Origin of the sequence: Nocardioides eburneus, assembly GCF_040838215.1 — a bacterium.
Taxonomy (GTDB): Bacteria; Actinomycetota; Actinomycetes; order Propionibacteriales; family Nocardioidaceae; genus Nocardioides; species Nocardioides eburneus.
This window is the reverse complement of sequence record NZ_JBFPJR010000002.1, coordinates 1-55,470: the sequence shown is the minus strand read 5'-3', so window position 1 is coordinate 55,470 and position 55,470 is coordinate 1. Positions and strand designations below refer to the sequence as shown.

The following is a 55,470-nucleotide window of genomic DNA, read 5'->3' as shown; positions in this document are numbered from 1 at the left end:
GCAGCTCGCCCACGCCCTCGACGGCCTGGAGGTCGTCGACGCTGGCGGAGAGCAGCTTCTGCAGGGTCCCGAAGTGGTCGACGAGACGGTCGACGACGGCCCCGGGGAGGCGCGGCACCTTCGCGAGCAGGCGGTAGCCGCGCGGCGCGACCGCGCCGTCGAGCGCGTCGCCGCTGGAGAGGCCCAGGATGCGCGCCGTCGACGAGGGGTCGACCAGCTCGGTGGAGGAGAGGCTCTCGAGCTGCTCGAGAAGCTCCTCGGGGCTGCGGGCGCGTCGGCCGCGAGGCAGATAGTCGCGGACCACCAGCTCCCGCTCGGCGTCGACGCCGGTGATGAGCTCCTCCAGCTGGAGCGAGAGCAGCCGGCCGTCGGTGCCGAGCTCGAGGACGTAGTCCTCGATCTCGCGGGCGATGCGGGTCACCATCTCGAGGCGCTGCGCGACGACGGCGACGTCGCGAACGGTGACGAGGTCCTCGATCTCGAGCGCGGAGAGCGTGGAGGCGACCTCGTCGAGACGCAGCTTGTAGCGCTCGAGGGTCGCGAGCGCCTGGTTGGCGCGGGTGAGGATCTGGCCGGAGTCCTCCAGCACGTGACGCGTCTCGCCGACGTAGGCCGCGATGATCTGCATCGACTGCGACACCGAGATCACGGGAAGGCCGGTCTGGCGGGCGACCCGGTCGGCGGTGCGGTGGCGGGTGCCGGTCTCCTCCGACGGGATGGTGTGGTCGGGCATGAGATGGACCGCGGCCCGCACGATCCGGGTGATGCCCGTGTCGATGATGATCGCGCCGTCCATCTTGGCCAACTCACGCAGGCCGGTGGAGGTGAACGGGACGTCGAGGTCGAAGCCGCCGGTCGAGATCGCGTCGACCACCTTGTCGTGGCCGAGGACGATCAGCGCACCCGTGCGACCGCGCAGGATCCGCTCGAGGCCGTCACGCAGCGGAGTCCCGGGCGCGATCAGCGCCAGGGTCTCGCGGAGACGGCTCGTCTCCGACGGGCGGTCCGTGGCCACAGCGGTCCTTTCCTCGGGTGCGCTGAGTCTAGTGGCCCCGCGCCCACGAGAGCGTCAGCCTCGATCATTCGTCATAGCCCGTGCCCATCCGGGGCCGCTGGGTGAGCCGGAGGAACTCCAGCGCGCTGTAGACGTCGTGGAGCTCGAAGACCCGCATGCCGTCGAGCGCGCGTTCCTTCGGCACCGCCGGGACCGGTCCCGGCTCGGCCGGGACGACCGCGACGGTGAAGCCCAGCCGAGCCGCCTCGGCGAGGCGCTGGTCGAGGTCGCGGACACGCCGCAGCTCGCCGGCCAGGCCGATCTCGCCGAGCGCGACGACACCGCGCGGGGTGGGTGTGCCGCACGTCGAGGACGCGAGCGCGACGGCAAGGGCGAGGTCGCTGGCGGGGTCGGCGAGCCGCGCGCCGCCGACCGTCGAGGCGAAGACGTCGCGGCCGTGGAGCTGCATCCGGGCATGGCGCTGCAGCACCGCGAGGATCATCGCGAGCCTCTTCGCGTCGAGTCCCGAGGTCGTCCGCGCGGCACGCTCCTGGGCGGTCGGGGTGGTCAGCGCCTGGACCTCGGCGAGCAGCGGTCGCCGGCCCTCCATCGTGACCGCGACGCAGGTGCCGGGCACGGCGACGTGGTGGGTCCCGAGGAAGAGCCCGGACGGGTCGGTCACGGCCACGATCCCATCGGCCGACAGGTCGAAGCAGCCGACCTCGTCGACCGGGCCGAAGCGGTTCTTCATGGCCCGCACCATCCGGAAGCGGGACTCCCGGTCGCCCTCGAAACCGAGCACGACATCGACGAGATGCTCCAGCACCCGGGGGCCGGCGATGGAGCCGTCCTTCGTCACGTGGCCCACGATCATCGTCGTGATGTTGCGGGTCTTGGCGACCCGGATGAGCGCGGCCGCCACCTCGCGGACCTGGGTGACTCCACCCGGGACGCCCTCGACCCCGGCCGCGCCGATGGTCTGCACCGAGTCGACGACCAGCAGCGAGGGCCGGGTCTGCTCGATGTGGGTGAGCACCGCGCCGAGGTCGGTCTCGGCGGCGAGGTAGAGCTCGGGCTGGATCGCTCCCGTCCGGTCGGCACGCAGCCGCACCTGGGACGCCGACTCCTCGCCGGTCACATAGAGGGTCCGACGGCCGTAGCGCGCCGTCTGGGCCGCGACCTCGAGCAGCAGCGTGGACTTCCCGACGCCCGGCTCGCCCGCCAGCAGGATCGCGGCGCCCGGCACCAGGCCGCCACCGAGCACCCGGTCGAGCTCGGGGACGCCGCTGGAGCGGAAGCCGGCCTCGGTCACCGACACCTCGCCGATGGGCACCGCGGCGGAGGTGACGGGCGACGCCGGCGTACGCCCCGCGGGGCCGGAGGCCACGGCCACCTCCGCGACCGAGCCCCAGGCCTGGCACTCGCCGCACCGACCGACCCACTTGACCGTCTCCCAGCCGCACTCGGAGCAGCGGTAGGTCGCGCGCGGTGCACTCGTCTTCGCCATGCCGGGAACGTTAGGGGAGAGCACCGACAACCGCGGCGACGGCGCTCCCGGCACGCGGCATCCGCGCCCGTGGTCGGCGCGGCGTCGATATGCTTGGTTGGAACGTTCAACTGCACGCCCCAGCGCGCGAAGGAGGAGGCCGGTGTCGCGTCTGCCTGGTCGGATGTCGACCCCGCCCACGCTCGCCGACGTCGCCGAGCTCGCCGGCGTCTCGCGCCAGACCGTCTCCAACGCGGTCAACAACCCGGATCTGCTGCGTGCGGACACGTTGGCGCGCGTGCAGGCTGCCATCGAGCAGCTCGGCTACCAGCCCAACCGTGCGGCCCGGAGCCTGCGGACCCGCGCCTCCCACCTGATCGGGCTCCGGCTGCCCCCCGTCCAGGAGGGCACGGCCAACGCCCTGATGGATCGCTTCGTCCACTCGCTGGTGGAGACCGCCGGTGCGGCGGGCTATCACGTGCTTCTCTTCGACGGCGACAGCGCCGACCCGCTCGCCGGCTATGACGACCTGCTCCGCTCCACCGCCGTCGACGCGTTCGTGGTGACCGACACCTATCTCGGCAACCCGCAGGCGCAGTGGCTGCACGCCAGACGCGCGCAGTTCGTCGCGTTCGGGCGGCCATGGGGCAACGCCGAGGCGCGCCACCCGTGGGTCGACATCGACAGCGCCCACGGCTCCGAGTTGGCGACCACCCACCTCATCGACCGCGGCCACACCCGGATCGCCTGGATCGGCTGGCGCAAGGACTCCCTCGTCGGCGAGGAGCGTCGCTCCGGCTGGACCCGGGCGATGCGCTCGCGCGGGCTCGCCACCACCGGGCTGGCCTCGCGCGTGGAGGACACCGTCAACTCGGGCCGGATGGCCGCCGCCGCGCTGCTCGACGAGGCCCGGCCGACCGCCTTCGTGTGCGCCTCCGACACCCTCGCGATGGGCGTGCTGCACACGCTCTACGACCGCCGCCTGAGGGCGGGGGAGGACATCGCGGTCGTGGGCTTCGACGACTCCCAGGTCGCGCAGACCGTCCCGCCCGGCATCACCTCCGTGCGGCAGCCGCTCGAGGAGGCCGCAAGCGAGATCGTGAAGGCGCTCGAGGGGCTGCTCGCGACGCCGTCGTACGTCGGACCCGGGGCGATGCTCAAACCGGCCCTCATGGTGCGTGGCTCTTCCTGAGCCGGGCCCGACCCGACAGGATGGGCCCATGGCTATGCTGTCGAACATCGTCGTGATCGGGGCCGGCCTCGCGGCCGCCAAGGCTGTCGAGACGCTTCGCGAGGAGGGGTACGACGGGGCGCTGACCGTCGTCGGGGCCGAGCCGGAGCCGCCGTACGAGCGGCCGCAACTGTCGAAGGAGTTCCTCAAGGGGGACACCGAGTTCGCCCTGATCCACGACGCCGACTGGTACGCCGAGCACGACGTACGCCTGCTGACCGGCGTCACCGCGACCGCGCTCGACCTCGCCGGCGCCACGGTGGCGCTCGACAACGGCGACACCCTGCCGTACGACGCCCTCCTGCTCGCCACGGGCGCCCGCCCCCGCGTCCCCGACCTGCCCGGCGCGGAGTCCGCCGTCCGACTTCGGACCGTCGCCGACGCCCGTCGTCTCAAGGAGGCTCTGACACCGGGCGCCCGGGTGGTGCTGGTCGGCGGCGGCTGGATCGGTCTCGAGGTCGCCGCGGCGGCGCGGGCCCACGACGCGCAGGCGGTCGTGCTGGAGGTGGCTGAGCTGCCGCTGCTGAACGTCCTGGGTCCCGACCTCGCGCGCTACCTGGTCGACCTCCACATCCAGCACGGCGTCGAGATCCGCACGGGCGTCAGGGTCGAGGCGATCGAGCCCGACGGCGTCGTGACCAGCGAGGGGAAGGTCGCCGCGGACGTCGTCGTCCTCGCCGTCGGTGCCGTCCCCGAGGTCGGCCTCGCGGAGGCCGCCGGGCTGCGCGTCTCGCAGGGCATCGAGGTCGATGAGCACCTCCGCACCTCGGACCCGAAGGTGTATGCCGCCGGTGACGTCGCGCTCGCCACCAACACCGTCCTCGGGCCGCTGCGGGTGGAGCACTGGGACAACGCGATCAAGCAGGGCCGGCTCGCGGCACGGGCGATGCTCGGCCAGGACGTGGCCTACGACTGGCTGCCCTACTTCTACACCGACCAGTTCGAGTTCTCGATGGAGTACGTCGGCCGCGGCTCCGCCTCCGACGAGGTCGTCGTGCGCGGCGACCAGGGCGGCAGCCAGTTCATCGCCTACTGGCTCCAGGACGGTCCTGACGGGAAGCGCGTGACCGCCGGCATGAACGTCGGGATCTGGGACGTCAACCAGGTGCTCCGCGCGATGGTCGGCACCGTCGTCGACCCGGACGAGCTCACCGACCTGCGGTGACCCTCCCCGGGAGGGTCAGAACCGCTTCCACCACAGGTTAACCGCGTAGTCGACCTCGGTGCCCTCGTGGTGGGCGAGGATGCGGTCGGCGCTGGCCGGGTCGAACTCGATGCGTACGACGGCCTCGAGGTCGGCCCGGCTCTCGAACGACCAGCCCATGTCGACCGGCACCCGCGTCCAGCCGCGGCGCGACCAGAACCGCTCGATCTCGTCGGCCGACGGCAGCCACGGGTAGCCCTGTCGGAACCAGGCGCCGAAGGTCGAGCGGCTCTTGTCGTTGTCGATGACCATCGCGACGCCGCCACGGCGTACGACGCGGTCGAGCTCGGCCAGGCCGGGCTCGCAGCCGGGCCCGAAGAAGTAGGCCCAGCGCGCGTGGACGACGTCCACCGACGCCGGCGGGAGGGGGAGCGCCTGGGCGACGCCCTGCCGCACGGTGACGTTGGAGAGCCGTCGCGTACGCCGCCGGGCCAGCGCCACGAGGTCGGGATGCGGCTCGACGCCGGTGACGGTGCGGGCGCCGGCGTGTGTCTCGGACGCGGTGGCGAAGCGCGGCAGGTGGAAGCCTGAGCCGCAGCCGAGGTCGAGGAGGTCGCGACCGGCCCAGCCGCCGGCGGACTCCGCCACCTGCTCCAGCGCCGCCCAGAGCCGACCGTGCGGGTCGACGGCACGGTTCTCGACCTCGTAGGTCGCCGGGTGGCGCCAGATGTTGGGCGAGGGGATGGTCCCCTCGGGGCCCTGCCGACCCGTCAGATCCGGACCTCGCCGAGCGGGGTCATGAAGTTGGCGGCCAGCAGCCCGGGGGTGCCGTGCTCGGCGACCCACTTGATCTCGACGTTCTCCGCCGGCTTGCCGGTCCACGGGTCGACCCGCTTCTGGAGGCTCTCGCCGAGGTAGTCCTTGACCCGCTGGGAGTCACCGGAGATCTCCAGGCAGGTGAGCGTGACGTCGGAGCCCGCGTTGCCGGGGTGGAGGTCGGTGGTCTCCCAGTGGATGAACCAGGGGAGCTGCGGGTCGGCGATGAGGCCGTTGATGCCGATCTGCTGCCACTTCAGCTCGGTGCCGTCGGGGAGGTGGCGGTTGCCGGGCACGGCCTTGCGGCCGAGCCGCTCCTCGACGCGCGTCATGTCGTCGGTGGCGACGACGAAGCCGATCCAGCCGCCGCCGAGGGCGGAGCGGGCCTTCACGGCCTGGCCGAAGGGCGCCTTGTCGGAGGCGGGGTGCTCCAGAGCCTCGACGACCTCGAGGTAGAGGCCGCCGCGGAGGGGCAGCGTGTAGTTGCGGGTGCCGAAGCGGGGATGGACTCCACCGTCGACGAACTCCTGGCCGAGGAGATCACCGAGTCGCTTGGCGGTCCCAACCAAGCCATCGGGTCCTGCGGCGTACGAAACGTGGTCCAGGCGCATGTCCTGATTCTGAACACCCGCTGAGAGTGACGCGAATCGGGGGTCGATGTCTCTTGACATCGAGAGAGGGATACCCGTCAGTAGGCTGCGGCGGTCGGCACGGCGCGCCTGGTTGCCGTGGGCTCAGTGCGGGTCGGCGGGGTGGAGCGCGAGCATCGACCGGGAGCGCAGATGGGCCTCGCAGTGGCGGACGAGCTCGTCGTACGCCGCCCGGCCCATCAGCTCGGTGAGCTCGGCCGCGTTCGTGAGGAAGACCGGCTCGGGGGAGACATGGGCCTCGGTGTTGCCGGAGCAGTACCAGTCGAGGTCGTGCCCGCCGGGACCCCAGCCGCGCCGGTCGTACTCGCCGATGGTCACCTCGAGGTACGTCGTTCCGTCGGGGCGCTCCACGTCGCGGAAGGTCCGCCGGATCGGCAGCTGCCAGCACACGTCCGGCTTGGTCTGCAGCGGCTCGAGCCCCTCGCGGAGGGCAAGCAGGTGGAGCGCGCAGCCGGTGCCGCCGGCGAAGCCCGGACGGTTGTGGAAGACGCAGGCCTGCTGTCCGTCGACGACGGCGACCTTCGTCTTGCGATCGCCGTCCTCGTCCTTCTCGATCCAGTCGTCGGCCGTGACCTCGCCGTCCGGCCGCAGCTGCCACAGCGTGGCGTCGAGCCGGTCGACGTACGCCGCGACCCGCTGCTCGTCGTCCTCGTCCGCGAAGTGCGCGCCGAGGGTGCAGCAGCCGACATCGGGGGCGGTCCGGTAGATCCCGGCGCAGCCGCCGCCGAAGATGCACGTCCACGACGAGGTGAGCCAGGTGAGGTCGCAGCGCATGACCTCGTCGGCGTCGGCGGGGTTGACGAACTCCACCCACGCACGAGGGAAGTCCAGGTCCACCTCAGGCACCGGGCCAGCGTACGTGGGGGCCGGATCCACGACGGCTTCGGCGGCCCTTCCCCGCCCCGGGCCCCTGCCCGGGTAGCGTGAGAGTCATGCGTCTGGGTGTGCTCGACATCGGCTCCAACACGGGTCACCTGCTCGTGGTGGACGCGCACGGCGGTGCCGCGCCGCTGCCGGCGTACTCCCTCAAGGAGCCGCTCCGTCTCGCCGAGCACCTCGACGAGACCGGTGCCGTCGTGCCCGCCGGCGTCGAGGCGCTGGTCGCGTTCGTGCGCTCCGCGGTGGAGGTCGCCGAGGACAAGGGCTGCTCGGAGATGCTCGCGTTCGCGACGTCCGCGGTGCGCGACGCGGTCAACTCCGAGGACGTGCTCGGCTGCGTCCGCGAGCAGACCGGCGTCGTGATCGAGGTGCTCCCCGGCGAGGACGAGGCGCGCCTGACGTTCCTGGCCGTACGCCGCTGGTTCGGCTGGTCCGCCGGCCGGATCGCCGTCTTCGACATCGGCGGCGGCTCGCTGGAGATCGCCGGCGGCGCCGACGAGGCGCCCGACGTCGCGTGGTCGCTGCCGCTGGGGGCGGGTCGGCTCGCGCGCACCTACTTCGGCCACGTGCCCGGCGAGGACGAGTTGCGGGAGCTGCGTCGGACCATCCGGGCCACGATCGCCCAGGACGCCGGCCAGCTGATCCGGGCCGGCACGCCCGACATGGCGGTGGCGACCTCGAAGACGTTCCGCTCGCTGGCTCGGATCTGTGGAGCGGCGCCGAGCGCGGAGGGCATCCGGGTCGCCCGGGCGCTGCCGCTCGGCGAGCTGCGCCGCTGGATCCCGAAGCTGCTCGCGATGTCGCTCGAGGAGCTCTCCGGTCTGCCCGGCGTGAGCGCCGACCGCGCCCACCAGATCGTGCCCGGCGCGCTCGTCGCCGAGGCGTGCATGGACATCTTCGACCTCGAGGCCCTCGAGATCTGCCCGTGGGCACTGCGCGAGGGGCTGATCCTCGAGCGGCTCGACCAGCTCTCGGTCATCGGGGGCGAGCCCGGGGCGGCCCAGTGACGCGGATCGGCCTCTCGACCTCGTCGGTCTACCCGGAAGGGACGGCCCACGCCTTCGCCTACGCGAAGTCGGTCGGCTACGACGCCGTCGAGGTCATGGTCGGCATCGACGCGCTCTCCCAGCAGATCACCGCGGTCAAGCAGCTCGCCGACCATCACGAGATCCCGATCTCCGCGGTCCACGCCCCCTGCCTGCTCTTCACCCAGCGGGTGTGGGGGACCGACCCGTGGGGCAAGCTCGAGCGGTCCGCCGAGATGGCCGAGGCCGTCGGGGCGGAGGTCGTGGTCGTCCACCCGCCCTTCCGGTGGCAGAAGGAGTACGCCGCCACCTTCGTCGAGGGCATCGCGAAGCTGGAGGCCTCCACGGGGCTCGCCTACGCCGTGGAGAACATGTATCCCTGGCGCGCGACCGGCCGTCGCGGGATGCAGATGTACCTGCCCCACTGGGACCCCTCCACCGAGGACTACGCCAACACGACCATCGACCTCTCCCACGCGGCGATCGCCCACGACGACGTCATCGAGATGGCGAAGCGTCTCGGCTCTCGGCTGCGCCACATCCACCTCACCGACGGCACCGGCTCGGCCAAGGACGAGCACCTGGTCCCCGGGCGCGGCACGATGGGCGCCGACCGCTTCCTGCGGCACCTCGCGCGCACCGACTTCGACGGCGAGATCATCCTCGAGATCAACACCCGGAAGGCCTCCCCGGGCGCACCCCGGGAGGCCGAGCTCCGCGAGGCGCTCGAGTTCGCGCGGCGGCACTTCGTCGCGGACTGACCGGTCGGGCGGTCGCCGTCGGATGGGTGTCGCCGGGCGGCCAGCAGATAGTCCGGGACGTTCCGGTCGGTTACTTGCGAGTAGAGCGACGCGAAGGTCCCGGAGTACCCCGCCGCTGCGCCCCGAGGGCCGCCCAGACCAGCGCGACGACGGCGAGGAGCATGACCATGCCCGCCGTACCCCACCAGCCGGCGAGGAAGGCGAATCCGCCCACCCAGCCGAACAGGCTCGAACCGCCGTAGTAGAAGAGGTTGTAGAGCGACGTCGCCTGGGCCTTCCCGACGGTGGCCCGGTGGCCGACCCAGCCCGACGCGGTGGAGTGGGCGCCGAAGAAGCCCGCCGTCATCACGACGAGTCCGAGGAGGACCGTCGGCAGCCAGTCGGGCAGCGTGAGCGCGACGCCGGCGACCATCACGACCGTCGACACCAGCAGGACCGGACGGCGGCCGTGGCGGGCGGCGAGGCCGCCGGCGACGCGTGAGGACACGGTGCCGGCCAGGTAGGCGAGGAAGAGCAGCGACGAGACCGTCACCGGCAGTCCGAACGGCGAGCGCTCGAGCCGGAAGCCGAGGTAGTTGTAGACCGCGACGAAGCCGCCCATGAGCAGGAACGCCTGGGCGTAGAGCACGAGCGTGCGCGGGTCGCGCAGGTTGACCACGATGCCGCGCCAGACCCCGACCTCCGGTCGGCCGGACGGCCGGGTGAAGCCGCGGGCCGGCGGGACGAGCACCAGGAACAGCACCGCGGCGACCGCCGACATCACCCCGACCGCGGCCACCCCCGTCCGCCAGCCGCCGAGGTCGGCGAACGGGCCCGAGACCACGCGACCGAGCAGCCCGCCGATGGTCGTCCCGGAGATGTAGGTTCCGGCCGCGACCGCCGCCTGCGACGCGTGCACCTCTTCGTGGAGATAGGCCACGGCCAGGGCCGGGACACCGCCCAGCGCGACGCCCTCGAGGACGCGGAGCGCCAGCAGTGCGGCGTACGACGGCGCCAGCGGCGTCAGCAGCCCGAGGACCGCCGCGGCGGCGAGCGCCACCTTCATGGCCGGCGCGCGGCCGATCCGGTCGGCGACCCACGACCAGCTGAGGACCGCCGCGGCGAGCCCGAGGGTCGCACACGAGACGGTGAGCGCGCTGGCCGCGGCGCTCACCTGGAGACTGCTGCCGACCAGCGGGAGGATGCCCTGGGTCGAGTAGAGCTGGGCGAACGTCGCGACGCCGGCGGCGCCGAGCGCCACCAGGATCCGGCGGTATCCGCTGCTGCCGCGCCGGTGGCCCGTCCAGGCCCGCTCGTCGGCGTCGGGCGAGCTCGGGAGGGTGGCCGTCGGTGACATCACCTCCACGCTAGGCGGCGGCCGGGCCGCAGCCACGGGAGTGTGAGATTTCAGCCAGGCGGACACCAGCGGGACGGGAGTTGGCCCGGTGAGGCAGGCTTGAGGCGTCGTCCCAGGCCGAAGGAGTCCCGGTGATCGAGCAGTCCCCGCGCGTGGTGGCCCCGCGCGCACGCACCCGCGAGAAGAGCCCCGAGCGAGTCCCCGACAGCGGTGCGGTGATCCTCGAACGGATCCTGTCCCATCCCGACCTCACCGGCGACGACGAGGACACCGCGGCCCAGCTGCGGGCGCTGCAGCGCGAGTTCACCCGCTTCCGGCTGCGCTACAAGTTCGCGATCGACGAGCTGACGACGAAGATCGCGATCCTGCGCGAGGAGTTCGAGCAGACGCACGACCACAACCCGATCGAGCACGTCCGGACCCGGCTCAAGTCGCCGGAGAGCATCTTCGCGAAGGCGACGCGGATCGGCTGTCCACCGAGCATCCCGGACATCCAGGCGCAGGTCCACGACATCGCCGGCGTACGCCTCACCTGCGCCTTCGAGTCGGACGTCTACTGGATCGCCGACATGCTGACGAGCCAGTCCGACGTGACCGTGGTGGAGGTGGAGGACTACATCGCCCAGCCCAAGCCCAACGGCTACCGCAGCCTCCACCTGACCGTCGAGGTGCCGGTCTACCTCTCCGACCGCACCGAGCAGGTCGAGGTCGAGCTCCAGATCCGCACCATCGCCATGGACTTCTGGGCGAGCGTGGAGCACAAGATCTATTACAAGTACGACGGCGAGGTGCCGCCCGGCTTGCTCGACGAACTCCGCGTGGCGGCGGCCACGGCGCACGACCTCGACGTCCGCATGGCGCGGCTGCGCGCCTCGGTCCAGGGCCACCGGAAGGGACCGACCCCCGCGTAGCGGCGCGGTGGTGCCGCAGCTCTTCCCGTTCGCGCTGCTCGTCCCACGCGCACGCCTCCCCGGCGTGAACTCCGCGGTCAGCGACCTCCCGTACTCTCGCCTCATGGCCCTGCTCCGACGCCCGATCCTGATGCTGGCCCGCAGCGGGCGGGTCAAGGAGATGGTCACGACGATGCCGGTCTCGGCGGGGATCGTGCGCAGGTATGTCGCGGGGGAGCGGACCGCCGACGCCGTGCGTGCCACCCGCGAGCTCGTCGACGCCGGTCTGACGACGTCGATCGACTACCTCGGCGAGGACACCACCGACGAGAAGCGGGCCGAGGCGACGGTCGGGGCCTACCTCGAGCTGCTGCAGGCGCTCCACGACGCCGGCCTCGCGACGAGCGCCGAGGTGTCGGTCAAGCTCTCCGCGATCGGGCAGTACCTCCCCGGTGGTGACCGCGTCGCCCTCGAGAACGCGCGTCGGATCTGCCGCGCGGCCGGCAACGTCGGCACCACGGTGACGCTCGACATGGAGGACCACACCACCACCGACGCAACGCTCCACACGCTCCGCGAGCTGCGCCAGGACTTCCCCGGGACGGGTGCCGTCCTCCAGGCCTACCTGCGTCGCACCGAGGCCGACTGCCGGCGCCTCGCCACCGAGGGCTCCCGTGTCCGTCTCTGCAAGGGGGCGTACGACGAGCCCGAGGACGTCGCGTTCACCGACCGGGTCGACGTCGACCGGTCCTACGTCCGCTGCCTGAAGGCGCTGCTGGCCGGCGACGGCTACCCGATGATCGCCACCCACGACCCGCGCATGATCGCGATCGCGCAGCATCTCGTCGACGAGTCCGGCCGAGAGCGGGGCAGCTATGAGTTCCAGATGCTCTACGGCACGCGCCCGGAGGAGCAGCGCCGGCTCGCCGGTCTCGGGGAGCGGATGCGCGTGTACGTCCCCTACGGCGAGGAGTGGTACGGCTATCTCATGCGCCGGCTCGCCGAGCGCCCGCAGAACCTCTCGTTCTTCCTCCGTTCCCTCCTCTCCCAGAAGTAGGTGCCCCACGTGACCATCCCGTCGACCGACCAGCCCCGCAGCGCCGCCCCCCTGACCGGGATCATCGGCGCCGGCGTCATGGGGGAGACGGTGCTCTCGGGGCTGCTCCGCGCGGGTCGCGCCGCCGACTCGCTCCTCGTGGTCGAGAAGCGGCCCGACCGCGCTGCGGAGCTCGAGGAGAAGTACGCCGTCCGCGTGGTCTCCCACCTGCACGCCGTCGGCGACGCGGACACCGTCATGCTCGTGGTGAAGCCGCAGGACATGGGGGCCGTGCTCGACGAGATCGCGCCGGTGCTGCGCGCCGGGCAGCTGCTCGTCTCGCTCGCGGCCGGCATCACCACGGGCTTCATCGAGGGGAAGGTGCCTGCCGGCGTCGCGGTCGTCCGGGTCATGCCGAACACGCCCGCCTTGGTCGACGAGGGCATGGCGGCGATCGCGCCCGGCACGAGCGTCGATGACGCCCACCTCGCCGAGGCGGAGGCGCTCCTCGGCGCGGTCGGCAAGGTCGTCCGCGTGCCCGAGCACCAGATGGACGCCGTCACCGCGGTGAGCGGGTCGGGGCCGGCGTACGTCTTCTATGTCGTGGAGGCCATGATCGAGGCCGGCGTCCACCTCGGCCTGCCGCGCACCGTGGCGAGCGACCTCGTCATCCAGACGCTCGTCGGCTCGGCGACCATGCTGCGCGAGACCGGCACCCACCCGACCGTCCTGCGCGAGCAGGTCACCTCGCCGGCCGGTACCACCGCCGCCGCGCTGCGCGAGCTCGACGACCACAAGGTCCGCGCCGCGTTCATCGCCGCGATGCAGGCCGCCGCCGAGCGGTCCCGCGAGCTGGCCGCCGGCAGCTGAGCGGGGCTGAGCCGGGCCGGGCCGTGGGCGGGCTGCCGTGGCGGTGGGGTGCGACCCCGGAGGAGGCCGCACGCGACTACCCCGCGGACTCCACCCTCGGCGTGCCCGTCCGGCGGCTCACCCGCGCCGTGGACGTCGCCGCGCCGCCGGAGCGCGTCTACCGCCGGCTGTGCCAGCTGGCGCTGGCACCGTACTCCTACGACTGGATCGACAACCGCGGCCGACGCAGCCCTCGCGGGCTCGTCCCCGGCGCCGACCGGATCGAGGTGGGCCAGGTCCTGATGCGGACCTATGCGGTGACCGCCGTCGAGCCGGGGCGCTCCTGGACCGGGATCATGCTGCCGCGGCTCGCGCGTGTCTTCGGCCCGACGGCGGTGACGTACGCCGCCGAGCCGGCCGCGGCGGGGACCCGGCTCGTCTGCCGGCTGGCGCTGGGGCAGCGTGGGCCGCTCGATCGCGTCCGGGGCAGGGCGCTCGCGTGGGCCGACGTGGTCATGGTGCGGCGTCAGTTGCTCACTCTGAGGGCGCTGGCCGAGGGCGACGGCCGTGCGGGGCGAAAGTCCCTGGACGAAGAGTGGTAATCGCGTAATTCTCATTACATGACTACCGAGGAGATCCGGGGCTGGTTCGCCGGCCGACTCCCGGAGGGGCTGTTCGAGGAGCTGGCCGACGTGATCGTCGACCGCGAGGAGATCACCGTCATCGGGCACATCGGCGCGCCCGCGGTGGCGGACGGAGCCGGCGACGCCGAGCGCCGCGCGAGCGTCGAGGGGCGGATCGCGGAGTTCCGCGAGCGCACCCGCCCGGACCGGATGGTCGTCGCCCGGGAGGCCGAGCGACGCTTCGACCGGAAGGTCTCCTGGGGCGTCGAGTGCGGCGGCGTCCGGGCCATGTTCACCACCGTCGCGGCGCCGGTGATGACCCGGCTGCGGCAGTCCGAGCGCCAGGTCCTCGACCTCCTGGTCGAGGCGGGTGTCGCTCGCAGCCGCAGCGACGCGCTCGGCTGGTGCGTCCGGCTCGTGCGCCAGCACTCCGACGAGTGGCTCACCGAGCTGCGCGAGTCGCTCGAGCACGTCCGGAAGGTGCGCGACAAGGGGCCCGGCGCCGCGGCCGGCTGACCGGCCGCGGCGTCCGTGTCTCCCTGCCGCGCGCCGCCACGGGCGACCCACAGCCGAACAGAATTCCGTTCGGCTCGCACCCTGGTCTCCGAGTTGGCGCGCATTGGGAGCGTGTTCGTGAGCACTCGGTCAGGCCGGCGAGGAGGGCCGGTACCGTCAGCGCCATGGATCTGCAGTGCCCCGGGCCGGCGACCGTGGTCTACGACCCGAGCCTGGGTGAGTACGACTTCGGTCCGAGTCACCCGATGGCGCCGCTGCGGGTCGACCTGACGATGCGGCTCGCTGACGAGCTCGGCGTGCTCGAGAGCGGCCTGCGAGTGGTGCCGGCACCGATGGCGTCCGAGGACCAGCTGCTGACCGTCCACTCGGAGGCTTACATCGACGCCGTCGAGCGGGCGGGCCGCACCCTGGAGCCCGACCTGGCCCACGGTCTTGGCACGGAGGACGACCCGGTCTTCCCGGCGATCCACCACGCCAGCGCCCACATCGCAGGCGCCAGCATCGAGGCCTGCCGCCAGGTGTGGAGCGGTGAGAGCCTGCACGCCGCGAACATCATGGGCGGGCTGCACCACGCGATGCGGGACCGGGCGAGCGGCTTCTGCATCTACAACGACGTCGCGGTGGGGATCCAGTGGCTCCTCGACCAGGGCGTCGAGCGGATCGCCTACGTCGACGTCGACGTCCACCACGGCGACGGGGTCGAGCGGGCGTTCTGGGACGACCCGCGGGTGCTCACCATCAGCCTGCACGAGACCGGGCAGATGCTCTTCCCCGGCACCGGCTTCCCCGACGAGACCGGCGGGCCCGACGCGCCGGGCAGCGCCGCCAACCTCGCCCTCCCGCCCGGGACGGCGGACCACGGCTGGCTGCGCGCCTTCCACGCCGTCGTACCCGACCTGGTGCGGGAGTTCGCGCCTCAGATCCTGGTGACCCAGCAGGGCTGCGACTCGCACACCGAGGATCCGCTCGCGCACCTCATGCTCACCGTGGACGGCCAGCGGGCGGCGTACCTCGCGCTCCACCAGCTCGCCCACGAGGTGACCGGCGGGAGGTGGGTCGCCTTCGGCGGGGGCGGGTACGCCGTCGTGGACGTCGTCCCGCGCGCCTGGACGCACCTCCTGGCGATCGTCGGCGGGCACCCGCTCGACCCGCGCACGGACACCCCGGAGGGCTGGCGCGAGCACATCACGCGTCTCCTTGGTGCGGTGGCGCCGCGGCGGATGACCGACGGTCGTGAGCCGCACTATCGCGCCTGGGAGTCCGGCTACGACCCGGCGACCTGGCTCGACCGCCAGATCAACGCGACCCGCAACGCCGTCTTCCCGCTCCACGGGCTCGATCCTCTTCCCTGAACGCGCCCGATCGGGGAGGGTGGGGAGTCATGGCCGGGCGAGCGCGTCCCGCCGGGTCCTGTGACGTTTGGTGCGCGTGCGAAGATCAATCGCGACACCCGAAATCAAACCGACACGCCGCGCCATGCAGAATCTCATGGGTTTCCTCTTCCCCATGAGTCACAGCAGGCTCTATTCTCACCACGGCGTGAGCATGTGGAAGCACCGGTGGGGAAGCCGGTGGCGTGCTCAGAGAAGAAAGAATCGGTGGACACGATGGCTGGCAACCCCACTCCGGGCGACATTTCCGACAGCAAGTTCCTGACCGTCGCCGAGGTGGCCGCGATGATGCGCGTCTCCAAGATGACCGTCTACCGGCTCGTCCACTCCGGCGAGCTGCCCGCCGTCCGTGTCGGCCGCTCCTTCCGGGTGCGCGAGGACGACGCGAACGTCTATCTCCAGAAGTCCTTCTACAACGCGGGCTGAGCGTGCCTTGACGGCGCGTCGCATGCGTTGTCGCGGCTCGGCGGTCCCTTCGCTCCCAGACCGCCGTCGCCGCTCCGCTTTGGCGCCGCGCGCGTCAAGGCGCGCTCAGTGTCACCGACCGACCACCGATTCCCCACCGCTGAGGGGCGCCGGTTAGGCTGTTCCGGTTCGACGTACCCTGCGCGTCCTCACGGGTGGGAGTCGTCGTTCGCCGGCGGACCTCGCCGGCGGAGTTGGCTGTTTCAACCATCGAAGGGTTTCCCGTGGGTTCCGTCATCAAGAAGCGCCGCAAGCGCATGGCCAAGAAGAAGCACCGCAAGCTGCTGAAGAAGACCCGCGTCCAGCGCCGCAAGCTCGGCAAGTGACGCGCTAGGCGCCTCGAAGGGGACATGGCGGAGCGCGCCGCCGGACCTGCCGGTCGACCCGGCAGAGTCGTCTTGGTCACCGGGGTCTCACGTGACCTCGGTCGTCGCTTCGCGCGCGCTGCCGCCGACCATCCAGGCGTCGAGCGGGTGATCGGTGTCGATGTCGTGCCTCCTCGGCGCGACATCGGCCGGATGTCCTTCGTCCGGGCCGACATCCGCAACCCGGTGATCGCCAAGGTGATCGCCAAGGAGGACGTCGACACCGTCGTCCACATGAGCGTCATCGCGACCCCCGGCTCCGCCGGGGGCCGGTCGATGATGAAGGAGCTCAACGTCATCGGGACGATGCAGCTCCTCGCGGCCTGCCAGCGATCGCCGTCGGTGCGGCAGCTCGTCGTGAAGTCGACGACCACCGTCTACGGCGCCAGCAGCCGCGACCCCGCGATGTTCTCCGAGGAGATGGAGCCTCGGCGGACGGCCTACGGCGGCTATGCCAAGGACGTCGCCGAGATCGAGGGCTACGTGCGCGGGTTCGCCCGGCGCCGGCCCGACGTCTGCGTGACCACGCTCCGCTTCGCGAACGTCCTCGGTCCCCGGATCGACAGTCCGCTGGCGTCCTACCTCCGGCTGCCGGTCATCCCGACCGTGCTCGGCTTCGACCCGCGGCTGCAGCTCCTCCACGAGCAGGACCTGTACGCCGCGCTCGCCCACGCGATCCGCGCCCGCGTCCCCGGGACGTTCAACATCGCCGGTGACGGCCTCCTCACGCTCTCCCAGGTCGTGCGCCGCCTGCAGCGTCCGACCCTCCCGCTGCCCAGCTTCGCGGTCGGCAGCGTCGGCGGCTTCCTGCGCCGGGCCCGGCTGACCGAGCTGCCGCCCGAGATGCGGTCCTTCCTCACCTTCGGACGCGGTGTCGACACGACCCGGATGCGGGAGACCCTCGGCTTCACCCCGGGCCACACCACGGCGCAGACCCTCGACGACTTCGCGTCCACGCTCACGCCGACCGGTGGGCGCACGGACCGGTTCCTGGCCGACCTGGAGCGCCGGCTCGCCGGTGCCGCCCCACCGGAGGTGAGCAGCCGTGGCTGACGCCGACATCATCCCGCTCGGCACCCGTGGGGAGCCGGGCCGTGGGACGGGCAAGGCGCCGTCCTCCGCGGCTCGGGGGCTCGCCGGTGCCTCCGGCCGGCCCCGTCCGGTGCGGAAGAAGAAGCCCTCCGCCGAGGAGTCGGCCGTTCCGGCCGAGGAGTCGGCCGAACCCGCCGAGGAGTCGGCCGAACCCCGCCCGGAGCGGTCGGCCGGCGGCGTACCTGTGGCGACCACCCGTGAGCGCCACCCGCTGCGCGGCATCCCGGCGTCGGACTGGAAGGCCGCCCTGGACTCGGCCGCACGGGAGGTGTTCGGCGCCGACTGGGAACCCCAGCTGGCGCGACTCCTCGCCTTCTGGCGTCGCCGCGTGACGGGCGACTACGACGTCGACGACTACGGCTTCGACCGCGAGCTCACCGAGCGCTTCCTCCTGGCCGTCCTGCGGCCGCTCAAGGAGAAGTGGTTCCGGATCGAGGTCCGCGGCATCGACAACATCCCGACCGACGGGGGAGCGCTCGTCGTCTCCAACCACTCCGGGACGCTGCCGGTCGACGCACTCATGACGATGGTGACGATCCACGACCATCTGGGTCGTGACCTGCGCCCGCTCGGCGCCGACCTGGTCTTCCGGATGCCGTTCGTCGGGATGCTGGCGCGCCGTAGCGGCGCCACGCTGGCCTGCAACGAGGACGTCGAGCGGATGCTGTGCGGCGGCGAGCTCGTCGGCGTCTGGCCGGAGGGCTTCAAGGGGATCGGCAAGCCCTACTCCGAGCGCTACAAGCTGCAGCGCTTCGGGCGCGGCGGCTTCGTCTCGGCCGCTCTGCGCACCGGCGTCCCGATCGTGCCGCTCTCCGTCGTGGGCGCCGAGGAGATCTATCCGCTGGTCGGCAACATCCCCGCACTCGCGAAGGTGCTGGGGCTGCCCTACCTCCCGATCACGCCGTTCTTCCCGCTGCTGGGGCCGCTCGGGATGGTCCCGCTGCCGTCGAAGTGGCTGATCGAGTTCGGCGAGCCGATCCGCACCGACGAGTACGACGACGGCGCGGCCGACGACCCGATGCTGGTCTTCGACGTCACCGACCAGGTGCGCGAGACGATCCAGCAGACGCTCTACACGCTGCTGATGCAGCGCGGCTCCGTCTTCCGCTGAGCCGGGCGGAGCCGGGCAGGATCAGGCCTCGGTCCGATCAGGGCGTGGGCGACGCGCCGAGCAGCCCACCGACGCCGGAGAGCAGGCCGCCGACCGTGCCGGTCACTCCTCCGACGACGTCACCGACGGTGTCGCCGAGGCCGGTGGTCGGCGACGAGGACGGCTCGCCGGCCTGGCCACTCGAGGAGCCTGTGGAGTCCGACGAGCCCGTGCCGCTGCTCGTGCCGGAGCCGGACGTCGTGTCGCCCGACGTGGAGCCGCCCTGAGAATCCTGGCCGGACGAGCTCTTCGTGCCCGTGCCGGAGCCGGACTTGGTGCTGCCCGGGGGCAGCTCGCCGGGCTTGACCGACGGAAGGGCGGGCCCGGGGAGGAGGCCGCCGTCGCCGGACGGCGAGGAGCCGGTCAGGCCCAGGTCGCCGGTCAGCCCGCTCGTCGTCGAGTCGAGCGTCGTGGAGACCGTGCGCAGGAGGTTCTGCGGGAGCTGGGTGATCCCGGGGCCGCAGCTCGGGCAGAGCGCCTGCGCCGCCTGGTCGATGAGCAACAGCGTCTGCGCCGCCTCGCCGATCGCGCCCTGCGCGCTCTCGGGCACCGCCGACTGCAGGTCGGAGAGGCGGGTGATGCCGTTGGACGCGAAGGACCGCAGGTCGTCGAGGCTCTTCGGGTTCTGGTGGTGCTGGTAGTCGTCGAGCAGCAGGTCGGAGGCCTTCGTCGCCTGCGACGAGAACGACTCGAGCGCCGTGCGGACGGCGGCGGAGTCGGCGGTGTGGTCGACGTCGGTCAGCTTGTGGACCTCGTCGAGACGGGTATCGGCGTCGGAGAGGAGCGTCGACCCCTTCGAGTGGTCGCTGATGACGAAGCCCGTGCGGACGTTCTCGATCGCCCTCTTGACGGGATAGAGCGTGTCGCCCGGGAGAGCGCCCTGCGAGGCGACGGCGGCGCCCGCCGTACCTCCGATGATCGCGAACGCCGCGATCCCGACAGTCAGCCGACGCTGGCGGCGGCCCGCTGAGGAGGAGCGCGACAGGCTCTGCACGGTCAGCTTCGCGGCGACGGCGTCGCTGGTCGGCGAGGCGAACTCGGTCTCCGCGGCCGCCATCAGCCGTTCCCGCAGCGCCACGGAGAAGTCCGCGCGCGGCGCGACCGCGGGCAGCTCGCGCAGCCCCGTCGCCAGCGCGGCGAGCTCGCTCAGCTCGTCGTGGGGCGTGGCTGTCGCGCCGGACGAGGCCTCTGCCTCGACCAGTCGGTGGAACTCGTCGGCGCGTCGCCGCGCCGGAAACGCCGGGCTCATCGTGGTCCTACTCGGGTTGAACGTGGAGCGGTCGTGGGGACCGGCCCCGACGGGGCTACCGCGATCGCTCTGCTCAACGATACGTCCGCGCGCGGGGTTACGCGCCTGCGCGCGTGACGACGGACACGGGGCTCGGGAGCATTCCTCAGGGCAGTCATCAGCCGCGCAGTCCGTCGGGCATCAACTTCGCGAGGTTGCGGATCCCGCGCAGCTGAAGCTGCTTGATGGCGCCGTCGCTGCGACCCAGGACGGCCGCGGTCTCGGCGATGCTCAGTCCCTGGAGGAAGCGCATGACGACGCAGTCGCGCTGCTCGCCGGGGAGCTTGGAGAGCGCCTCGAGAAGGATCTCGTTGGTGATGCTCGCCAGGACGGAGCGCTCCGGACCGTCGTCGGTGGCATCGTCGTGCAGCCCCATGTCCTCGGTGGTGAGCTCCAGGCGGGTCCGGCCGGCCTTGAAGTGGTCCGTCGCGAGGTTGCGCGCGATCGTCATGAGCCAGGCGCCGAAGTCCTTGCCCTGCCACCGGAAGCCGGTCATCGAGCGCAGGGCGCGGAAGAACGTCTCCGAGGTGAGGTCCTCCGCGAGCGCGACCGATCGCGTCCGGTAGAAGAGGAAGCGGTAGACCGCGCCGTGGTAGTGGTCATACAGCAGCCCGAACGCCTCGGTGTCGCCCTTGCGGGCAAGCTCGACCAGCGCAATGAGACGGGAGCGCCCCTCCTCGGAGTCCTCCGAGGAGGTCGCCTGGCCGGTGTCGTCGGGCGGGTCGTCCGACGGGTCACCGGCGTCCTCGGCGGAGCCGGTGCCGTACGCCGTCGACCGCCCGGACGACCGGCCGGTCGTCGCCTCGGAGAGGAACATGCCGCCACCGGGCAGCGCCGGGGAGGGCTGGAGGCTCGCCAGAGTGCGCGCGAGCTCGGCGCGCAGAGCACCGAGACCGCGCGCGACATCGCCAGCGTGCCAAGGCATTGGGTTCCCTCCCGACGTGCTCCCGGCCCCTAGGGAACCACTGACCAATCCCGCCTGCTGCGCGACGGCGCTCTTGACCAGCGCTTCCCTAAGCCGGTGCCACTCTACGACGGAAGGGTTCCTGTGTCAGGTGCCTCACTAAGATCCGGACGACGGCCGGTCAGCGTCGGCGCGGGCGCAGCGCGATGCCGGCGGCGACCGCGCCGGTCGCCGCGCCGCCCAGCGCCGTCGCGATCATCCCGGCCCGCGCCGCCTTGCGTCCGGTGCGGTAGTCGCGGATCCGCCAGCCCATGGCGCGGGCGTGGGCACGCAGCTTGTGGTCGGGGTTGACCGCGCACGGATCGCCGACGAGCGAGAGCATCGGCAGGTCGTTGGCGGAGTCGGAGTACGCCGCGCAGCGGCTGAGGTCGAGCCCCTCGCGCGCCGCGATCGCCTTGACCGCCTCCGCCTTGGCCGGGCCGTGCAGCATCTCGCCGACGAGCCGGCCCGTGTAGACGCCGTCGACGTGCTCGGCGACCGTGCCGAGCGCGCCGGTGAGTCCGAGCCGGCGGGCGATGATCTGCGCGATCTCGACCGGTGCGGCGGTGACGAGCCAGACCCGCTGACCGCGGTCGACGTGGGACTGCGCGAGCGCGCGCGTCCCGGGCCAGATGCGGTGGGCCATCGCCTCGTCGAAGATCTCCTCGCCCAGCTCCTGGAGCTCGGCGACGGTGTGGCCCTCGATGAACGACAGCGCCGAGCTGCGTGCCGACTCCATGTGAGCCGGGTCCTCGACACCGACGACTCTGAAGTACGCCTGCTTGTAGGCCGCGCCGAGGATCTCCCGCGTGGTGAAGAACCTGCGCCGGTGGAGCCCGCGGGCGAGGTGGAAGATCGTGGCGCCCTGCATGATCGTGTTGTCCACGTCGAAGAACGCCGCCGCCTCGGCGTCGCCCGCACCGTCGAGGGCCGTCTCGACCTCGGCCGCGGCCGCCGACGCCTCGCCGGCCAGCGCGGAGCGCCGCCTCAGGTCACGGCGCCGCAGCTCGGCCCGGCGGCGCTGCTGGTCCCGGCTGCTGGTCACGCGGGTCACTGTAGTGGTCCGCCGCTGCCCGCGGAGGGAGCAGAATGGGTCTGTCATGACTGCGCGCATCACTTTCTACTCCCGGCCCGGGTGCCACCTCTGCGACGACGCCCGGGTGGTGATCGAGAAGGTGTGCGCCGACACGGGGACGTCGTACGACGAGATCTCGATCGACGACGACCCCGCGCTGCAGGAGCGCTTCGGGGAGGAGATCCCCGTGACGTTCGTCGACGGGCGGCAGCACGACTTCTGGCGGGTCTCCGAGGAGCGGCTGCGTGCCGCCCTCGCGCGACCGGTCTGAGGCGCGTCGCCTGCGGCGTGGCCGTCGACCCCGCCGCATGTGTCGTCGGCCACATGTGCTACGTGACCGCGATGCGGCGCCCGTCACTCGGTTTGTTCTCAATTGCACGAACTCCTAGAGTGAACAAGCCGTAGGACGATCCCGGGCTGCCCAGTAGCCCCCGTTCGCGGCCTGTCTTGAGAGAGCTGAGCGTGACGGCACGGAGCACCACCGACACGACCCGGGACATCCCCGAGGCGACCGTGGCTCGTCTCCCCGTCTATCTGCGGGCGCTCATCTCGCTGGCCGACCGCAACATCGCGGTCTGCTCCTCCGAGGAGCTCGCCGCCGCGGCCGGCGTCAACTCCGCCAAGCTTCGCAAGGACCTCTCCTACCTGGGCTCCTACGGCACCCGGGGAGTGGGGTACGACGTCGACTACCTGCGCTACCAGATCGCCCGTGAGATCGGCGGGACCCAGGAGTGGCCCGTCGTCATCGTCGGCATCGGCAACCTGGGCCACGCCTTGGCCAGCTTCTCCGGCTTCCGCAGCCGGGGCTTCCGCATCGTGGCGCTGCTCGACGCCGACGCGAGCCTCCACGGCAAGGAGGTGGCCGGCATCGCGGTGCGTCCGTTCGACGAGCTGGCCGCGATCGTCGCGGAGCAGCAGGTGGCGATCGGCGTGATCTCGGTCCCGGCCCCGGCGGCCCAAGACGTCGCGGACGCGATGGTGCAGGCCGGCGTCAGCAGCATCCTCAACTTCGCTCCGGTGGTGCTCTCGGTGCCGCCCGGTGTCGACGTACGGAAGGTGGACCTCTCCATCGAGCTCCAGATCCTGGCCTACCACGAGTCCCGGAAGGCCCACACCGAAGCTGCCGACCTCGACGGGATGCCGAGCGGCCGTGTCAACAGCGTCAGTGGCGCCGCGGCGCCGGAGGTGAGTGCGTGAGCGAGCGAACGGTTCAAGGTGCGTCCGTGGCGCCGTCCATGGATGGATCGGTGCACCGAGCGAAGCGAGCACGCCGATGAGCGTCCTGGTCGTTGGCATCTCCCACAACTCGGCGCCCGTCTCGATGCTCGAGGCGGCCTCCGTCGACGCCGAGGGGCTGCAGAAGCTCGTCACCGACGTCGCCCACGCCGAGCACGTCACCGAGGCTGCGGTCATCGCGACCTGCAACCGACTCGAGATCTACACCGAGGTCGAGCGCTTCCACGGCTCGGTCGAGGAGCTTTCGCGCAAGATCATCGAGCGCGCCGGTGAGTCGGTCGACACGATGCTCCCGCACCTCTACGTCCACTACGACGACGGTGCGGTCTCCCACCTCTTCCAGGTCGCCGCCGGCCTGGACTCGATGGCGGTCGGCGAGGGCCAGATCCTCGGCCAGACCCGGGCCGCGCTCCAGCTCGGCCAGGAGCTCGGCACCGTCGGCCCCGCCCTCAACTCGCTCTTCCAGCAGGCCCTCCGCGTCGGCAAGCGCACGCGTGCGGAGACCGACATCGACCGCGCCGCGCCGTCGCTCGTGACCGCGTCGCTGGTCCGCGCCGAGCGGGCGGTCGGCCCGATCGCCGGCAAGCGGGTCGTCATCGTCGGGGCAGGCGCGATGGCCGGTCTCGCCACGGCGACCGTCGCCCGCGCCGGCGCGGGCGAGATCGTCATCGTCAACCGGACCGAGGAGCGCGCCGCCCGCCTCGCGCAGGAGTACGGCGGTCGGGCGGCCGCCCTGCCGACGCTGGCCGCCGAGATCGCCGCGGCCGACGTCGTCGTCACCTGCGCCGGCGCGCGCGGCGTGCTCGTCACCTCGCCCATGGTGGCCGACCGGGCCGAGCGCCCCGTCGCGCTCATCGACCTGGCGCTGCCGCACGACATCGACCCCGCGGTCGCCGAGCTGGCGGGTGTCGCGCTCGTCGACCTGGCCACCCTGGCCGAGGAGCTGCACGAGTCGGAGGCGGGGCAGGAGGTCGCCGCCGTACGCGACATCGTGACGCAGGAGGTCGCCGCCTTCGTCAGCGCGCGCAAGCAGGCCAGCGTCACCCCGACGGTCGTCGCGCTGCGGTCGATGGCCACCAGCGTGGTCGACGCCGAGATGGCGCGCCTCGACGGTCGCCTGCCCGAGCTCGACGCGGCCACCCGCGCGGAGATCCTCCACGCCGTGCGCCGGGTCGCCGACAAGCTGCTCCACGAGCCGACCGTCCGCGTCAAGGAGCTCGCCAACGAGACCGGCGCGGTGTCCTACGCGGCCGCCCTGGCCGAGCTGTTCGCGCTCGACCCGGAGGCCGTGACCGCCGTGACCCGGCCGGACGTGCCGGAGGGACCGAAGTGACGACCACGCCGACACCCCACCCGATCCGGCTCGGGACCCGCCGGTCCCTGCTCGCCCGCACGCAGTCCGGCCACGTCGCCGACCTCGTCCGTGCGCTCGGCCGCGAGGTCGAGCTGGTCGAGATCACGTCCGACGGCGACCGCAGCCAGGCGGCCGGCACGCCACTCGCCGGCACCCCCTCCACCGGGGTGTTCGTGAGCGCGCTGCGCGACGCGCTGCTGGCCGGTGAGATCGACGTCGCGGTGCACTCGCTCAAGGACCTTCCGACCTACCCGCAGGAGGGGATCACGCTCGTCGCCGTACCCCCGCGTGAGGACCCGCGCGACGTCGTCGTCGCGCGTGACGGACTGACCCTCGGCGAGCTCCCGCAAGGGGCGAAGGTCGGCACCGGATCGCCCCGGCGGGCCGCGCAGATCCAGGCCCTCGGTCTCGGTTTGGACCTCGTCGGCGTCCGTGGGAACGTGGACTCCCGAATCGGCAAGGTCCGGTCCGGTGAGTACGACGCCGTCGTGCTCGCCCGCGCCGGCCTCGCCCGCATCGACCGACTCGACGAGGTCTCCGAGGTGCTCGATCCGCTGCAGGTCCTGCCCGCTCCCGGTCAGGGGGCGCTGGCTGTCGAGTGCCGCACCGACGACGCCGAGATGGTCGCTCTCCTCTCCGGGCTGGACGACCCCTTCACGCGGGCGGCCGTCGAGGCCGAGCGTGCCGTCCTCGCGACCCTCGAGGGCGGCTGCGCCGCGCCGATCGGCACCCTCGCCGAGGTCGTCGAGGGCGAGGAGGGCGTGGAGCTGTGGGTGCGCGCGGTCGTGCTCTCTCCGGACGGCTCCCGGGCGATCCGCCTCTCCGCGACGGGCCTGGTCGACGACGCCGCCGGCGTCGGCACCCGCCTCGCCGAAGAGATGCTCGCCGAGGGGGCTGCTGACCTCAACGCGGAACTGAACGCGGAACTGAACAAGGGCGACGGCTCTGACTCCGCCGCTCCCGAGCTGGACAAGGTGCACAACGCATGACCCGAGCAAAGATCACCGAGCAGAAGGCCGCGTCGGATGCGTCCGAGACCCAGGGCTGGGTCTCGTTCGTCGGCAGCGGTCCGGGTGACCCCGAGCTGCTCACCGTGCGGGCGCTCGAGCTGCTCCGCCGGGCCGAGGTCGTCGTGACCGAGGCACCAGAGCACACGCCGATGGTGGAGCAGCTCCTCGGCGGCGATGGCCCCGAGATCGTCGACGGCGGTTTCGGCGAGGACGGCCAGCCGCTGACCCACGCCGCGCGTGCCAAGGTCGTCGTCAAGCAGGCGAAGCGCGGCCGCCGCGTCGTACGCCTCATGAGCGGCGACCCGTTCCTCTACGCCTCGGGACCCGAGGAGGCGCAGGCCTGCGCGAAGGCGGGGATCGGCTTCGAGATCGTGCCCGGTGTCTCCTCCGTCAACGCGGTCCCGGCGTACGCCGGCATCCCGCTGACCACGAAGGACCACCGCGAGGTCGCCGTCGTGACCTGCGGCGAGAAGGTCGACTGGTCGCAGTACGCCGACGACCGCACCCTCGTGCTGCTCTCGGGCGTCGGCCTGGTCGGCGACATCGCCAAGGAGCTCGTCGCCGCCGGTCGCTCGCCGCAGACGCCGGTCGCCATGACCCGGGTCGGCACCACCACCGAGCAGGCCACGGTCACCTCGACGCTGGAGAACATCGCCGCGGACGCGCGCGCCGCGCGGATGGCGCCGCCGGCCGTCATCGTGGTCGGCAAGGTCGTCGACCTGCGCGAGACCCTGTCGTGGTTCGAGACCAAGCCGCTCTTCGGCTGGCGCGTGCTCGTGCCGCGCACGAAGGAGCAGGCGCCGGCACTCTCGCAGAAGCTGCGCGGGTTCGGCGCGGTGCCCGAGGAGGTCCCCACCATCTCCGTCGAGCCGCCGCGCAACCCGCAGCAGATGGACAAGGCCATCCGCGGCCTCGTCGAGGGTCGCTACGAGTGGATCGCGTTCACCTCGATCAACGCGGTCCGTGCCGTCCGCGAGAAGTTCGACGAGTACGGCCTCGACTGCCGTGCCTTCTCCGGTCTCAAGATCGCCGCGGTCGGTGAGAAGACCTCCCAGGCGCTGGCCGACTGGGGCCTGCGCGCCGACCTCGTGCCCGAGGGCGACAACCAGTCGGCTGCCGGCCTGCTCGAGGTCTGGCCGGAGTACGACGAGGTCCTCGACCCGATCAACCGGGTGTTCCTGCCTCGGGCCGACATCGCCACCGAGAACCTCGTCGCGGGCCTGGTCGACCTGGGCTGGGAGTGCGACGACGTGACGGCCTACCGCACCGTGCGGGCCGCGCCGCCGCCGGCGCCGACCCGGGAGGCGATCAAGACCGGCAAGTTCGACGCCGTCGTCTTCACCTCGTCCTCGACCGTCCGCAACCTCGTCGGGATCGCCGGCAAGCCGCACGCCTCGACCGTCATCGCGGTCATCGGCCCGGCCACCGCGAAGACCGCCGAGGAGCACGGCCTGCGGGTCGACGTGATGGCCCCGTCGCCGTCGATCGAGGCCCTCACCGACGCGCTCGCCGCCTTCGGCGCCGCGCGGCGTGCCTCGCTCATCGAATCGGGCCAGCCGGTCACCAAGCCGTCGGAGCGCAAGCCGGCCGGCCGGCGGGCGCGCGCCAAGTGAGGAGCTGAACGCGATGGCCATCGAGCGACCGATCGTCCGCCCACGTCGCCTGCGGCGTACGCCGGCCCTGCGCCGGATGGTCGCCGAGACCTCGGTGGAGGCCCGCAACCTGGTGCTGCCGGTCTTCGTCCGCGAGGGCGCGAGCGAGCCGGTGCCGATCTCGTCGATGCCGGGCGTGGTCCAGCACAGCCGGGACTCGCTCCGCAAGGCGGCCGCTGAGGCCGCCGAGGCGGGCATCGGCGGGATCATGCTCTTCGGCGTCCCGACGCAGAAGGACGCGGTCGGCTCCGGTGCCTGTGACCCGGCCGGGATCCTCAACGTCGCGATCGCGGACGTCGTCGCCGAGGTCGGCGACGCGCTGACCGTGATGAGCGACCTCTGCCTCGACGAGTTCACCGACCACGGCCACTGCGGCGTGCTCGACGCGGCGGGCCGGATCGACAACGACGCGACGCTCGAGGTGTACGCCGAGATGGCCCGCGCCCAGGCCGACGCCGGCGTCCACATGGTCGGGCCGTCGGGGATGATGGACGGCCAGGTCGCCGTGATCCGCGAGGCGCTCGACGGTGCCGGCCACGAGGACGTGTCGATCCTGGCCTACTCCGCCAAGTACGCCTCCGCGTTCTACGGTCCCTTCCGCGAGGCCGTCGACTCCTCGCTGCAGGGCGACCGCAGGACCTATCAGCAGGACCCGGCGAACGCGCTCGAGGGCGTCCGCGAGGCGCTGCTCGACGTGGAGCAGGGGGCTGACCTGGTCATGGTGAAGCCGGGCCTGCCCTACCTCGACGTCCTGCGCGCGGTCCGCGACGCCGTGGACGTCCCGGTGGCGTCCTACAACATCTCGGGGGAGTACTCCATGCTCGAGGCCGCTGCGGCCCAGGGCTGGATCGACCGCGAGCCGGCCATCCTGGAGACGCTCACCGCCTTCCGGCGAGCCGGTGCCGACGTCATCCTCACCTACTGGGCCGTCGAGGCCGCGCGGCTCCTCGCGCGCTGACTGGGCGGCGCGTCCGCCCCAAGGTCTGCTGGCTCAGGCTCTGGACACCGTGAGGTCCGGCGGCGGGCACCCGTGGGGTCGCCCGCGTTGTCGGACAGGAGTGGCGAAGGCCGCCACTCCCGCGGAGGGAGTGGCGGCCTTCGCCGCAGATTTTGCTAGTTGACCAGCTTGTTGACGCAGGTCGTCAAGTCGCTGGCGACACCCTTGCCGCCCGGCAGGAGGTTGAGGGCCGACACGATCTGCTCGAGGCTACCGCCGAGAACTCCGCCCAAGAGGCTTTGGAAGCTCTGGGGTACGACCTCCCCGAGGCACTGCGTGGTCGCCTGCGCCTTTGAGATCGTGTTGTCGACCGGCGGGACGCCCGTGCTCGGCAGGCCCACCGGGGGCAGCGACGGGGTGCTGGTCGCCGGCGGCGGGGTGGTGGTGCCCTTGTCCCCACTGCCGGAGCTCTTGCTCCCGGACTGCTTGGATCCGCTGCCGGAGGTGGAGGGAGCGGTGGTGGAGGTGCTGCTGGGGCCGCTGGCGGAGCCCGTCGAGCCGCCCTGGTGGCCCTTGATGCCCTTGCTGCCGTGCTTGGCGCCGTGGGAGGCGGCCGCCGGGGGAGTGGACGGGGTGAAGGTCCAGTCGGTGGTGACGGTGTTGTCGGGCACCGAGGTGTAGTCACCGGCGGCGTAGGCCTTGGCGACGCCGAGGACTGTCGCGACGTAGGACTGGCTGTGGTTGTAGCGGAAGACGGCGGCGCGCTGGCCCGCGGCGGTGGCGAGGTCCTCGTCGCCGGAGCAGAGGTAGACGGCGGTCGCGAGCGCGGCGTCGTTGATGTCCTGCGGGTTGCGCTTGCCGTCGCCGTCCGCGTCGACGCCCACCATCGACCAGGTCGACGGGATGAACTGCATCGGTCCGACCGCGCGGTCATAGGCGGTGTCGCCGTCGAAGCTGCCGCCGTCGGTGTCCTTGATCAGGGAGGTGCCCTTGCCGTTGAGGGCGGGCCCGAAGATGCCGGGCGTCGAGATGCCGGCGGTGGTGAGACGGTTGCCGTCGGCGCGGCCGTGGTTGGACTCGACCCGGCCGATCGCGGCGATCAGCGGCCAGTCGAGGTGACAGCTCTTGTCGGCGTCGTCGATGACGGTCGCCGCGCGCTGGTAGGCGGCGAGCGCGGCCGCCGGGATGCCGGACGAGGTCGCCGTGGAGACGATCGTCGAGGCCTTCTTCTGGGTCAGGCCGCCGGTCGACGACGTCGGCGCGGAGACACTCGCCGGCGCCGTGATCGGCGCGGACGGCAGCGCCGTCCCGTCGGGCAGGCTCGCCGACGGGGTGCTCACCGACGCGACCGCGGAGGTCTGCGTCAGGCCGGTGACGTTGACGGTCCAGGCCGCGGACAGCACCGCGAGTGGCACGAGTGCCGTGGCCTTGCGAACGCGCCCGGAGCGCGAAGCCGACATGTACTACTCCCTTGATCTCGCCGCACGGCGTCGTACGGCGTGCTCCCTCATACGTCAAGCCACAACGAAGCGTGTCACGGACAAGTTACGCATGTCACTGTTCCCACCTGAGTTCGCCTTGAACCGCGCCTGCGGGACCGGCCCGACAGCGCTTCCGACGTGGACGAGTGTGAGACGTGTCTCGTTGCCACTCATGATGCGAAAGGGCCGGATCGAGTTTACTTGGGCGGTTGAGGAACAATGAGCCGGTGCCCACTGATGCGACCTACGATCCTGCGGGCTCGGTCCCCGCGTCCGAAGCGCTCTTCGCGCGCGCCAAGGCGGTGACCCCCGGCGGCGTCAACTCGCCGGTGCGGGCCTTCAACGCGGTCGGTGGCACCCCTCGGTTCATCCGCGAGGCGCAGGGCGCCTGGCTGACCGACGTCGACGGCAACACCTACGTCGACCTCATCTGCTCCTGGGGTCCGATGCTGCTCGGCCACGCCCACCCCGAGGTGCTGGCCGCGGTCACGGCGGCGGTCGCGCGCGGCACGTCGTACGGCACGCCGACGGAGCCCGAGGTCGCGCTCGCTGAGGAGATCGTCCGCCGCGCGCCGGTGGAGGAGGTGCGCTTCGTCAGCAGCGGCACCGAGGCGACCATGTCGGCGATCAGGCTCGCCCGCGGCTTCACCGGCCGCGACGTCGTGATCAAGTTCGCCGGCTGCTACCACGGCCACGTCGACGCACTCCTCGCCGCCGCGGGCTCCGGCCTGGCGACGTTCGCCGTTCCCGGCACGCCCGGCGTCCCGGCGTCGAGCACCGAGCTCACCCTGGTCCTGCCCTACAACGACCGGAGCGCGGTCGAGAAGGCGTTCGCCGAGTACGGCGACCGGGTGGCCTGCCTCATCACCGAGGCCTCTCCGGGCAACATGGGCATCGTCCCGCCCGAGCCCGGCTTCAACGCCTTCCTCGCCGAGACCTGCCGGTCCCACGGCGCGCTCTTCGTCTCCGACGAGGTGATGACCGGCTTCCGTGCCTCCGCGCAGGGGCAATGGGGCCTGGACGGCAAGGTCGAGGGCTGGACGCCCGACCTGGTCACCTTCGGCAAGGTGATGGGCGGCGGCTTCCCGGCCGCGGCGTTCGGTGGCCGCGCTGACATCATGCGGCGGCTCTCGCCGGAGGGGCCCGTCTACCAGGCCGGCACCCTCTCCGGGAACCCGATCGCGACCACCGCCGGCCTCACCACGCTCCGGCTGGCGACCGACGAGGTCTATGCCCACATCGGCGCCGCCGCGGAGACGGTGAAGACCGCCGTCGGCGAGGCGCTCACCACGGCCGGTGTGGCCCACACGATCCAGTCGACCGGCACGATGTTCTCCGTCTTCTTCACCGACGGCCCGGTGCGCAACTTCGACGACGCGAGCCGGACCGACTCGGCGGCGTACGCCGCCTTCTTCCACGCCATGCTGGAGCATCGGGTCTACCTCCCGCCGAGCGCCTACGAGACCTGGTTCCTCTCCGCCGCCCACGACGAGCGGGCCGTCCAGACGATCCTCGACGCGCTGCCGGCCGCCGCCGAGGCTGCCGCGAAGGCCGCGGCCGGCTCGACCGCCGGGGAGGCGTGATGGCGACTCCCGACACGATCGTCCACCTGCTGCGCCACGGCGAGGTCTACAACCCCGACGGGATCCTCTACGGCCGCCGCGACGGCTTCCACCTCTCGGCGCTCGGGGTCCGGATGGCCGAGCGCGTCGCCGAGCGGATCGGCGACCGCGACATCACCCACCTCGTCTCCAGCCCGCTCGAGCGGGCTCAGGAGACCGCCGCGCCGCTCGCGAAGGCGCGCGGCCTCGAGGTGACCCTCGAGCCGCGGGTCATCGAGTCGGAGAACTGGTTCGAGGGCAAGCAGTTCGGCCGCGGCGACAGCCCGCTGCGCAACCCGCGGACCTGGCTCAAGCTATGGAACCCGTTCCGGCCGTCGTGGGGCGAGCCCTACACCGAGATCGTGGTGCGCATGATGGCCGCGGTCGAGGATGCCCGGAAGGCGGCGGAGGGCCACGAGGCGGTCGTCGTGTCCCACCAGCTCCCGATCTGGACGACGCGCCTGGCCGCCGAGCGGCGCAGCTTCCTGCACGACCCGCGCAAGCGGCAGTGCACGCTCTGCTCCCTCACGTCCTTCCACTTCGTCGGCGACCGGCTGGCGCAGATCTCCTACGCCGAGCCCGCGGGCGACCTGATCCCCACGAAGGACAAGCACGCGCCGTACTCCGCCGGTGGCGCTCCCGAGGAGCACCGCCCCCAGGGCAAGGTGCCCGAGGAGGAGCAGTCCTGACCATGGGCGTGACCAAGCGCGGCCTCCGTCCGCTCGTCGTACTCCCGCTGCTCGCCGTCCTGGGTGCGTGCGGCCTCGCCGGCACCAACGAGGGCGGCTACATCGAGGGCGACGGCAACGTCGTGACCTACGCCGTCGACCACCGTGGCGACGCGATCGAGCTGACCGGCAAGACCCTCCAAGGGAAGGCCTACGACCTCGCGGACCAGCGCGGCAAGGTCGTGGTCGTCAACGTCTGGGGCGCCTGGTGCGGGGAGTGCATCAAGGAGGCGCCTCTGCTGAAGGAGGCGCAGGCCGAGCTCGCCAAGCAGTACGGCGACAAGGTCACCTTCGTCGGCATCGATGTCCGCGACTCGGTGGGCAGCGCCCTCGCCTTCGAGCGCGGCAACGGCATCGACTACCCCTCGATCGACGGCAACGACGGCAAGGCGCTCCGGTCCTTCACGGGCAAGGTCAGCCCCCGGACCACCCCAGCGACGATGGTCCTCGACAAGCAGGGCCGGGTGGCCGCCACCATCAACGGTGCGGTGCCCTCCAAGCTCACCCTCGTGGAGGCCGTCCAGGACGTGGAGACGTCGTCGTGAACGGTCTCGCCGACACCGCGAGCAGCGGCTCGCTGCTGCTCGCGATCCCGATCGCGCTGGTCGCCGGCCTGCTCTCCTTCGTCTCGCCCTGCACGCTGCCGATGCTGCCGGGCTACCTCTCCTACGCCACCGGTCTCTCGGGCGCCGACGTCGTCTCCGGCAGCGGCCGCCGCAGCCGGATGCTGGCCGGCTCGGTCCTCTTCGTGCTCGGCTTCTCCGTCGTCTTCGTGCTCCTCGGCGTCGCCGCGGGCGGGGTCGGCTACTGGCTGCTCGACTACCAGTCCACCGTCGACCGCGTCCTCGGCATCGTCTGCATCGTCATGGGGATCGCGTTCCTCGGGCTCATCCCGGCGCTGCAGCGCGACGTCCGGTTCCACAAGATCCCCGCCGTCGGTCTCGCCGCGGCGCCGCTCCTCGGCTTCCTCTTCGGCCTCGGCTGGACCCCGTGCAGCGGCCCGACGCTCGGCGCCATCTCGACGCTCGCCTTCAACCAGGGCACCGCCGCGCGCGGCGGTCTGCTGCTCGCCGTCTACTCCCTTGGCCTCGGCATCCCGTTCGTCGTCGTCGCGGTCGCCTGGCGCAAGGCGATGGGGGCGCTGCGCTGGCTGCGCAGCCACCAGCGCGCCATCACCCGCGTCGGCGGGGTGCTGATGATCGTCGTCGGCCTCGCCCTGGTGACCGGTTGGTGGGAGTACGCCGTCCAGGGCGCGCAGAACTGGATGGTCGGCCACTGGGAGGGCATCGCGCTGTGAGGACCGCCCTGAGGACCACACCGAGGACTGCACCGTGAGGACCCACCTGTGACCACCACCGCCCCCACCCGGACGTCGGACGAGAAGCCCGGCAAACAGCCTCGGCGTCCGGTCTCGGAGCTCAACGCGCGCGAGCTCCTGCGCTGGTGCTGGCGCCAGCTCACCTCGATGCGGACCGCGCTCGTCCTGCTCCTGCTCCTCGCGCTCGCGGCGGTGCCCGGCTCGCTGATCCCGCAGGAGAACGTCGACAGCCTCAAGACCAGCAACTGGCAGAAGGCCCACGAGACGCTGACGCCGATCTATGCGAAGCTCGGCCTCTTCGACGTGTACGGCGCCCCCTGGTTCGCGGCGATCTACATCCTGCTGATGCTCTCCCTCGTGGGCTGCATCCTGCCGCGGCTCTTCGTCTACTGGCGGGGTCTGCGCGCCCAGCCGCCCGCGACGCCGATGCGGCTCACCCGCCTGCCCGACTCGGCGTCGTACGTCACCGGCGAGAGCGCCGACGAGGTCCTCACCCGGGCCCGCGGGCTGCTGCGCAAGCGCCGCTACCGGCTCCGGAAGGAGGGCGAGGGGGCGTCGGTCTCGGCCGAGCGCGGCTACCTGCGCGAGGCCGGCAACCTGGTCTTCCACCTCTCGATCCTCATCGTGCTGGTGGGCTTCGCGATGGGCAGCCTGTTCGGCTACAAGGGCGGTGTCATCGTCAACGTGGGGTCGCAGTACGGCTTCACCAACCAGATGACGCAGTACGACGACTTCGACCCGGGCAGTCTCTTCACTGCCAGCAGCCTGGACGACTTCGACTTCAGTATCGACAAGTTCGACGTCAGCTGGCTCGACTCGGGGCCGCGCGCCGGCATGGCCAAGGGCTTCCAGTCCCACCTGACCTACCGCGACGGCGACGGCCCGGAGAAGACCTACGACCTGCGGGTCAACCACCCGCTCTCGATCGGCGGCACCGAGGTCTTCCTCATCGGTCACGGCTACGCGCCGGTCATCACGGTCCGCGACGGCCAGGGCAACGTCGCCTACTCCGGGCCCACGGTCTTCCTGCCGCAGGACAGCAGCTTCGTCTCGTTCGGCGTGGTGAAGGCGCAGTACGCCAAGCCCGAGGGGATCGGGCTCAACGCGATGTTCTACCCCTACGAGGTGACCGTTCACGGTGACCCGGTCAACCTGACCGGGGACATCGGGGACGGCAAGCACGCCGTCCTCTCCTTCCAGGCCTGGAAGGGCGACCTCAACCAGAGCGCCGGACCGCAGTCGGTCTACCAGCTCGACACCTCGAAGGCGACCCAGGTGACCGCACCGGGCGGCAAGGCGTTCAACCTGCATGTCGGCCAGACCGTCAAGCTGCCGAACGGTCTCGGCTCTGTCACCTTCGACAAGATCGAGCGGTGGAACAAGCTGCAGATCAGCAAGCAGCCCGGCAAGCGGATCGCCCTCGGCGGCGTCTGCCTCGCGCTCCTGGGCCTGCTCGGCTCGCTCTTCATCCGTCCGCGACGCGTCTGGGTTAGGGCCCGGGACACCGAGGACGGCACACTGGTCGAGGTGGCCGCCCTCGACCGCTCCGGCGGCGGGGACACCGCTGCCGTCGTCGAAGGCCTCGTCGCATCGCTGCGGGGCCAGTCACCGGAGGACCGTTCATGACCGACCACGACTGGGGCACGCTCAGCAACCAGGCCGTCGCCGCCGCGGGCATCGTCTACTTCCTGGCGCTGCTCTCCCACCTCGTGGAGTGGTCGGCGCTCGTCGGGCGCAAGCAGGCGGTCGCCGTCGCCAAGGAGCCGGCTCGGACCCGCGTGGGGGCCTCGGCGGGCGGTGGCACCGACACGCTCGCGGGTCGCGGTGCGCCCACCGACGCCGCCGGGCCGGCCCCGGCGTACGTCGCCGAGGACGCGCGCTCGGAGCGGGTCGCGCTCTTCGGCCGGCTGGGCTACCTGCTGACCATCATCGCGGTGGCGTGCCACCTCGTGGCGCTGGTGGGACGCGGGATGGCTGCCGACCCCAACCGGGTCCCGTGGGGCAACATGTATGAGTTCACCCTGTCCGGCACCTGCATCGTCGCGATGTTCTACGTCGTGCTCTACCGCAAGTTCAAGCTCGCCTGGATGGCGCCGGTCGTCGTGGCCTTCGTGCTCGTGGTGCTCATGGTGGGCGTCCTCTGGCTCTACGAGCCCGTCGCCCCGCTGACCGAGGCGCTCAACTCCTACTGGCTCGTCATCCACGTCATCTCGGCGGCGCTGGCGACCGGCGCGTTCACGCTGGGCGGCATCGCGTCGGCGGTCTACCTGATCAAGGCGCGCTCGACGAAGCAGACCGGCTGGATCGGCCGCGTGCCGTCGCTCGACACGCTCGACCGGGTGTCCTACCGCATCCACGCGTTCGGGTTCCCGGTGTGGACCTTCGCCGTGCTCATCACCGGCCCCATCTGGGCGCACCAGGCCTGGTCGTCGTACTGGAACTGGGACCCCAAGGAGGTCTGGGCCTTCATCACCTGGGTCGTCTACGCCGGCTACCTCCACGCCCGCGCCACCGCCGGCTGGAAGGGCAGGAAGGCGGCGATCCTCGCGCTGGTCGGTCTCGCCACGCTCTGGTTCAACTTCATCGGCATCAACTACTTCAGTACGACGTCGCAGCACTCCTACGCGTCGCCGGCGGTGTCCACGATCGATCGGGTGGAGGTGCTCCGATGAAGGAGTTCGCCGTCTACACCGGACTGCGTATCCTGGTGTTCGTCGCCACCTTCGCGGTGGTCTCGGGCATCTGGATCCTGACCGCGGGGAGCCTCAACTGGTTCTACGCGCTACTCGTCGCGTTCGTGGTGAGCGGCGTCGCGTCCTACACGCTGCTCAACCGCCAGCGCCTCGCCTTCGCCCAGCGCGTCGACGCCCGCGCCACCCGCGCCGTCGAGGCGATGCGGTCCAAGGAGGACGAGGACCGGGCCGAGCGCGAGAAGTCCCAGCTCGAGAAGTCCCAGCTCGACAAGTCTCAGCGCGAGAAGCACGCCTGATGGCCGTCATCCACGAGGCGACGCTGTCGCCGGGCAAGGTCGAGCTCGCCGCTGCCTGGCTGGCCACCCGACCCTGGGCGGTCGGTCTGAGGCTCGGCGACCGGATCGGCGGCTACCGGTTCGACGACCCGGCCGGTGAGGTGGGGGTCGAGTTCCTCCTCGTCTCGGCCACGGACGCCGACGGCCTGGACCGGGTCGTCCACCTCCCCGTGACCTACCGCGGCGCGCCGCTCGAGGGCGCCGAGGACCACCTGCTCGGCACGACCGAGCACAGCGCGCTCGGCACCCGCTGGGTCTACGACGGCTGCGCCGACCCGGTCGCCGTCCACGTGCTGCTCACCGCGGTGCTGACCGGTGGCGAGCAGGAGCCGCTGGAATACCACCGCCGCAGCGGCCGCGTCGAGCATCCTGCGGTGACCGTCCGCGCCCACGGCTCCGGTTCGTGGCGCGCCGACGAGGTGCCGCCGTTCGACGGCGTCTCGATCGTCCACGACCACACCGCCGCCGTGCTCGAGGCGGCCGGTTTCGAGATCACGGTGAAGCGGCTGCTCGACGGCGTACCCGTCCCCGGCGACGAGACCCTCGAGGTCGTCTGGCCGCAGGGTCGGGGCGTGCTCGTCGGCGTACGCCGGCTGGGTTGAGCCTCAGCCCGGATCCGGGCTCAGGCGAAGAAGAGCGGGACGCCGACGCAGAGCGCCCAGGCCAGATCGGCGACGCCGGTCTGCTGCAGGGCGGGGATGAGCGCCGGACCGGTGTTGCGGGCGGTGGCGACGGTGCGCATGCCCTGGGCGGCCACGGCGAGGAACAGCAGCCCGATGAGGGCGACCCAGGACGTCGTGGCGGCGACCCCGACCACGGCGACGACGGCGAGCAGGACGAGGGCGACGTAGAGCCGGCGGCTGGCGGGATCGCCGAGGCGTACGGCGAGGGTGTTCTTGCCGGCCAGCGCGTCGGTGGGGATGTCGCGCAGGTTGTTGGCGACGAGCAGCGCGGTGGTCAGCGCGCCGACGCCGACGCCGCCCCACAGGCCGCCCCAGCGCCAGTCCTGGGTCTGGACGTAGACCGTTCCGACGACGGCGACGAGCCCGAAGAAGACGAACACCATGACCTCGCCGAGGCCGGCATAGCCGTAGGGCCGCTTGCCGCCTGTGTAGAACCACGCCGCGAGCACGCACAGCACCCCGACGAGGACCAGCCACCACGCGGTCACGGCGGCGAGCACCAGACCGGCGACGCCGGCGAGGGCGAAGCAGGCGAAGGCAGCAGCCTTCACCGCGCCGGGCCGCGCGGCCCGCGAGCCGGTCAGCCGCAGCGGCCCGACCCGCACGTCGTCCGTGCCGCGGATGCCGTCGGAGTAGTCGTTGGCGTAGTTGCAGCCGATCTGGAGTGCCAGGCTCACCACGAGGCAGAGCAGCGTCCGCCACCACGAGAACGCATCCGCCCACGCGGCCACGCCGGCACCGGCGATGACGGGGGAGAGCGCGGCCGGGAGCGTGCGAGGACGGGCTCCTGCGAGCCACTGAGCGGGGGTTGCCACGAGGCGCTATTCAACCTCAGCCGGTCTCCGCGAGCGCGATCGGCGTCGCCGCGCCCGACTGCGCTGTGAGGTAGCGCTCCGCGGCGCGGGCCGACGGGCCGACGGCGACGGCCGCGAGCAGGATGATGACCGCGATGAGGATCCAGCCGGGCGTGCCCCAGTGGATCGCGAGGAAGGTGTACGCCGCCGGCGCCCACACGGTGCCGAGGGTGTAGCCGAGCTGGGCGACCCCTTGATACTCGCCGCGGCGGCGTGGGTCGGAGAGCTCCGCCTGGATGCCCCACTGGCCGGCCGATTGGAAGAGCTCCGAGCCGGTCACGGTGACGTGACCCAGCCAGACGAGCGCGATGGTGAGCCAGCCGGTCGTGTCATGGGTGACCAGGACGATCACGCAGGACAGCACGAAACAGGCCGCGCCGCGGCGCTCGGCCTTGAGCGACGTCGCGACGTCGGCGACCCCGCGCGCCGCGGCGACCTGGAGGAGGACGGCCATGACGGTGTTGGTGCCGAAGAGCCAGGCGAGCAGGACGCGGGGCGCGTCGGTCTCCTCGACCAGCCAGAGCGGGATGACGGTGTTGAGCAGCACGCCGTGGGTGCCGAGGACGCCGTCGAAGAAGGTCGCCAGCAGGAAGCCGCGGTTGCGCAGCGCCCCACCCCGCTCGCCGGCGTGCTCGACGACCTGCTGGAGAGGCGTCTCGCCGTCGTCGCCGGCATGGTGCCCGACCTCGGGCAGGCGGGACACCCAGAACGTGTTGAGCAGCAGGACGACCGCCGTCACGAGCGGGACGGCCTGCACCAGCGTGTCGCTGTCGGCGGCCAGGGCGAGGCCGCCGGCGAGCGCGCCGAGGGTGTAGCCGACGTTGCGCGAGGCGCGCATGTAGGCCAGCGAGCGCACCCGTGCCTCGCGGGGGAAGACCTCGAGCCGGTAGGCGTTCCGCCCGGCCCGCATCCAGGTCTCGGCCAGCTCCAGGGCGACCGTGACGGCGACGTACGCCGCGAAGTCGCCGATCAGGAACCAGGCCGCGAAGAGGAGCGCCTCGAGAAGGCTGCCGAGGATCCACGTACGCCGGGTTCCGACCCGGTCCGCGAGCCGGCCGAGCGGCACGGACAGGAGGAAGGTCGCGACCCCGGCGATGGTGAGGCCGAGGCCGACCTGGGCCGCGGAGAGGCCGACGATCTGGGTGAAGTAGACCGCCGAGCCGGTGAGGAAGGCGCCCTCGCCGAAGGCGGAGAGGACCGACTGGTAGGACATCGCCCGGATGAGCGGGTCGTCGGACAGGATCCGGTCGAGCAGTCGTCGCACCGTCGCGCCTCCCTGGGGTCTCTCGAGCAGGTCTCTCGAGCGGGTCTCTCAAGGCCGGCGGCCATCCTTCGGCAGCAACTATCTTGATGTCAAGATAATTATCTGAGCCACAGCCCCCGTCCGCGGCAGGGAGGGGCTGGCGAGGCCGCCCAGCGCGGGGGACTAGCGTTCCTCCCATGAACTCCGCGGGGCCGGCGTCGGCAGCATCGGCAGGGCTCGCCCGCCGTACCGTCGCGGCCGTCGCCGACTGGCTCGCCGCATCCGACCCGGCGCCCTGGGTCGTGGAGACGTCGGGCTCCACCGGCCGGCCGAAGCGGGTCATGCTCTCCCGCCGCGCCGTCGCCGCCTCGGTCGACGCCTCCGCGCGTCGGGTCGGCGGCCCGGCCGGCCCGCTGGGCGGTCGCTGGCTGCTCACCCTCCCGGCGTCGTACGTCGCCGGTCTCAACGTCATCACCCGCGCCCTCGCCGCGGGCGCGCCGCCGGTGCTGCTCGAGGACCACGGCTCCTTCGCCGAGGCGACCGAGAAGCTCGGCGACGACCTCCCGCGGTTCGTCTCGATGGTGCCGACCCAGCTCCACCGGATGCTCGAGGCCGGCGGCGAGGACCTGGCCGCCCTGGCGACCTACCACACGCTCCTGCTCGGCGGCGGGCCGATCGACCCGTCGCTGCGGGCGCGCGCGGCCGCGGCCGGCGTCCACGTCGTGTCGACCTACGGCTCCGCGGAGACGACCGGAGGCTGCGTCTACGACGGGATGCCGCTCGACGGCGTCGCGCTCGCGATCGCTGCCGACGGCCGTGTCCGGATCGGCGGGCCGGTGCTCTTCGACGGCTATGAGAGCGATCCCGAGCGGACCGCCGAGGCACTCGTCGACGGGTGGTTCCTCACCTCCGACGCGGGCCGTCTCGACGAGGACGGCCGGCTCGAGCTGCTCGGCCGGATCGACGACATGGTCGTCACCGGCGGCGTCAATGTCCCGGCCGCGGTCGTCGCGCGCCGGCTGCGCGAGCACCCCGACGTCGCGGCCGCCGAGGTCCTCGGCGTGCCCGACGAGGAGTGGGGCAACCGGCTCGTGGCGTTCGTCGTGCGGCGCGACGGCGTCGGCGGGGACAGCCTCGACACCCTGCGCGACTGGGTCGGCGAGGCGCACCCGCGCTCCTGGGCGCCGCGCCAGCTCGTCGTACTCCCCGCGATCCCGCACCTGCCCAACGGCAAGGCCGATCGCCTCCGCCTCCGCAGCCTCGTCGAGGAGCGCGCGTGAGGGCCCATGTGTGGTCGCTTCCGATGACCACCCGCTTCCGCGGGATCACGGTGCGGGAGGGGCTGTTGCTCGAGACCGAGGCGGGCTGGGGGGAGTGGTCCCCCTTCGTCGAGTACGACGACCGCGAGGTCGCGCCGTGGCTGCGCTGCGCGCTCGAGGCCGTGTCCGGTGACCGGCCCGCGCCGGTGCGCGACCGGGTGCCGGTCAACGTGACCGTGCCGGCCGTCGGCCCCGAGCAGGCGCACGCGATCGTCACGCGCTCGGGCTGTGAGACGGCGAAGGTGAAGGTGGCCGACCCCGGCCAGACGCCGGCCGACGACCTCGCTCGCGTCGAGGCGGTCCGTGACGCGCTCGGACCGTCCGGCAGGGTGCGGATCGACGTCAACGGACTGTGGTCGGTGGACGAGGCGGTCGCAGCCATCGCGGTGCTCGACAAGGCGGTCGGCGGGCTGGAGTACGTCGAACAGCCGTGCGCCACCGTCGAGGAGCTCGCCGCGGTGCGCCGCCGCGTCGACGTCCCGATCGCCGCGGACGAGTCGATTCGGCGCGCCGAGGACCCCTACCGCGTCCGCGAGCTCGAGGCCGCCGACGTCGCGGTGCTCAAGGTGCAGCCGCTGGGCGGCGTCCGCGCCTGCCTGCGCATCGCCGAGGACATCGGCCTGCCCGTCGTCGTCTCATCGGCGCTGGAGTCCTCCGTCGGGATCGCCGCCGGGGTCGCGCTCGCGGCGGCGCTGCCGGAGCTGCCCTACGCCTGCGGGCTCGCGACCGTGGCCCTGCTGGAGGGCGACCTGGTGGACGAGTCGCTGCTGCCCGTCGACGGGTTCCTGCCTGTCGTGACACCCAGCGTGCGCCCCGGCGCACTCTCAGCATCACGGGCTGCGCCCGAGCGGGCCGCCTGGTGGGAAGAGCGGTTGAGGAGGGTCCGTGAGCTCCTCGGCTGAGTCCGCCACCGACCTCGCGCGCGCGGTCGTGGCCGCGCTGGTCGAGGCGGGGGTGAGCGAGATCGTCATCGCCCCCGGCTCGCGCAACGCGCCGCTCTCCTTCGCTGCGTACGACGCCGCCGAGGCGGGCCTCGTGCGGCTGCACACCCGGATCGACGAGCGGTCGGCCGGCTTCCTCGCGCTCGGGCTGACGAAGAACCACGCGCGCGCGGCCGTCGTCTGCACCTCGGGGACGGCGGTCGCCAACCTCCATCCGGCCGTGCTGGAGGCGGCCCACGCCGGCGTACCCCTGGTCGCGGTGAGTGCCGACCGGCCGGCCCGGCTGCGCGGCAGCGGCGCCAACCAGGTGACCGACCAGGTCGGCATCTTCGGGTCGCTCGTCGCCACCCGCGACCTCGCCCACGTGGCCGACCTGGACCGGCAGGCCCGCGACGAGCTGTGGGCCGCCGCAGGGCCGACCCACTGGAACGTCCAGCTCGACGAGCCGCTCACCCCCGCCGACCGCTGGAAGCCCGGTGACCTCGAGGTGCGGCCCCGGGCGCCGCGTCCGGAGCCGCGGATCTTCGAGTCGATCGACACCGGCGCCGCCGCGCCGCGCACGGTCGTCGTGGCCGGCGACGACGCCGGGCCGCCCGCGCGCGTCCTCGCGGAGACCGCCGGCTGGCCGCTGCTCGCCGAGCCGTCCTCGGGCTCGCGCACCGGCGACCACGCGATCCGCACCTACCGCCTCCTGCTCGACGGGCCGCTGGCACAGCGGATCGAGCGGGTCGTCGTCCACGGCCACCCCACGTTGTCGCGGCCCGTGACGCGGCTGCTCGCCCGTGCGGACGTCGAGGTCGTCGCCGCGACCGCGCTGGGCGTCTGGTCCGAGCGCCCGTTCCGGGTCGACCGGCGGGTCCTCACCCGCCTCCACGTCGACGGCGAGCCGGAGACCGGCCCCGGCAGCTGGGTGGAGGAGTGGCGTGCGGCCGACCGCTCGCTCGGCCGCCGGATCGACCGGCTCCTCGCCGAGGAGCCGGCCCTGACGCCTTACGCTGTCGCCGGCGCCGTCGCCCGGGCGCTGCCTCCCGGCGGCCTGCTCGTGGTCGGTTCGTCCAACCCGGTGCGCGACCTGGACCTGATGGTGCCGCGCTATGAGGTGGGGGTACGCCGGAAGGTGATCGCCAACCGGGGGCTGGCCGGCATCGACGGCGTGGTCTCGACCGCCATCGGCGCCGCCCTCGGGCGTGACTCGACCCGCTCGCTCGCGCTGATGGGCGACCTCACGTTCCTCCACGACGCGAACGGCCTCGTGCTGGGCCCCGACGAGCCCCGCCCCGACCTCACGATCGTGGTCGTCAACGACGACGGCGGCTCGATCTTCGCCACGCTGGAGCAGGGGGCGGAGGAGTACGCCGACCGCTTCGACCGGCTCTTCGGAACTCCGCACGGTGTCTCGCTGGAGTCGCTGTGCGCCGCGACCCGCACGCCTCACCTGCGGGTCTCGTCGCTGCCCGAGCTCGAGCAGGCGCTGGCGACCCCCAACGGCGGTCTCGAGGTGATCGAGGTGGCCGTGGGACGTGCCGATCGTCGTACGCTCGACGCGCGGATCCGCGCGCTGCGACCCTGACGGCGGGATTCTCGGGGTCGGGCATCCTGGTGCGCATGGACCTCGAGTTCAGCGGCGAGATCATCGAGTGGCGCGGCCCGGCGCCGTACCTCTTCGTGCCGGTGCCGCCCGCGGAGTGCGACGACATCGCGGAGATCGCGAACCTGGTCACCTATGGCTGGGGCTGCATCCCCGTCACGGTCTCGCTCGGGGACACCGAGTTCACGACCTCGCTGATGCCGCGTGACGGCGGCTACGTGGTGCCGGTGAAGGTCAAGGTCCAGCGCGCCGAGGGTGTCGGCGAGGGCGACACGGTCGCGCTCCGGGTCACGCTGCCCGAGCCGCGCCCCTGAGGGGCGTGCTGGTCTGACTGACGCGTCAGTCAGACCAGCACAGGTGCGTCGGCGTCGCGGAGGGGACCCGATGAGCGAGCACGACGGCAGGTTGCGCGCGTCCTCGGTGTGTCGGGTCGAGGAACCTCTCCGCGCGTGGCCCGCTCCGCACCTCGGGCCGTCAGGGCAGGATGACCCCGTGGAGATCGCGCTCTTCCTCGTCGTCCTGGCCGCGGCCGTGCTGGCCGTCACGGCGGTCGCCGACAAGAGCGGCCTGCCCGCGCCGTTGGTCCTGATCGCCGGGGGCATCGCGGCGTCGTACCTCCCCGGCGTGCCGGAGGTCCATCTCGAGCCCGAGGTGGTGCTGCTCGGGCTGCTGCCGCCGCTGCTCTACTCGACGGCGATCTCGACCTCGCTGGTCGACTTCAACGCCAACCGCCGTCCGATCCTGCTGCTCTCGGTGGGCCTGGTCGTGGTCACCACCTTTGGGATCGGCGCGCTCGTCCACGCGCTGCTGCCCGGCATCCCGTGGGCGCCGAGCTTCGCGATCGGTGCCGTCGTCGCGCCGCCCGACGCGGTGGCGGCCACCGCCGTCGCGCGCCACATCGGGCTGCCGCGCCGGGTCGTCACGATCCTGGAGGGGGAGTCGCTGCTCAACGACGCGACCGCCCTGGTCTCGCTGCGGACCGCGATCCTCGCGATCGGCGGTGGCGTCGAGCTGTGGCACGTGGGCCTCGACTTCGTGCGTGCGGCCGGCGGCGGGGCGGTGATCGGCGTGGTCGTCTACCTGCTCGTCGGCTGGCTGCGCCGCCACATCACCGACGCCGTCTTCGACACCGGGCTCTCGCTCGTCGTGCCGTTCGCGGCCTACCTCGCGGCCGAGGAGATCGAGGCGTCCGGCGTCATCGCCGTCGTCATCGCCGGCCTGCTGCTCGGCCATCGCGCACCGATCCTGCAGACCGCCCAGTCGCGCATCGCGGAGCGGATGAACTGGCGCACCATCGCCTACGTGCTCGAGAACGCCGTCTTCCTCCTCATCGGGCTGCAGGCCCAGTGGCTCTTCGAGGACGTCGGTCACAGCGACCTCTCGTGGCAGCGGATCACGCTGGTCTGCCTGGCCACGTTCGTCGGCGTCGTCGCGATCCGGATGATCTGGGTCTTCGTCACCCGCTACGTCCTCATCCGGCCCGGGCCCGATCCCGACACCGGCGAGCGGCCGCCGTGGACCTACACCGCGATCCTGGGCTGGGCGGGCATGCGCGGCGTGGTGACCCTGGCGGCGGCGTACCTCATCCCCGACGACGCGCCCCACCGCGAGACGCTGCTGCTCATCGCGTTCACGGTCGTGGCGGGGACGATCTTCGTCCAGGGGCTCAGCCTCCCGTGGGTGGCGCGCGTCCTCGACGTACCCTCACCCGACCCGCTCTCCGACGCCCTCGCCCGCGCGACCCTGCTGCAGCAGGCGTCGAAGGCGGGCTGCCAGGCGCTCGAGGAGATGGAGTACGACGACCCGCACGGTGTCCTCGACCTGGTGCGCCAGCGCGTCGACCAGCGCAACTTCGCCGCCTGGGAGCGCCTCGGCACCAAGCCGGGCGAGGAGGCCCCGAGCGAGCTCTATTCGCGGGTGCGGTGCACGATGATCGACGCCGAGCGCAAGCGCGTGCTCGAGATCCGCAGGTCGGGGACGGTGCCGTCCGAGGTGATCGCCGACGTGCTCGCGCTGCTGGACGTCGAGGAGTCGATGCTGGAGATCTCGCACGAGCAGCGCGAGGAGATCAGCGAGACCAACCGGCGGCGCCGCCCGACGGGCGACACGTGCCCGGACCTCGACCACTACCCGGCGGTCGAGACGCCCGACGACCCGGTCTGCCGGGCCTGCCTCGACGAGGGCACGCGCTGGGTGTCGCTGCGACAATGCCTGGTCTGCGGCAACGTCGCCTGCTGCGACTCCTCACCGCGCCAGCACGCGACCGCCCACTTCCACGACACCGCCCATCCCGTCATCGAGTCCGCCGAGCCGGGGGAGGACTGGCGGTGGTGCTACGTGCACCACCTCACCGCCTGACCATCCGCTGCTCGCGCCCGAACTGCTCGGTCTTCGTGTGCCCGTCGAGCGCGAACCCGTGCTTCTCATAGAAGCGGAGGGCACGGGCGTTCCCCGCCAGCACCCACAGGTACGCCGGCTCGTCGGCCACGGCCGCGACGAGCAGCTCCCGCCCCAGGCCGGTGCCGTAGGCCTCGGCCCGGACGTAGAGCGCCCACAGCTCCCGCGCCGGCAGCGAGGGGTCGTCGTCGCGCCGGTCACCGCCGGTGGAGAAGCCGAGCAGGCGGCCGGGGGTGGCCGGGTCGTCAGCCACCCACGTGGTGCGGGCGGCGAGGTTCTCGCGCCAGCGCGTGACCCGGCCCGCGCGGTCGGCCCGGCGGGTGAGGAGGATCGCGGCGGGCATCAGGCCGGCGTACGCCTCATCCCAGACGTCGAGGTGGAGATCGGCGAGGGCCTCGGCGTCGGCGGCGGTGGCGGGCCTGATGAGCATGACGCGATCGTAGGGCGCTAGGTTCGGGCTCATGAGGATCACGAAGTTCGGCCACGCGTGCGTGCGAATCGAGCACGACGGCACGACCCTCGTCATCGACCCCGGGATGTTCACCCAGCCGGAGGCCGTCGACGGCGCCGACGCCGTACTCATCACCCACGAGCACGCCGACCACTACCAGCCCGACCTGCTCGCCCGGACCGACGCGCCGGTCTTCACGATCGAGGCCGTCGCCGCGAAGATCCGCGAGGAGGCGCCCGGTGTCGCGGAGCGTACGACGGTGGTCGCGCCCGGGCAGTCGTTCGAGGCCTCCGGGCTGCCGGTGACGGCGGTCAACGAGAAGCACGCCGTGATCCACCCGGAGTTCCCCACGTTCGACAACTCCGGCTACCTGGTCACCGCGGGCGACACGACGCTCTTCCACCCCGGCGACGCCCTCGACGGACCGGGCCGCGGGGTCGACATCCTCTTCCTGCCGGTCAGCGCGCCCTGGGCGCGCGCCAGCGAGCTCGTCGACTTCGCGCGCGCGGTCAAGGCGCCGACCAACCTCGCCATCCACGACCGGATCTACTCCGACGCGGGCTCCGCCGTCTTCGACGGCCACCTCAACGCCTTCCTGCCCAAGGAAGGGCTCACCTACCACCGGCTCAAGGACGGAGAGGACCTCTGATGGCGATCGTGGCCGTGACCTACGCCTACAACGACGACACGGCGACGCAGGGCGAGGTGCGACCCAAGCACCGCGAGTTCCTGCGCTCCCAGCCCCACCTGCTGCTCTCGGGTCCCACCGACGACGGCGGTGCGCTGCTCGTCTTCGAGGGTGACGTCGCCGGCATCGAGGCCCTGCTCGACCAGGACCCGTTCAAGGCGGCCGGGGTCATCGCCTCGCGCACCGTCGTCACCTGGGACGTCGTCCTCGGCAGCAAGCGCGACGCGCTCGCCTGACCCGCCGGCGGCCCCAAACGGTCACCGTGACAGTTTGCGCCGAGAGTGACACTTCGGGGGTGGCACTCACGGCCCAGACTGTCACCGTGACACTTTGCGCCAAGAGTGACACTTCGGAGGTGGCACTCACGGCCCAGACTGTCACCGTGACACTTTGCGCCGAGAGTGACACTTCGGGGGTGGCACTCACGCCCCAGACTGTCACCGTGACACTTTGGCCGCGCGTCAGTCGGCGGCGAGCGAGTCCCGGACCGGGATGAGCTTGGCCTGCGACTCGGCCAGCTCCGCGGCCGGGTCGGAGGAGCCGACGACGCCACAGCCGGCGAAGAGCCGGACCGTGCTGCCGTCGCCGACCAGCTCCCCGGAGCGGAGCGCGATGCCCCACTCACCGTCGCCGGAGGCGTCCATCCAGCCGACCGGCCCGGCGTAGCGGCCGCGGTCCATCCCCTCGATCTCCGCGATCAGGGCCACGGCGGACTCGGTCGGCGTGCCGCCCACGGCCGCCGAGGGGTGCAGCGCGGCGGCGAGGTCCAGCGCGCTGGTCTCGTCACGCGCCACCCCGGCGACGTCGGTCGCGAGGTGCATGACGTTGGGCAGGTGAAGGACGAACGGCGACTCGGGCACGTTCATCGACGAGCAGTGCGGCTCGAGCGCGTCCGCGACCGAGCGGACGGCGTACTCGTGCTCCTCGAGGTCCTTGCTCGACCGGGCCAGCGCGGCGGCGAGGGCGAGGTCGTGCTCGTCGTCGCCCGTGCGCCGGATGGTGCCGGCGAGCACGCGTGAGGTGACCAGGCCACGCTCCCGGCGGACGAGCATCTCCGGCGTCGCGCCGAAGAGCCGGTCGACGTGGAACGTCCAGCACATCGGGTACGACGCCGCCAACCGGCTCAGCGGGTGGCGGACGTCGATCGGGGCGGTGGCGGTGGCGACCAGGTCGCGGGCCAGCACCACCTTCTCCAGGGCGCCGGAGCGGATCCGCGCCACGCCCTCGGCCACGACGGACATCCAGCTCTCGCCGTCGACGGCACCGTCGGTGAAGACGACGTCGGCGGGCGCCGCGGCGGGCTCGGTGACGGCCAGGTCGGGCGCCTCCTGCGGGCCGCTCTCCTGGGTGTCGATCGTCGTCACCCACGCGTGCTCGCCCCGGCGACCGACGACGACGCGGGGGACGACCAGCACCGAGTCGCCGGGCTGCTCCGCGAAGGCGAACGATCCGAACGCCAGCAGGCCGGTGCCGGGCTCGTCCACCTCGTCATGGACGTCGGCGCGGGCGACCAGTTCCGACCACCACTTGGCCGCGTCGGCGAAGCGCGCCGGCCCGTCGGTGCGGCAGACGGCGGCGACGCCCCAGGCGACCATGCCCTCGCCGCGGCGCACCCAGGAGAGCGGGTCCTGGCGGGGGAGGAGGCGCAACAGGGCCGGGACCTCGGCGGGCGCGAGCCGCGTGGTGCTGGCGGTCAGGGCGCCGGGGTCGCATGACGTCACCCGACGAGCGTAGCCATCGCCCGTGTCGCCCCGATTGCCGGGCGGTCGGGCGGGCCCGGTAGCGTCGCCCCTCGGACAACCGCCCAGAGCCTCACCCAGGAGCGACCCGTGGCCAGCGAGAAGAACCAGTCGTTCGTCGTCGAGAACGGCGTCACCCTCGGCGTGATCGTGCTCGCGCTGTTCGTCATCTTCGCGGTGGGGCTGCCCCGCTGGATCGGGAGCGACTCCGAGTCGTCGGTCCCGCAGTCCGCCATCACCCTGCCCAGCTCGATCTCCAGCAGCTACCTCCCGGCCGAGAAGGCTGCGACCTGGAGCGACGCGGTGAAGAGCAAGGAGCTCACGCAGGACAACGCTACGAGCATCCAGCAGCAGGCGACCCAGATGGCCGCGCAGACCACGAAGAACGCCAAGACGCTCGGCCGTCAGGCCACCACCAAGATGTACGTCGACGTCAAGAAGCAGGCGATCCTGGTCGTCTCGGCCGTCCGCTCGCGCGACGCCTTCGTGTCCGGGCTCACCGGCACCCTCGAGAAGGTCGGCAGCTCGGTCTGCCAGTCCGGCACCGACAGCAGCGGCGCCACCGCCGTGCAGTGCGCCCGCACCGATGACGACCTGACCGTCCAGGTCCAGGCGCAGGGCGGGACCCCGACGACCGCCACGGTCGCGAAGTACGTCGACGAGGTCTGGGACAAGGTCGCCTGACACCGTGGCGCGCGCCGATCTCGACAAGCAGCCCCGTGACGTCCGGCGAATGTTCGACGCCGTCGCGCGCCGCTACGACCTGACCAACGACATCCTCTCCCTGGGCCAGGACCGGCGCTGGCGCCGCGAGGTGATCCGCGCGGTCGCCCCGCGCCCCGGCGAGATCGTGCTCGACCTGGCCGCCGGCACCGGCACCTCGTCGCAGCCGTTCGCGGACGCGGGCGCCGTCGTCGTGCCCACGGACTTCTCGCTCGGCATGCTCAAGGTCGGCAAGCAGGGGAGGCCGGCGCTGCCGTTCACCGCGGGCGACGGCACCCGGCTGCCCTACCGGGACGCCACCTTCGACGCCGTCACCATCTCCTTCGGGCTGCGCAACATCGTCGACCCGCTCGCCGGCCTGCGCGAGCTGCGCCGGGTCACGAAGCCCGGCGGGCGCATCGTGGTCTGCGAGTTCAGCCACCCGGTGTGGAAGCCGTTCCGCACGGTGTACGTCGAATACCTCATGCGCGCGCTGCCGCCGGTCGCCCGCGCGGTGTCGTCCTCGCCCGACGCCTACGTCTATCTCGCCGAGTCGATCCGGGCCTGGCCCGATCAGGCCGGCCTCGCCGACCTGCTCACCGAGGCCGGCTGGAGTTCGCCCACCTGGAAGAACCTTTCCGGCGGCATCGTGTCGCTCCACAAGGCCAGCGCCGTCTGAGGCGCGTCGCCGGCGTTGCCGGCGCTCGACGGCCCGCTCCGCTTGCGCTCGACCACGCCTCGGAGGGACCCGTTCTGCACTGACGCGGCAATCCCTCTTGCAATCCTCAGCAGCAGTGGCAGTATGTGACTCAGCCCACATGTGATTCCATTCACAAGGTCGCAGACGACGGGCGCTCGGGGCAGCCGAGCCTCGCCGCGACGGGTCTGGTGAGGAGGCGAGATGCACCCCTACGTGCCGATCCTCGTGCTCGCTGCGCTGGCGGCACTCTTCGCGGTCGGGTCGGTCGTGATGAGCAGCCTGGTCGGGCCGAAGCGGGCCAACCGCGCGAAGCTCGACTCCTACGAGTGCGGCATCGAGCCGACCCCACAGGCGCTGGGTGGCCGGTTCCCGGTGAAGTACTACATCACCGCGATGCTCTTCATCGTCTTCGACATCGAGATCATCTTCCTCTACCCCTGGGCCGTCGCCTTCGACGCGATGGGCTGGTTCGGCCTGGTCGAGATGGGGATCTTCCTCGCCACCGTCTTCGTTGCCTACGCCTACGTATGGCGCCGCGGCGGATTGGACTGGGATTGAGCGCCGCCATGCACGCACGCTGCCTTCGTTGTCGTCGCTCGACGACCCGCTCCGCTCAAAGGTCGCCTTCGCTCCTCCGCCTCGGCATCGCACGCGCCTGGCGACGCTCAGAACTCGTGGAGGTGATCCACTGATGGGACTCGAAGAGAAGCTCCCATCCGGCATCCTGCTCTCCACCGTGGAGGGCCTGGCCGGCTACATGCGCAAGGCCAGCCTGTGGCCGGCGACGTTCGGCCTGGCCTGCTGCGCGATCGAGATGATGACCTCGGGCGGCCCGAAGTACGACCTCGCGCGCTACGGCATGGAGGTCTTCCGGGCCAGCCCCCGGCAGGCCGACCTGATGATCGTCGCCGGCCGGGTGAGCCAGAAGATGGCGCCGGTCCTGCGGCAGATCTACGACCAGATGCCCAACCCCAAGTGGGTGCTCGCGATGGGTGTCTGCGCCAGCTCGGGCGGGATGTTCAACAACTACGCGATCGTGCAGGGTGTCGACCACGTCGTCCCCGTCGACATGTACCTCCCCGGCTGTCCGCCGCGCCCCGAGATGCTCATCGACGCGATCCTCAAGCTGCACGACAAGATCCAGCACGGCCACCTCGGCGCGAACGCCGAGCGCGAGGTCGTCGAGCGCGAGACCCACGCCCTGCGCGAGCTGCCGCTCATCGACCAGACGGGTCTTCTCCGATGACCGAGCAGGGCGGACAGCGGGACCAGACCGGCCGGGCCGGCGAGGTCGGGAGCGAGCCGACGGGCACCGGTGCCGACGCGCTCCACGACGCGGGCATGTTCGGCGTCCACGGCACCGGCGACACCAGCGGGTACGGCGGACTGGTCCGTGCCACACCGGCGCCCGATCGCGCCTCGGACGTCGCCGTACGCCCCTATGGCGGATGGTTCGACGAGGTCGCCGACCAGCTGGCGCCCGCGCAGCCCGAGGTGGTGATCCACCGCGGCGAGATCACCTTCCGCGTCCGCCGCGAGCACCTCCTCGCCGTGCTGCGCACCCTCCGCGACGAGCTCCGCTTCGAGCTCTGCAGCGGCGTGAGCGGGGTGCACTACCCGAGCGACACCGGCGGCGAGCTGCACGCGGTCTACCACCTGCTCTCGATGACCTTCAACCGCCGCGTGCGGGTGGAGACGAGCGCGCCCGACGACGACCCGCACGTGCCGAGCGGCGTGGCGATCTATCCGACGCTCGACTGGCACGAGCGGGAGACCTACGACATGTTCGGGATCGTCTTCGACGGCCATCCGGCGCTGACCCGGATCCTCATGCCCGACGACTGGCCGGGCCACCCGCAGCGCAAGGACTACCCGCTCGGCGGGATCCCCGTCGACTACCACGGCGCCACGATCCCGCCGCCGGACGAGAGGAGGTCCTACTCGTGACCGCCACCACGGGGACCGAGAGCGAAGGCCGCGTCTTCACCGTCACCGGCGAGGACTGGGACGACCTCACCGATGAGATCCGCGAAGCGAAGGACGAGCGGATCGTCGTCAACATGGGCCCGCAGCACCCCTCCACCCACGGCGTGCTGCGGCTGATCCTCGAGCTCGAGGGCGAGACGGTGACCGAGGCCCGCGCCGGGATCGGCTACCTCCACACCGGCATCGAGAAGAACCTCGAATATCGCTCCTGGACCCAGGGCACGACCTTCGTCACGAGGATGGACTACCTCTCCCCGCTGTTCAACGAGGCGGCGTACGTCTTCGGCGTCGAGAAGCTCCTCGGCATCGCCGATGAGGTGCCGGAGAAGGCGCAGGTCATGCGGGTGATGCTCATGGAGCTCAACCGCATCTCCAGCCACCTGGTCGCGATCGCCACCGGCGGCATGGAGATCGGCGCCCTCACCGTCATGACGATCGGCTTCCGTGAGCGCGAGCTGGTGCTCGACCTCTTCGAGCTCATCACCGGCCTCCGGATGAACCACGCCTTCATCCGGCCCGGCGGCGTCGCCCAGGACCTGCCCGACGGCGCGCTCGAAGAGATCGACGGCTTCATCACCTTGATGCGCAAGCGCCTCAAGGAGTACGCCGACCTCTGCAACGCCAACCCGGTCTTCAAGGGCCGGCTCGAGGGCGTCGGCCATCTCGACCTCGAGGGGTGCCTGGCGCTCGGCCTCACCGGGCCGATCCTGCGTGCCACGGGCTATCCGTGGGACCTGCGCAAGACCCAGCCCTACTCGGGCTATGAGGACTACGACTTCGACGTCATCACCTGGGACACCGCCGACGCCTACGGCCGCTTCCGGATCCGGCTGGCCGAGATGTGGGAGAGCCTGCGGGTGGTCGAGCAGGCCGCGACGCGGCTCGCCGGGCTCGCGGGCGCCCCGGTGATGGTGGCCGACAAGAAGATCGCCTGGCCGGCGCAGCTCGCCATCGGGAGTGACGGGATGGGCAACTCCCTCGACCACATCCGTCACATCATGGGGGAGTCGATGGAGGCGCTCATCCACCACTTCAAGCTGGTGACCGAGGGCTTCCGCGTCCCGCCCGGCCAGGCGTACGCCGCGGTCGAGTCGCCCCGCGGCGAGCTCGGCGCCCACGTCGTCTCCGACGGCGGCACCCGTCCCTACCGTGTGCACTTCCGCGATCCGTCGTTCACGAACCTGCAGGCCACCTCGGTGATGTCCGAAGGAGGCATGGTCGCCGACGTGATCGTCGCGATCGCGTCCATCGACCCCGTGATGGGAGGCGTCGACCGATGATCACCGAGGAGACGTACGACGAGCTCCGCGAGATCGCGGGCAGGTACCCGCAGGCGCGCTCCGGCCTGCTGCCGATGCTCCACCTCGTGCAGTCCGTCGAGGGCAGGATCACCCCCGAGGGGATCGACGCCTGCGCCGAGGTGCTGGGCCTGACCCCGGCCGAGGTCAGTGGGGTCGCGACGTTCTACACGATGTACAAGCGCCGCCCGGTCGGCACGCACCACGTCGGTGTCTGCACCAACACGCTCTGCGCGGTCATGGGCGGTGACGCGATCTTCGCCCGGCTGCGCGAGCACCTCGGCATCGGCAACGATGAGACCACCGAGGACGGACAGATCACGCTCGAGCACATCGAGTGCAACGCCGCCTGCGACTACGCCCCAGTCGTGATGGTCAACTGGGAGTTCTTCGACCGGCAGACCCCCGAGTCGGCCGTCGAGCTCGTCGAGGACCTGCGGATGGGCTCGGAGGTGACGGCCTCGCGCGGGGCGCGCATCACCTCCTGGCGCGAGGCGGAGCGCGTGCTCGCCGGCTTCGAGGACGGCCTTGTCGACGAGGGACCCGCCGCGGGTGACGCCTCCCTCGCGGGGCTCCGGCTCGCGCGGGAGCGCGGCTGGGCAGCACCCACGGGCGCGACCGGCTCCGCCGACGTACCCGAGAGCAAGGTCGAGGCCGCCCACGAGGCCGACACCCAGCGCGCGGAGACCGAGACGGTCCAGGAAGTCGACACCGAGGGGGCCTCCGATGACTGACCTGCTGACCCCGGTCCTGACCGCCACCTGGGACGCCGAGCGCAGCTGGACCCTCGACGCCTACACCGCGGCGGGCGGCTATGACGGCCTCGCGAAGGCGCTCACGATGACGCCGGAGGACGTCGTCACCACCGTCAAGGACTCCGGTCTGCGCGGCCGCGGGGGAGCGGGCTTCCCGACCGGGATGAAGTGGGGCTTCCTGCCGCCGGCGGACCCGGAGGACCCGAAGCCGCGCTACCTCGTCGTCAACGCCGACGAGTCCGAGCCCGGCACCTGCAAGGACATCCCGCTGATGATGGCCTCGCCCCACACCCTCGTCGAGGGCGTGATCATCAGCTCCTACGCCATCCGCGCGGAGCGTGCCTTCATCTACGTCCGGGGCGAGGTCCTCCACGTCGTCCGCCGCCTGCGTGCCGCCGTCCGGGAGGCGTACGCCGCCGGCCACCTCGGTCAGGACATCCACGGCTCCGGCTACTCACTCGAGCTCGTCGTCCATGCGGGTGCCGGCGCCTACATCTGCGGCGAGGAGACCGCGCTGCTCGACTCGCTCGAGGGCCGGCGCGGCCAGCCCCGGCTGCGTCCGCCGTTCCCGGCCGTCGCCGGCCTCTACGCCAGCCCGACGGTCATCAACAACGCGGAGTCGATCGCCTCGGTGCCGAGCATCGTGAAGAACGGGTCTGCGTGGTTCGCGAGCATGGGGACGGAGAAGTCGGCGGGCTTCGGCATCTTCTCGCTCTCGGGTCACGTGGCGCGCCCGGGCCAGTACGAAGCCCCGCTGGGGATCACGCTGCGCGAGTTGCTCGAGCTGGCCGGCGGCGTACGCCCCGGTCACGAGCTGAAGTTCTGGACGCCCGGCGGCTCGTCGACGCCGATCTTCACCGCCGAGCATCTCGACGTGCCGCTCGACTTCGAGGGCGTGTCCGCGGCCGGCTCCATGCTCGGCACCCGCGCGCTCCAGATCTTCGACGACACCGTCTGCGTGGTCCGGGCGGTGCTGCGCTGGACGGAGTTCTACAAGCACGAGTCGTGCGGGAAGTGCACACCGTGCCGCGAGGGGACCTACTGGCTCGTCCAGGTGCTGGAGCGGCTCGAGAAGGGCCAGGGCAGCGAGGCGGACCTCGAGCTGCTGCTCGACCAGTGCGACAACATCCTGGGCCGGGCCTTCTGCGCGCTCGGTGACGGCGCCACCAGCCCGATCACGAGCTCGATCACGCACTTCCGCGAGGAGTACCTCGCCCACCTCGAGCAGGGCGGCTGCCCGTTCGACCCGGCCGCCTCGACCGCCTGGTCCGAGCAGGAAGGTGTGACGGCATGACCCAGTCGACCCAGCCGCCGGCCAACCGCGAGGATGCGGACCTGGACGCCACCGCCGCGCCCGGCGTGACGCTGACCATCGACGGCGAGTCGGTGACGGTGCCGGAGGGCACGCTGGTGATCCGCGCCGCGGAGGCGGCGGGCATCGTCGTCCCGCGCTTCTGCGACCACCCGCTGCTGGCGCCGATCGGCGCCTGCCGGCAGTGCCTGGTCGACATCCCGGACGCCGGGAACGGCCGCGGCTTCCCCAAGCCGCAGGCGTCCTGCACCATCCCGGTCGCCGAGGGGATGGTCGTCAACACGGCCAACGCGACGGCGGTGAAGGCGCAGCAGGGGATCATGGAGTTCCTGCTGGTCAACCACCCGCTCGACTGCCCGGTCTGCGACAAGGGCGGCGAGTGCCCGCTGCAGAACCAGGCGATATCGCACGGTCGCACCGAGTCGCGCTTCAATCCCAGCGGCGGCCCGCAGGGGGTCAAGCGC

At 72.0% G+C, this 55,470-nt stretch carries 58 protein-coding genes (1 of these 58 only partly in view); 44 read left to right on the top strand and 14 right to left on the bottom strand.

The genetic code is table 11. The features are described from left to right. Positions 1–1,015, bottom strand: partial view of a DNA integrity scanning diadenylate cyclase DisA gene (gene disA, locus AB3X52_RS01380; RefSeq protein ID WP_367990905.1) — the 5' portion only. 68 nt of this gene lie to the left of the window's left edge; 1,015 of the gene's 1,083 nt are visible here — the first part of the coding sequence; its start codon is at positions 1,013–1,015; its stop codon lies beyond the left edge, outside the window. A gap of 64 nt (positions 1,016–1,079) precedes the next feature. Next, positions 1,080–2,501: a DNA repair protein RadA gene (gene radA / locus AB3X52_RS01375; protein WP_367990904.1), complete on the bottom strand. Its 1,422-nt coding sequence runs from the start codon at positions 2,499–2,501 to the stop codon at positions 1,080–1,082. A gap of 142 nt (positions 2,502–2,643) precedes the next feature. Here radA and AB3X52_RS01370 point away from each other — a divergent pair, with 142 nt between their 5' ends. Both AB3X52_RS01370 and AB3X52_RS01365 read left to right on the top strand, forming a co-directional pair. Further along, positions 2,644–3,672, top strand: coding sequence for a LacI family DNA-binding transcriptional regulator (locus AB3X52_RS01370; RefSeq protein ID WP_367990903.1), 1,029 nt, complete (start codon positions 2,644–2,646; stop codon positions 3,670–3,672). 28 nt (positions 3,673–3,700) lie between these two features. Continuing rightward, complete coding sequence (locus AB3X52_RS01365; protein ID WP_367990902.1) at positions 3,701–4,876, top strand: NAD(P)/FAD-dependent oxidoreductase; 1,176 nt, start codon at positions 3,701–3,703, stop codon at positions 4,874–4,876. Positions 4,877–4,891: 15 nt separating this feature from the next. Here AB3X52_RS01365 and AB3X52_RS01360 read toward each other — a convergent pair whose 3' ends face one another. From AB3X52_RS01360 to AB3X52_RS01350, 3 genes are all read right to left on the bottom strand, one after another. Then, a complete protein-coding gene (locus AB3X52_RS01360) occupies positions 4,892–5,584 on the bottom strand; it encodes a class I SAM-dependent methyltransferase (RefSeq protein WP_367991027.1) in 693 nt (230 codons plus the stop codon). Between the two features lie 41 nt (positions 5,585–5,625). After that, positions 5,626–6,282, bottom strand: coding sequence for a VOC family protein (locus tag AB3X52_RS01355; RefSeq protein ID WP_367990901.1), 657 nt, complete (start codon positions 6,280–6,282; stop codon positions 5,626–5,628). A 123-nt stretch (positions 6,283–6,405) separates the two neighbouring features. After that, positions 6,406–7,167 (bottom strand): DUF3109 family protein, encoded by a 762-nt coding sequence (locus AB3X52_RS01350; protein ID WP_367990900.1) that lies wholly within the window; start codon positions 7,165–7,167, stop codon positions 6,406–6,408. Between the two features lie 86 nt (positions 7,168–7,253). On the opposite strand from AB3X52_RS01350, the gene AB3X52_RS01345 reads away from it, so the two are divergent. Beyond that, positions 7,254–8,207 (top strand): Ppx/GppA family phosphatase, encoded by a 954-nt coding sequence (locus AB3X52_RS01345; RefSeq protein WP_367990899.1) that lies wholly within the window; start codon positions 7,254–7,256, stop codon positions 8,205–8,207. Beyond that, complete coding sequence (locus AB3X52_RS01340) at positions 8,204–8,986, top strand: sugar phosphate isomerase/epimerase family protein (RefSeq protein ID WP_367990898.1); 783 nt, start codon at positions 8,204–8,206, stop codon at positions 8,984–8,986. Before AB3X52_RS01345 ends, AB3X52_RS01340 begins: the two co-directional genes overlap by 4 nt. 70 nt (positions 8,987–9,056) lie before the next feature. Here AB3X52_RS01340 and AB3X52_RS01335 read toward each other — a convergent pair whose 3' ends face one another. Continuing rightward, the gene (locus tag AB3X52_RS01335) at positions 9,057–10,322 is read right to left on the bottom strand and encodes an MFS transporter (RefSeq protein WP_367990897.1); all 1,266 of its coding nucleotides are present in this window, start codon (positions 10,320–10,322) and stop codon (positions 9,057–9,059) included. A 131-nt stretch (positions 10,323–10,453) separates the two neighbouring features. Between AB3X52_RS01335 and AB3X52_RS01330 the strand changes: the two genes are divergently transcribed. From AB3X52_RS01330 to AB3X52_RS01285, 10 genes are all read left to right on the top strand, one after another. Next, the gene (locus tag AB3X52_RS01330; protein WP_367990896.1) at positions 10,454–11,233 is read left to right on the top strand and encodes a GTP pyrophosphokinase; all 780 of its coding nucleotides are present in this window, start codon (positions 10,454–10,456) and stop codon (positions 11,231–11,233) included. A gap of 103 nt (positions 11,234–11,336) precedes the next feature. Continuing rightward, complete coding sequence (locus tag AB3X52_RS01325; RefSeq protein ID WP_437440523.1) at positions 11,337–12,269, top strand: proline dehydrogenase family protein; 933 nt, start codon at positions 11,337–11,339, stop codon at positions 12,267–12,269. Positions 12,270–12,278: 9 nt separating this feature from the next. Then, complete coding sequence (gene proC / locus AB3X52_RS01320) at positions 12,279–13,118, top strand: pyrroline-5-carboxylate reductase (RefSeq protein WP_367990895.1); 840 nt, start codon at positions 12,279–12,281, stop codon at positions 13,116–13,118. A gap of 23 nt (positions 13,119–13,141) precedes the next feature. Continuing rightward, positions 13,142–13,699 (top strand): hypothetical protein, encoded by a 558-nt coding sequence (locus AB3X52_RS01315; protein WP_367990894.1) that lies wholly within the window; start codon positions 13,142–13,144, stop codon positions 13,697–13,699. A gap of 18 nt (positions 13,700–13,717) precedes the next feature. Next, positions 13,718–14,236, top strand: a complete 519-nt coding sequence (gene abmR / locus AB3X52_RS01310; protein ID WP_367990893.1) for an ATP-binding transcription factor AbmR — start codon at positions 13,718–13,720, stop codon at positions 14,234–14,236. 164 nt (positions 14,237–14,400) lie between these two features. Continuing rightward, positions 14,401–15,588 (top strand): acetoin utilization protein AcuC, encoded by a 1,188-nt coding sequence (locus AB3X52_RS01305; protein ID WP_367990892.1) that lies wholly within the window; start codon positions 14,401–14,403, stop codon positions 15,586–15,588. 255 nt (positions 15,589–15,843) lie between these two features. After that, the gene (locus tag AB3X52_RS01300) at positions 15,844–16,053 is read left to right on the top strand and encodes a helix-turn-helix domain-containing protein (RefSeq protein WP_367991025.1); all 210 of its coding nucleotides are present in this window, start codon (positions 15,844–15,846) and stop codon (positions 16,051–16,053) included. A 263-nt stretch (positions 16,054–16,316) separates the two neighbouring features. Then, a complete protein-coding gene (locus tag AB3X52_RS01295) occupies positions 16,317–16,418 on the top strand; it encodes a 30S ribosomal protein bS22 (RefSeq protein ID WP_008356322.1) in 102 nt (33 codons plus the stop codon). 24 nt (positions 16,419–16,442) lie between these two features. Beyond that, a complete protein-coding gene (locus AB3X52_RS01290; protein WP_367990891.1) occupies positions 16,443–17,510 on the top strand; it encodes an NAD-dependent epimerase/dehydratase family protein in 1,068 nt (355 codons plus the stop codon). Next, entirely contained in the window at positions 17,503–18,660 is a 1,158-nt protein-coding gene (locus AB3X52_RS01285) for a lysophospholipid acyltransferase family protein (RefSeq protein ID WP_367990890.1), read from the top strand. Before AB3X52_RS01290 ends, AB3X52_RS01285 begins: the two co-directional genes overlap by 8 nt. Before the next feature lie 37 nt (positions 18,661–18,697). On the opposite strand, the gene AB3X52_RS01280 is transcribed toward AB3X52_RS01285, so the two are convergent. The 3 genes from AB3X52_RS01280 to AB3X52_RS01270 all read right to left on the bottom strand — a co-directional run bounded on the left by AB3X52_RS01280 (position 18,698) and on the right by AB3X52_RS01270 (position 21,975). Beyond that, the gene (locus AB3X52_RS01280; protein ID WP_367990889.1) at positions 18,698–19,948 is read right to left on the bottom strand and encodes a DUF5667 domain-containing protein; all 1,251 of its coding nucleotides are present in this window, start codon (positions 19,946–19,948) and stop codon (positions 18,698–18,700) included. A 157-nt stretch (positions 19,949–20,105) separates the two neighbouring features. Continuing rightward, positions 20,106–20,912 (bottom strand): sigma-70 family RNA polymerase sigma factor, encoded by an 807-nt coding sequence (locus AB3X52_RS01275; RefSeq protein WP_367990888.1) that lies wholly within the window; start codon positions 20,910–20,912, stop codon positions 20,106–20,108. A gap of 160 nt (positions 20,913–21,072) precedes the next feature. After that, on the bottom strand, positions 21,073–21,975 hold the full coding sequence (locus AB3X52_RS01270; protein ID WP_367990887.1) for an HAD family hydrolase: 903 nt from the start codon (positions 21,973–21,975) through the stop codon (positions 21,073–21,075). 55 nt (positions 21,976–22,030) lie between these two features. On the opposite strand from AB3X52_RS01270, the gene AB3X52_RS01265 reads away from it, so the two are divergent. The 6 genes from AB3X52_RS01265 (at position 22,031) to hemB (ending at position 28,215) form a co-directional block, all read left to right on the top strand. Next, entirely contained in the window at positions 22,031–22,276 is a 246-nt protein-coding gene (locus AB3X52_RS01265; RefSeq protein WP_367990886.1) for a glutaredoxin family protein, read from the top strand. 191 nt (positions 22,277–22,467) lie between these two features. After that, positions 22,468–23,202, top strand: a complete 735-nt coding sequence (locus AB3X52_RS01260) for a redox-sensing transcriptional repressor Rex (protein WP_367990885.1) — start codon at positions 22,468–22,470, stop codon at positions 23,200–23,202. A 76-nt stretch (positions 23,203–23,278) separates the two neighbouring features. Next, complete coding sequence (locus AB3X52_RS01255) at positions 23,279–24,574, top strand: glutamyl-tRNA reductase (protein WP_367990884.1); 1,296 nt, start codon at positions 23,279–23,281, stop codon at positions 24,572–24,574. Continuing rightward, positions 24,571–25,584: a hydroxymethylbilane synthase gene (gene hemC, locus AB3X52_RS01250; RefSeq protein WP_367990883.1), complete on the top strand. Its 1,014-nt coding sequence runs from the start codon at positions 24,571–24,573 to the stop codon at positions 25,582–25,584. The genes AB3X52_RS01255 and hemC overlap by 4 nt, the downstream gene beginning before the upstream one ends. Next, entirely contained in the window at positions 25,581–27,218 is a 1,638-nt protein-coding gene (cobA, locus tag AB3X52_RS01245) for a uroporphyrinogen-III C-methyltransferase (protein ID WP_367990882.1), read from the top strand. The genes hemC and cobA overlap by 4 nt, the downstream gene beginning before the upstream one ends. A gap of 13 nt (positions 27,219–27,231) precedes the next feature. After that, a complete protein-coding gene (gene hemB / locus AB3X52_RS01240; protein WP_367990881.1) occupies positions 27,232–28,215 on the top strand; it encodes a porphobilinogen synthase in 984 nt (327 codons plus the stop codon). 155 nt (positions 28,216–28,370) lie between these two features. Here the strand turns inward: hemB and AB3X52_RS01235 are convergent, their stop codons facing one another. Further along, positions 28,371–29,654 (bottom strand): lytic transglycosylase domain-containing protein, encoded by a 1,284-nt coding sequence (locus AB3X52_RS01235; RefSeq protein WP_367990880.1) that lies wholly within the window; start codon positions 29,652–29,654, stop codon positions 28,371–28,373. Between the two features lie 248 nt (positions 29,655–29,902). Here AB3X52_RS01235 and hemL point away from each other — a divergent pair, with 248 nt between their 5' ends. The 8 genes from hemL to AB3X52_RS01195 are packed head-to-tail and all read left to right on the top strand — an operon-like array spanning position 29,903 to position 36,952. After that, a complete protein-coding gene (gene hemL / locus AB3X52_RS01230) occupies positions 29,903–31,258 on the top strand; it encodes a glutamate-1-semialdehyde 2,1-aminomutase (protein ID WP_367990879.1) in 1,356 nt (451 codons plus the stop codon). Continuing rightward, entirely contained in the window at positions 31,258–31,965 is a 708-nt protein-coding gene (locus AB3X52_RS01225) for a histidine phosphatase family protein (protein ID WP_367990878.1), read from the top strand. The genes hemL and AB3X52_RS01225 overlap by 1 nt, the downstream gene beginning before the upstream one ends. A 2-nt stretch (positions 31,966–31,967) precedes the next feature. Beyond that, a complete protein-coding gene (locus tag AB3X52_RS01220) occupies positions 31,968–32,549 on the top strand; it encodes a TlpA family protein disulfide reductase (protein WP_367990877.1) in 582 nt (193 codons plus the stop codon). Then, positions 32,546–33,301: a cytochrome c biogenesis CcdA family protein gene (locus tag AB3X52_RS01215; RefSeq protein WP_367990876.1), complete on the top strand. Its 756-nt coding sequence runs from the start codon at positions 32,546–32,548 to the stop codon at positions 33,299–33,301. Before AB3X52_RS01220 ends, AB3X52_RS01215 begins: the two co-directional genes overlap by 4 nt. A 48-nt stretch (positions 33,302–33,349) precedes the next feature. Beyond that, positions 33,350–34,948 (top strand): cytochrome c biogenesis protein ResB, encoded by a 1,599-nt coding sequence (gene resB, locus AB3X52_RS01210; protein WP_367990875.1) that lies wholly within the window; start codon positions 33,350–33,352, stop codon positions 34,946–34,948. Beyond that, positions 34,945–35,994: a c-type cytochrome biogenesis protein CcsB gene (ccsB, locus tag AB3X52_RS01205; RefSeq protein ID WP_367990874.1), complete on the top strand. Its 1,050-nt coding sequence runs from the start codon at positions 34,945–34,947 to the stop codon at positions 35,992–35,994. Before resB ends, ccsB begins: the two co-directional genes overlap by 4 nt. Continuing rightward, a complete protein-coding gene (locus AB3X52_RS01200) occupies positions 35,991–36,311 on the top strand; it encodes a DUF4229 domain-containing protein (RefSeq protein ID WP_367990873.1) in 321 nt (106 codons plus the stop codon). Before ccsB ends, AB3X52_RS01200 begins: the two co-directional genes overlap by 4 nt. Further along, entirely contained in the window at positions 36,311–36,952 is a 642-nt protein-coding gene (locus AB3X52_RS01195) for a maltokinase N-terminal cap-like domain-containing protein (RefSeq protein ID WP_367990872.1), read from the top strand. The genes AB3X52_RS01200 and AB3X52_RS01195 overlap by 1 nt, the downstream gene beginning before the upstream one ends. Positions 36,953–36,972: 20 nt before the next feature. Here the strand turns inward: AB3X52_RS01195 and AB3X52_RS01190 are convergent, their stop codons facing one another. After that, on the bottom strand, positions 36,973–37,848 hold the full coding sequence (locus tag AB3X52_RS01190; protein ID WP_367990871.1) for a 1,4-dihydroxy-2-naphthoate polyprenyltransferase: 876 nt from the start codon (positions 37,846–37,848) through the stop codon (positions 36,973–36,975). A gap of 16 nt (positions 37,849–37,864) precedes the next feature. Then, a complete protein-coding gene (locus AB3X52_RS01185; protein WP_367990870.1) occupies positions 37,865–39,151 on the bottom strand; it encodes an MFS transporter in 1,287 nt (428 codons plus the stop codon). 176 nt (positions 39,152–39,327) lie between these two features. On the opposite strand from AB3X52_RS01185, the gene AB3X52_RS01180 reads away from it, so the two are divergent. The 5 genes from AB3X52_RS01180 (at position 39,328) to AB3X52_RS01160 (ending at position 45,336) form a co-directional block, all read left to right on the top strand. Continuing rightward, positions 39,328–40,410 carry an AMP-binding protein gene (locus AB3X52_RS01180; RefSeq protein ID WP_367990869.1) on the top strand — a complete coding sequence of 361 codons (1,083 nt, stop codon included), beginning with the start codon at positions 39,328–39,330 and terminating at the stop codon, positions 40,408–40,410. Then, the gene (locus tag AB3X52_RS01175; protein ID WP_367990868.1) at positions 40,407–41,351 is read left to right on the top strand and encodes an o-succinylbenzoate synthase; all 945 of its coding nucleotides are present in this window, start codon (positions 40,407–40,409) and stop codon (positions 41,349–41,351) included. Before AB3X52_RS01180 ends, AB3X52_RS01175 begins: the two co-directional genes overlap by 4 nt. Beyond that, positions 41,335–42,960, top strand: coding sequence for a 2-succinyl-5-enolpyruvyl-6-hydroxy-3-cyclohexene-1-carboxylic-acid synthase (menD, locus tag AB3X52_RS01170; RefSeq protein WP_367990867.1), 1,626 nt, complete (start codon positions 41,335–41,337; stop codon positions 42,958–42,960). The genes AB3X52_RS01175 and menD overlap by 17 nt, the downstream gene beginning before the upstream one ends. A 35-nt stretch (positions 42,961–42,995) precedes the next feature. After that, complete coding sequence (locus AB3X52_RS01165; protein ID WP_367990866.1) at positions 42,996–43,292, top strand: DUF1905 domain-containing protein; 297 nt, start codon at positions 42,996–42,998, stop codon at positions 43,290–43,292. Positions 43,293–43,470: 178 nt separating this feature from the next. Then, the gene (locus AB3X52_RS01160) at positions 43,471–45,336 is read left to right on the top strand and encodes a Na+/H+ antiporter (RefSeq protein WP_367990865.1); all 1,866 of its coding nucleotides are present in this window, start codon (positions 43,471–43,473) and stop codon (positions 45,334–45,336) included. Here AB3X52_RS01160 and AB3X52_RS01155 read toward each other — a convergent pair. Further along, positions 45,326–45,805, bottom strand: a complete 480-nt coding sequence (locus tag AB3X52_RS01155) for a GNAT family N-acetyltransferase (protein ID WP_367990864.1) — start codon at positions 45,803–45,805, stop codon at positions 45,326–45,328. The two genes, AB3X52_RS01160 and AB3X52_RS01155, sit on opposite strands and share 11 nt — an antisense overlap. A 31-nt stretch (positions 45,806–45,836) precedes the next feature. On the opposite strand from AB3X52_RS01155, the gene AB3X52_RS01150 reads away from it, so the two are divergent. Further along, positions 45,837–46,475 carry an MBL fold metallo-hydrolase gene (locus AB3X52_RS01150; RefSeq protein ID WP_367990863.1) on the top strand — a complete coding sequence of 213 codons (639 nt, stop codon included), beginning with the start codon at positions 45,837–45,839 and terminating at the stop codon, positions 46,473–46,475. Continuing rightward, positions 46,475–46,750, top strand: coding sequence for a YciI family protein (locus tag AB3X52_RS01145; protein ID WP_367990862.1), 276 nt, complete (start codon positions 46,475–46,477; stop codon positions 46,748–46,750). The genes AB3X52_RS01150 and AB3X52_RS01145 overlap by 1 nt, the downstream gene beginning before the upstream one ends. 225 nt (positions 46,751–46,975) lie before the next feature. On the opposite strand, the gene AB3X52_RS01140 is transcribed toward AB3X52_RS01145, so the two are convergent. Continuing rightward, positions 46,976–48,235, bottom strand: a complete 1,260-nt coding sequence (locus AB3X52_RS01140; protein ID WP_367990861.1) for an isochorismate synthase — start codon at positions 48,233–48,235, stop codon at positions 46,976–46,978. Positions 48,236–48,343: 108 nt separating this feature from the next. Here AB3X52_RS01140 and AB3X52_RS01135 point away from each other — a divergent pair, with 108 nt between their 5' ends. From AB3X52_RS01135 to AB3X52_RS01095, 9 genes are all read left to right on the top strand, one after another. After that, positions 48,344–48,937, top strand: coding sequence for a hypothetical protein (locus tag AB3X52_RS01135; protein WP_367990860.1), 594 nt, complete (start codon positions 48,344–48,346; stop codon positions 48,935–48,937). Positions 48,938–48,941: 4 nt separating this feature from the next. After that, positions 48,942–49,634: a demethylmenaquinone methyltransferase gene (locus tag AB3X52_RS01130; RefSeq protein ID WP_367990859.1), complete on the top strand. Its 693-nt coding sequence runs from the start codon at positions 48,942–48,944 to the stop codon at positions 49,632–49,634. A 222-nt stretch (positions 49,635–49,856) separates the two neighbouring features. Beyond that, the gene (locus AB3X52_RS01125; RefSeq protein ID WP_367990858.1) at positions 49,857–50,213 is read left to right on the top strand and encodes an NADH-quinone oxidoreductase subunit A; all 357 of its coding nucleotides are present in this window, start codon (positions 49,857–49,859) and stop codon (positions 50,211–50,213) included. A 133-nt stretch (positions 50,214–50,346) separates the two neighbouring features. Then, complete coding sequence (locus AB3X52_RS01120; RefSeq protein WP_367990857.1) at positions 50,347–50,901, top strand: NuoB/complex I 20 kDa subunit family protein; 555 nt, start codon at positions 50,347–50,349, stop codon at positions 50,899–50,901. After that, a complete protein-coding gene (locus AB3X52_RS01115; protein WP_437440522.1) occupies positions 50,898–51,602 on the top strand; it encodes an NADH-quinone oxidoreductase subunit C in 705 nt (234 codons plus the stop codon). The genes AB3X52_RS01120 and AB3X52_RS01115 overlap by 4 nt, the downstream gene beginning before the upstream one ends. Then, the gene (locus tag AB3X52_RS01110; protein WP_437440521.1) at positions 51,599–52,921 is read left to right on the top strand and encodes an NADH-quinone oxidoreductase subunit D; all 1,323 of its coding nucleotides are present in this window, start codon (positions 51,599–51,601) and stop codon (positions 52,919–52,921) included. The genes AB3X52_RS01115 and AB3X52_RS01110 overlap by 4 nt, the downstream gene beginning before the upstream one ends. Further along, a complete protein-coding gene (nuoE, locus tag AB3X52_RS01105) occupies positions 52,918–53,673 on the top strand; it encodes an NADH-quinone oxidoreductase subunit NuoE (protein WP_367990856.1) in 756 nt (251 codons plus the stop codon). Before AB3X52_RS01110 ends, nuoE begins: the two co-directional genes overlap by 4 nt. Beyond that, positions 53,666–54,988, top strand: a complete 1,323-nt coding sequence (nuoF, locus tag AB3X52_RS01100) for an NADH-quinone oxidoreductase subunit NuoF (protein WP_367990855.1) — start codon at positions 53,666–53,668, stop codon at positions 54,986–54,988. The genes nuoE and nuoF overlap by 8 nt, the downstream gene beginning before the upstream one ends. After that, positions 54,985–55,470 (top strand): 2Fe-2S iron-sulfur cluster-binding protein (locus tag AB3X52_RS01095; protein ID WP_367990854.1); only part of this gene is annotated, 486 nt, incomplete at its 3' end. The genes nuoF and AB3X52_RS01095, both read left to right, overlap by 4 nt.

Bases quoted from the DNA above. Each gene is read 5' to 3' on its own strand.
- ccsB (WP_367990874.1), top strand. From the start codon at position 34,945: ATGACCGACCACGACTGGGGCACGCTCAGCAACCAGGCCGTCGCCGCC.
- nuoE (WP_367990856.1), top strand. From the start codon at position 52,918: ATGATCACCGAGGAGACGTACGACGAGCTCCGCGAGATCGCGGGCAGG.
- AB3X52_RS01280 (WP_367990889.1), bottom strand. From the start codon at position 19,948: ATGAGCCCGGCGTTTCCGGCGCGGCGACGCGCCGACGAGTTCCACCGA.
- AB3X52_RS01255 (WP_367990884.1), top strand. From the start codon at position 23,279: ATGAGCGTCCTGGTCGTTGGCATCTCCCACAACTCGGCGCCCGTCTCG.
- AB3X52_RS01290 (WP_367990891.1), top strand. From the start codon at position 16,443: ATGGCGGAGCGCGCCGCCGGACCTGCCGGTCGACCCGGCAGAGTCGTC.
- AB3X52_RS01235 (WP_367990880.1), bottom strand. From the start codon at position 29,654: ATGTCGGCTTCGCGCTCCGGGCGCGTTCGCAAGGCCACGGCACTCGTG.
- AB3X52_RS01115 (WP_437440522.1), top strand. From the start codon at position 50,898: ATGACCGAGCAGGGCGGACAGCGGGACCAGACCGGCCGGGCCGGCGAG.
- abmR (WP_367990893.1), top strand. From the start codon at position 13,718: ATGACTACCGAGGAGATCCGGGGCTGGTTCGCCGGCCGACTCCCGGAG.
- AB3X52_RS01180 (WP_367990869.1), top strand. From the start codon at position 39,328: ATGAACTCCGCGGGGCCGGCGTCGGCAGCATCGGCAGGGCTCGCCCGC.
- AB3X52_RS01365 (WP_367990902.1), top strand. From the start codon at position 3,701: ATGGCTATGCTGTCGAACATCGTCGTGATCGGGGCCGGCCTCGCGGCC.
- hemB (WP_367990881.1), top strand. From the start codon at position 27,232: ATGGCCATCGAGCGACCGATCGTCCGCCCACGTCGCCTGCGGCGTACG.
- AB3X52_RS01265 (WP_367990886.1), top strand. From the start codon at position 22,031: ATGACTGCGCGCATCACTTTCTACTCCCGGCCCGGGTGCCACCTCTGC.
- AB3X52_RS01145 (WP_367990862.1), top strand. From the start codon at position 46,475: ATGGCGATCGTGGCCGTGACCTACGCCTACAACGACGACACGGCGACG.
- AB3X52_RS01220 (WP_367990877.1), top strand. From the start codon at position 31,968: ATGGGCGTGACCAAGCGCGGCCTCCGTCCGCTCGTCGTACTCCCGCTG.
- AB3X52_RS01125 (WP_367990858.1), top strand. From the start codon at position 49,857: ATGCACCCCTACGTGCCGATCCTCGTGCTCGCTGCGCTGGCGGCACTC.
- AB3X52_RS01335 (WP_367990897.1), bottom strand. From the start codon at position 10,322: ATGTCACCGACGGCCACCCTCCCGAGCTCGCCCGACGCCGACGAGCGG.
- nuoF (WP_367990855.1), top strand. From the start codon at position 53,666: ATGACTGACCTGCTGACCCCGGTCCTGACCGCCACCTGGGACGCCGAG.
- AB3X52_RS01195 (WP_367990872.1), top strand. From the start codon at position 36,311: ATGGCCGTCATCCACGAGGCGACGCTGTCGCCGGGCAAGGTCGAGCTC.
- radA (WP_367990904.1), bottom strand. From the start codon at position 2,501: ATGGCGAAGACGAGTGCACCGCGCGCGACCTACCGCTGCTCCGAGTGC.
- AB3X52_RS01165 (WP_367990866.1), top strand. From the start codon at position 42,996: ATGGACCTCGAGTTCAGCGGCGAGATCATCGAGTGGCGCGGCCCGGCG.
- cobA (WP_367990882.1), top strand. From the start codon at position 25,581: ATGACCCGAGCAAAGATCACCGAGCAGAAGGCCGCGTCGGATGCGTCC.
- AB3X52_RS01325 (WP_437440523.1), top strand. From the start codon at position 11,337: ATGGCCCTGCTCCGACGCCCGATCCTGATGCTGGCCCGCAGCGGGCGG.
- AB3X52_RS01345 (WP_367990899.1), top strand. From the start codon at position 7,254: ATGCGTCTGGGTGTGCTCGACATCGGCTCCAACACGGGTCACCTGCTC.
- AB3X52_RS01200 (WP_367990873.1), top strand. From the start codon at position 35,991: ATGAAGGAGTTCGCCGTCTACACCGGACTGCGTATCCTGGTGTTCGTC.
- AB3X52_RS01355 (WP_367990901.1), bottom strand. From the start codon at position 6,282: ATGCGCCTGGACCACGTTTCGTACGCCGCAGGACCCGATGGCTTGGTT.
- AB3X52_RS01300 (WP_367991025.1), top strand. From the start codon at position 15,844: ATGGCTGGCAACCCCACTCCGGGCGACATTTCCGACAGCAAGTTCCTG.
- AB3X52_RS01225 (WP_367990878.1), top strand. From the start codon at position 31,258: ATGGCGACTCCCGACACGATCGTCCACCTGCTGCGCCACGGCGAGGTC.
- AB3X52_RS01150 (WP_367990863.1), top strand. From the start codon at position 45,837: ATGAGGATCACGAAGTTCGGCCACGCGTGCGTGCGAATCGAGCACGAC.
- AB3X52_RS01120 (WP_367990857.1), top strand. From the start codon at position 50,347: ATGGGACTCGAAGAGAAGCTCCCATCCGGCATCCTGCTCTCCACCGTG.
- AB3X52_RS01155 (WP_367990864.1), bottom strand. From the start codon at position 45,805: ATGCTCATCAGGCCCGCCACCGCCGCCGACGCCGAGGCCCTCGCCGAT.
- AB3X52_RS01275 (WP_367990888.1), bottom strand. From the start codon at position 20,912: ATGCCTTGGCACGCTGGCGATGTCGCGCGCGGTCTCGGTGCTCTGCGC.
- AB3X52_RS01305 (WP_367990892.1), top strand. From the start codon at position 14,401: ATGGATCTGCAGTGCCCCGGGCCGGCGACCGTGGTCTACGACCCGAGC.